This is a genomic window from Actinomyces naeslundii (assembly GCF_001956585.1).
Taxonomy (GTDB): domain Bacteria; phylum Actinomycetota; class Actinomycetes; order Actinomycetales; family Actinomycetaceae; genus Actinomyces; species Actinomyces naeslundii.
This window is the reverse complement of the sequence record NZ_MSRR01000019.1, coordinates 57672-115168: the sequence shown is the minus strand read 5'-3', so window position 1 is coordinate 115168 and position 57497 is coordinate 57672. Positions and strand designations below refer to the sequence as shown.

General features: G+C 70.1%; 48 protein-coding genes and 1 tRNA gene (2 of these 49 cut by a window edge). 17 read left to right on the top strand and 32 right to left on the bottom strand.

Features of this window, described 5'->3' with window-relative positions:
* Together BKH33_RS09675 and BKH33_RS09670 are read right to left on the bottom strand one after the other, a co-directional pair.
* On the bottom strand, window positions 1–147 hold the start of the coding sequence (locus BKH33_RS09675) for a GntP family permease (RefSeq protein WP_003781168.1). The gene continues 1266 nt to the left of window position 1, outside the view; the window shows 147 of its 1413 coding nt (coding positions 1–147); it begins with the start codon at window positions 145–147; its stop codon lies beyond the left edge, outside the window.
* Window positions 148–284: 137 nt separating this feature from the next.
* On the bottom strand, window positions 285–809 hold the full coding sequence (locus BKH33_RS09670; RefSeq protein ID WP_003781155.1) for a gluconokinase: 525 nt from the start codon (window positions 807–809) through the stop codon (window positions 285–287).
* A gap of 126 nt (window positions 810–935) precedes the next feature.
* Here BKH33_RS09670 and BKH33_RS09665 point away from each other — a divergent pair, with 126 nt between their 5' ends.
* Complete coding sequence (locus BKH33_RS09665; RefSeq protein WP_003781156.1) at window positions 936–1649, top strand: FadR/GntR family transcriptional regulator; 714 nt, start codon at window positions 936–938, stop codon at window positions 1647–1649.
* 209 nt (window positions 1650–1858) lie between these two features.
* Here BKH33_RS09665 and BKH33_RS09660 read toward each other — a convergent pair whose 3' ends face one another.
* Window positions 1859–2668 (bottom strand): isoprenyl transferase, encoded by an 810-nt coding sequence (locus BKH33_RS09660; RefSeq protein ID WP_003781149.1) that lies wholly within the window; start codon window positions 2666–2668, stop codon window positions 1859–1861.
* Between the two features lie 368 nt (window positions 2669–3036).
* Between BKH33_RS09660 and trhA the strand changes: the two genes are divergently transcribed.
* The 4 genes from trhA to BKH33_RS09640 all read left to right on the top strand — a co-directional run bounded on the left by trhA (window position 3037) and on the right by BKH33_RS09640 (window position 6319).
* Entirely contained in the window at window positions 3037–3753 is a 717-nt protein-coding gene (gene trhA / locus BKH33_RS09655; protein ID WP_003781158.1) for a PAQR family membrane homeostasis protein TrhA, read from the top strand.
* Between the two features lie 324 nt (window positions 3754–4077).
* Entirely contained in the window at window positions 4078–4563 is a 486-nt protein-coding gene (locus tag BKH33_RS09650) for a GreA/GreB family elongation factor (protein WP_003781147.1), read from the top strand.
* A 155-nt stretch (window positions 4564–4718) separates the two neighbouring features.
* Window positions 4719–5435, top strand: coding sequence for a peptide-methionine (S)-S-oxide reductase MsrA (gene msrA / locus BKH33_RS09645; protein WP_003781160.1), 717 nt, complete (start codon window positions 4719–4721; stop codon window positions 5433–5435).
* Window positions 5436–5587: 152 nt separating this feature from the next.
* Window positions 5588–6319, top strand: a complete 732-nt coding sequence (locus BKH33_RS09640; protein WP_003781151.1) for a hypothetical protein — start codon at window positions 5588–5590, stop codon at window positions 6317–6319.
* 110 nt (window positions 6320–6429) lie between these two features.
* Here BKH33_RS09640 and BKH33_RS09635 read toward each other — a convergent pair whose 3' ends face one another.
* The 3 genes from BKH33_RS09635 to ilvA all read right to left on the bottom strand — a co-directional run bounded on the left by BKH33_RS09635 (window position 6430) and on the right by ilvA (window position 10858).
* The gene (locus tag BKH33_RS09635; protein WP_076142715.1) at window positions 6430–8373 is read right to left on the bottom strand and encodes an ABC-ATPase domain-containing protein; all 1944 of its coding nucleotides are present in this window, start codon (window positions 8371–8373) and stop codon (window positions 6430–6432) included.
* A 145-nt stretch (window positions 8374–8518) separates the two neighbouring features.
* Window positions 8519–9073, bottom strand: a complete 555-nt coding sequence (locus tag BKH33_RS09630) for an NADPH-dependent FMN reductase (RefSeq protein ID WP_003781321.1) — start codon at window positions 9071–9073, stop codon at window positions 8519–8521.
* Between the two features lie 219 nt (window positions 9074–9292).
* Window positions 9293–10858 (bottom strand): threonine ammonia-lyase, biosynthetic, encoded by a 1566-nt coding sequence (gene ilvA / locus BKH33_RS09625; RefSeq protein WP_076067545.1) that lies wholly within the window; start codon window positions 10856–10858, stop codon window positions 9293–9295.
* A 204-nt stretch (window positions 10859–11062) separates the two neighbouring features.
* Between ilvA and BKH33_RS09620 the strand changes: the two genes are divergently transcribed.
* Window positions 11063–11251, top strand: coding sequence for a hypothetical protein (locus BKH33_RS09620; protein WP_003781319.1), 189 nt, complete (start codon window positions 11063–11065; stop codon window positions 11249–11251).
* A gap of 440 nt (window positions 11252–11691) precedes the next feature.
* Window positions 11692–12225: a DUF4242 domain-containing protein gene (locus BKH33_RS09615; protein ID WP_003781325.1), complete on the top strand. Its 534-nt coding sequence runs from the start codon at window positions 11692–11694 to the stop codon at window positions 12223–12225.
* Window positions 12226–12343: 118 nt separating this feature from the next.
* Here the strand turns inward: BKH33_RS09615 and BKH33_RS09610 are convergent, their stop codons facing one another.
* From BKH33_RS09610 to BKH33_RS09570, 9 genes are all read right to left on the bottom strand, one after another.
* Complete coding sequence (locus BKH33_RS09610) at window positions 12344–14089, bottom strand: ABC transporter permease subunit (RefSeq protein ID WP_232621483.1); 1746 nt, start codon at window positions 14087–14089, stop codon at window positions 12344–12346.
* Window positions 14086–15642, bottom strand: coding sequence for an ABC transporter substrate-binding protein (locus BKH33_RS09605; RefSeq protein WP_003781182.1), 1557 nt, complete (start codon window positions 15640–15642; stop codon window positions 14086–14088). The genes BKH33_RS09610 and BKH33_RS09605 overlap by 4 nt, the downstream gene beginning before the upstream one ends.
* 48 nt (window positions 15643–15690) lie before the next feature.
* Window positions 15691–16566: an ATP-binding cassette domain-containing protein gene (locus BKH33_RS09600; RefSeq protein ID WP_076142713.1), complete on the bottom strand. Its 876-nt coding sequence runs from the start codon at window positions 16564–16566 to the stop codon at window positions 15691–15693.
* On the bottom strand, window positions 16563–17414 hold the full coding sequence (locus BKH33_RS09595) for an ATP-binding cassette domain-containing protein (protein ID WP_076142712.1): 852 nt from the start codon (window positions 17412–17414) through the stop codon (window positions 16563–16565). The genes BKH33_RS09600 and BKH33_RS09595 overlap by 4 nt, the downstream gene beginning before the upstream one ends.
* A gap of 81 nt (window positions 17415–17495) precedes the next feature.
* A complete protein-coding gene (gene ilvD, locus BKH33_RS09590) occupies window positions 17496–19382 on the bottom strand; it encodes a dihydroxy-acid dehydratase (RefSeq protein ID WP_003780354.1) in 1887 nt (628 codons plus the stop codon).
* Window positions 19383–19640: 258 nt separating this feature from the next.
* Window positions 19641–20153: a DUF2992 family protein gene (locus BKH33_RS09585; protein WP_076067519.1), complete on the bottom strand. Its 513-nt coding sequence runs from the start codon at window positions 20151–20153 to the stop codon at window positions 19641–19643.
* Between the two features lie 247 nt (window positions 20154–20400).
* Window positions 20401–21441, bottom strand: a complete 1041-nt coding sequence (locus BKH33_RS09580) for a S66 family peptidase (protein ID WP_076070431.1) — start codon at window positions 21439–21441, stop codon at window positions 20401–20403.
* A gap of 203 nt (window positions 21442–21644) precedes the next feature.
* Window positions 21645–22052, bottom strand: a complete 408-nt coding sequence (locus tag BKH33_RS09575; protein WP_003785626.1) for an FKBP-type peptidyl-prolyl cis-trans isomerase — start codon at window positions 22050–22052, stop codon at window positions 21645–21647.
* 244 nt (window positions 22053–22296) lie between these two features.
* Complete coding sequence (locus BKH33_RS09570) at window positions 22297–23280, bottom strand: Bax inhibitor-1/YccA family protein (protein WP_043539959.1); 984 nt, start codon at window positions 23278–23280, stop codon at window positions 22297–22299.
* A 430-nt stretch (window positions 23281–23710) separates the two neighbouring features.
* Here BKH33_RS09570 and BKH33_RS09565 point away from each other — a divergent pair, with 430 nt between their 5' ends.
* The 4 genes from BKH33_RS09565 to BKH33_RS09550 all read left to right on the top strand — a co-directional run bounded on the left by BKH33_RS09565 (window position 23711) and on the right by BKH33_RS09550 (window position 28251).
* Window positions 23711–24655 carry an ABC transporter ATP-binding protein gene (locus tag BKH33_RS09565; protein WP_076070435.1) on the top strand — a complete coding sequence of 315 codons (945 nt, stop codon included), beginning with the start codon at window positions 23711–23713 and terminating at the stop codon, window positions 24653–24655.
* 71 nt (window positions 24656–24726) lie between these two features.
* Entirely contained in the window at window positions 24727–25614 is an 888-nt protein-coding gene (locus tag BKH33_RS09560) for an ABC transporter permease subunit (RefSeq protein ID WP_076070437.1), read from the top strand.
* A 409-nt stretch (window positions 25615–26023) separates the two neighbouring features.
* Entirely contained in the window at window positions 26024–27535 is a 1512-nt protein-coding gene (locus BKH33_RS09555) for a sensor histidine kinase (RefSeq protein WP_003784192.1), read from the top strand.
* Window positions 27517–28251, top strand: a complete 735-nt coding sequence (locus tag BKH33_RS09550; RefSeq protein WP_043539579.1) for a response regulator — start codon at window positions 27517–27519, stop codon at window positions 28249–28251. Before BKH33_RS09555 ends, BKH33_RS09550 begins: the two co-directional genes overlap by 19 nt.
* Before the next feature lie 44 nt (window positions 28252–28295).
* Here BKH33_RS09550 and pth read toward each other — a convergent pair whose 3' ends face one another.
* The 3 genes from pth to BKH33_RS09535 all read right to left on the bottom strand — a co-directional run bounded on the left by pth (window position 28296) and on the right by BKH33_RS09535 (window position 30778).
* The gene (gene pth / locus BKH33_RS09545) at window positions 28296–28898 is read right to left on the bottom strand and encodes an aminoacyl-tRNA hydrolase (RefSeq protein ID WP_003784190.1); all 603 of its coding nucleotides are present in this window, start codon (window positions 28896–28898) and stop codon (window positions 28296–28298) included.
* A 99-nt stretch (window positions 28899–28997) separates the two neighbouring features.
* Complete coding sequence (locus tag BKH33_RS09540; RefSeq protein WP_043539584.1) at window positions 28998–29612, bottom strand: 50S ribosomal protein L25/general stress protein Ctc; 615 nt, start codon at window positions 29610–29612, stop codon at window positions 28998–29000.
* A gap of 515 nt (window positions 29613–30127) precedes the next feature.
* On the bottom strand, window positions 30128–30778 hold the full coding sequence (locus BKH33_RS09535) for a TetR/AcrR family transcriptional regulator (RefSeq protein WP_076070443.1): 651 nt from the start codon (window positions 30776–30778) through the stop codon (window positions 30128–30130).
* Window positions 30779–30872: 94 nt separating this feature from the next.
* Here BKH33_RS09535 and BKH33_RS09530 point away from each other — a divergent pair, with 94 nt between their 5' ends.
* The gene (locus BKH33_RS09530) at window positions 30873–32090 is read left to right on the top strand and encodes an alpha/beta fold hydrolase (protein WP_003784187.1); all 1218 of its coding nucleotides are present in this window, start codon (window positions 30873–30875) and stop codon (window positions 32088–32090) included.
* 31 nt (window positions 32091–32121) lie between these two features.
* Here the strand turns inward: BKH33_RS09530 and BKH33_RS09525 are convergent, their stop codons facing one another.
* The 9 genes from BKH33_RS09525 to BKH33_RS09485 all read right to left on the bottom strand — a co-directional run bounded on the left by BKH33_RS09525 (window position 32122) and on the right by BKH33_RS09485 (window position 44793).
* Window positions 32122–33003 carry a type I 3-dehydroquinate dehydratase gene (locus tag BKH33_RS09525; RefSeq protein WP_003784174.1) on the bottom strand — a complete coding sequence of 294 codons (882 nt, stop codon included), beginning with the start codon at window positions 33001–33003 and terminating at the stop codon, window positions 32122–32124.
* Window positions 33000–34031 (bottom strand): Ppx/GppA phosphatase family protein, encoded by a 1032-nt coding sequence (locus BKH33_RS09520; RefSeq protein WP_003784193.1) that lies wholly within the window; start codon window positions 34029–34031, stop codon window positions 33000–33002. The genes BKH33_RS09525 and BKH33_RS09520 overlap by 4 nt, the downstream gene beginning before the upstream one ends.
* Window positions 34032–34163: 132 nt before the next feature.
* Complete coding sequence (locus BKH33_RS09515) at window positions 34164–34625, bottom strand: DUF501 domain-containing protein (protein WP_050998535.1); 462 nt, start codon at window positions 34623–34625, stop codon at window positions 34164–34166.
* Between the two features lie 128 nt (window positions 34626–34753).
* The gene (locus BKH33_RS09510) at window positions 34754–35452 is read right to left on the bottom strand and encodes a septum formation initiator family protein (RefSeq protein ID WP_043539581.1); all 699 of its coding nucleotides are present in this window, start codon (window positions 35450–35452) and stop codon (window positions 34754–34756) included.
* Window positions 35453–35670: 218 nt separating this feature from the next.
* Window positions 35671–36957, bottom strand: a complete 1287-nt coding sequence (gene eno, locus BKH33_RS09505; RefSeq protein ID WP_003784166.1) for a phosphopyruvate hydratase — start codon at window positions 36955–36957, stop codon at window positions 35671–35673.
* Between the two features lie 190 nt (window positions 36958–37147).
* Window positions 37148–38008, bottom strand: a complete 861-nt coding sequence (locus BKH33_RS09500; protein ID WP_003784198.1) for a hypothetical protein — start codon at window positions 38006–38008, stop codon at window positions 37148–37150.
* A 395-nt stretch (window positions 38009–38403) separates the two neighbouring features.
* Window positions 38404–39447: a Fe2+-enterobactin ABC transporter substrate-binding protein gene (fepB, locus tag BKH33_RS09495; protein WP_003784178.1), complete on the bottom strand. Its 1044-nt coding sequence runs from the start codon at window positions 39445–39447 to the stop codon at window positions 38404–38406.
* Between the two features lie 146 nt (window positions 39448–39593).
* A complete protein-coding gene (gene mfd / locus BKH33_RS09490; RefSeq protein ID WP_076076263.1) occupies window positions 39594–43397 on the bottom strand; it encodes a transcription-repair coupling factor in 3804 nt (1267 codons plus the stop codon).
* A 10-nt stretch (window positions 43398–43407) separates the two neighbouring features.
* A complete protein-coding gene (locus BKH33_RS09485; protein WP_076142711.1) occupies window positions 43408–44793 on the bottom strand; it encodes a hypothetical protein in 1386 nt (461 codons plus the stop codon).
* Between the two features lie 464 nt (window positions 44794–45257).
* On the opposite strand from BKH33_RS09485, the gene BKH33_RS09480 reads away from it, so the two are divergent.
* Entirely contained in the window at window positions 45258–47489 is a 2232-nt protein-coding gene (locus tag BKH33_RS09480) for a YveK family protein (protein WP_232621484.1), read from the top strand.
* A gap of 126 nt (window positions 47490–47615) precedes the next feature.
* Here the strand turns inward: BKH33_RS09480 and BKH33_RS09475 are convergent, their stop codons facing one another.
* The 4 genes from BKH33_RS09475 to BKH33_RS09460 form a co-directional block, all read right to left on the bottom strand.
* Window positions 47616–49451 carry a WD40 repeat domain-containing protein gene (locus tag BKH33_RS09475; RefSeq protein ID WP_076142709.1) on the bottom strand — a complete coding sequence of 612 codons (1836 nt, stop codon included), beginning with the start codon at window positions 49449–49451 and terminating at the stop codon, window positions 47616–47618.
* Window positions 49452–49843: 392 nt separating this feature from the next.
* The gene (locus tag BKH33_RS09470; protein WP_076070461.1) at window positions 49844–50836 is read right to left on the bottom strand and encodes a ribose-phosphate diphosphokinase; all 993 of its coding nucleotides are present in this window, start codon (window positions 50834–50836) and stop codon (window positions 49844–49846) included.
* A 119-nt stretch (window positions 50837–50955) separates the two neighbouring features.
* Window positions 50956–51948: a bifunctional UDP-N-acetylglucosamine diphosphorylase/glucosamine-1-phosphate N-acetyltransferase GlmU gene (locus tag BKH33_RS09465; RefSeq protein WP_003780232.1), complete on the bottom strand. Its 993-nt coding sequence runs from the start codon at window positions 51946–51948 to the stop codon at window positions 50956–50958.
* Window positions 51949–52141: 193 nt separating this feature from the next.
* Window positions 52142–52213 (bottom strand) — tRNA-Gln (locus BKH33_RS09460).
* Between the two features lie 207 nt (window positions 52214–52420).
* On the opposite strand from BKH33_RS09460, the gene BKH33_RS09455 reads away from it, so the two are divergent.
* The 4 genes from BKH33_RS09455 to BKH33_RS09440 all read left to right on the top strand — a co-directional run bounded on the left by BKH33_RS09455 (window position 52421) and on the right by BKH33_RS09440 (window position 56748).
* Entirely contained in the window at window positions 52421–53641 is a 1221-nt protein-coding gene (locus BKH33_RS09455) for an acyltransferase family protein (RefSeq protein ID WP_003780237.1), read from the top strand.
* Between the two features lie 4 nt (window positions 53642–53645).
* Complete coding sequence (locus BKH33_RS09450; RefSeq protein ID WP_003780225.1) at window positions 53646–54383, top strand: TetR/AcrR family transcriptional regulator; 738 nt, start codon at window positions 53646–53648, stop codon at window positions 54381–54383.
* A 259-nt stretch (window positions 54384–54642) separates the two neighbouring features.
* Window positions 54643–55305 carry a Wzz/FepE/Etk N-terminal domain-containing protein gene (locus tag BKH33_RS09445; RefSeq protein ID WP_003780230.1) on the top strand — a complete coding sequence of 221 codons (663 nt, stop codon included), beginning with the start codon at window positions 54643–54645 and terminating at the stop codon, window positions 55303–55305.
* A 114-nt stretch (window positions 55306–55419) separates the two neighbouring features.
* Window positions 55420–56748 (top strand): hypothetical protein, encoded by a 1329-nt coding sequence (locus BKH33_RS09440; protein WP_043538606.1) that lies wholly within the window; start codon window positions 55420–55422, stop codon window positions 56746–56748.
* A gap of 263 nt (window positions 56749–57011) precedes the next feature.
* On the opposite strand, the gene BKH33_RS09435 is transcribed toward BKH33_RS09440, so the two are convergent.
* Window positions 57012–57497, bottom strand: partial view of a glycosyltransferase family 2 protein gene (locus tag BKH33_RS09435; RefSeq protein ID WP_076081374.1) — the final stretch only. The gene runs 507 nt beyond the window's last position; 486 of the gene's 993 nt are visible here — the last part of the coding sequence; its start codon lies off the right edge, out of view — the gene reads right to left on this strand; the stop codon is at window positions 57012–57014.

The following is a 57497-nucleotide window of genomic DNA, read 5'->3' as shown; positions in this document are numbered from 1 at the left end:
GGGGTGCATCTTGCGCCAGACGATGAGCACGATGATCGTGGCGATGCCGAGCAGGGCGGCCGCGATGAGCTGCATGTGATTGTCCGTGTGGCTCACGGTGTCGGCTGCCGGCAGCACGACCGGTTGGGCCGGAAGAGTGAACGTCATTGTTGTCTCCGTTGTCGTCGGAAGGTGGAGTGGGGACGGGGTGTGCGCATGCCGGGTTCGGCGGGCCGGGATGGCTGTGCGCCGCGAGCCTCGGTCGGTTGGCGTGGACGCCGGCGATCGTCAGTGAGGAGCGATGCTCAAACGGCGGCCGAGGCCTGCTCGAGTGCGGTGAGGATCGCCTCGAAGGTCTCCTCCGGCGTCGCCCGCGAGACCACGGTGACGCCGTCCTCGTCGTCGGACAGAGGCTCGAGGGCGGCGAACTGGGAGGGCAGCAGGCTCGGGGGCATGAAGTGTCCCTCACGGTGAGCCATGCGCTCCTGGAGCTCATCGGCCTGGGCGAGCAGATGGATGAAGAAGACCCGCCCCTGCGCGCTGGAGAGCAGGTCGCGGTAGGAACGCTTGAGCGCGGAACAGGTGACGATCGTCTTGACGCCGTCGACGGCGCGCTCGCTCATCCAGTCGCGCATGGACTCCAGCCAGGGCCAGCGGTCCTCGTCGGTCAGGGCGATGCCGCGGCTCATCTTGTCGATGTTGACCTCGGGGTGGAAGTCATCGGCCTCGGCGACGGGCCAGCCCAGTGCGTGGTGAAGGTTGAGCGCGGCCGTGGTCTTGCCGCAGCCGGAGACTCCCATGAGGACGAGGTGCTCAACGGATCGACTCATATCTGCTCCTTGATGACGCCGTTGTCGTGAACTGATACGACAAATCTACCTCAAACGTAGTACTTTTAAAAGGGTCGGATAGCATCTCCCACAGACATCTCGCACCACTCCTCCGGAAGCCCGCCTATGCCCTCCACTGACCGCCGTCGCGACGTCCTCGACTCCCTCGGGCGTGCCATCGTGACCGGGGAGATGACGCCGGGCCAGAGCCTGACACTGGAGGCGATCCAGTCCCGTTACGGTGTCTCCCGGACACTGGCGCGCGACTGCGTCCACACCTTGGAGTCCGTCGGCATCGTCGCCTCGCGACGTCGGGTGGGCATTGTGGTTCTACCGCGCGAGCACTGGTCGGCCCTGGCGCCCGAGCTCGTGCGCTGGCAGCTCGAGGCCGATCCGCACGGTCCCAAGCTCGGCGCCCTGACCGAGCTGCGCGCCGCCATCGAGCCGGTCGCCGCCGCGGCGGCGGCCCGCCGAGCCACCGAGGACCAGCGCTCCGGGCTACTGACGCTGGCGACCGCGATTCGAGCCAAGGGCACCACCGGGAACGTCGCCTCCTACCTCGACGACGACATCGCCTTCCACAGCCTCATCCTGGAGGCCAGCCACAACGACACTTTCAAGGCGCTAACCGACGTTGTCGCGGAGGTGCTCTCCGGGCGGGCCAGGCTCACCGGCCAGGTACAGGTGCCTCAGCCTGAGGCGCTCGAGCTCCATGAGCGAGTCGCCGGCGCGATCGCAGCCGGAGACGCCGCAGCGGCGGAATCCTCCATGCGAGACCTCGTCGCCGAGGTGCGCAGCGCCCTGCTCGAACGCGGCCTGCGCGGCTTCCTCGAGGTCTGATCCCCGCCAGCGCACACCCGCATCGGCCCATGTGTCACTCCGGGCGACTATTCACCGCGCAGGCACTCTCCGCGGCCAGCATCGAAACGCTGTGACCAGCGGTTTTACGGCGCAGCCCAGGGACGACGGCCGCAGGATCGACGGAAAAGTCGCCATTCGTGACACCTGAGGCCCCAACCCCACCCCCAACGGCCACAACATGAGGCGGGCTACCTTCCCAGACGGCGCTCCCGGCTGGCGAAGTCGCGCAGCGCCCGCAGGAAGTCCACGCGCCGGAAGGCCGGCCAGTTGACCTCGCAGAAGTAGTACTCGGAGTGCACCGACTGCCACAGGAGGAACCCGGAGAGCCGTTGCTCGCCCGAGGTACGGATGACCAGGTCGGGGTCGGGCTGGCCCTTGGTGTAGAGGTGGTCGGTGATGTCCTCCTCGCTGAGCGAGGCGGCGACCTCCTCCAGGCTCGCCCCGGCGGCGGCCCGCTCGCGCAGGAGCTCGCGCACGGCGTCGGCGATCTCCTGACGGCCCCCGTAGCCGACGGCGATGTTGACCTGCATGGGCCGGTCCTCCGGACCGACGGCCTCGCCCTTCTTCCCCTCAGCCTTGGCTTCCGGCGGTTGGGACCGGGCGACGGCGGCACGCAGGCGCTCGGCCAGCGGCTCGGGCAGGAGGTCGACAGCGCCCACGAGCCGTAGCCTCCAGCGACCGGTCTCGGCGAGCTCGTCGACGGCGTGGGCGATGATGTCGAGCAGGGGCGAGAGCTCGGCCGGATCGCGTGAGAGGTTGTCGGTGCTCAGCAGCCACAGGGTGACGACCTGGACCCCCATCTGCTCCGCCCAGCCGAGGAACTCCTCGATCTTGTCCGCGCCGCGCTTGTGCCCCTGGGCGGCACCGAAGCCCATGGACCTGGCCCAGCGCCGGTTGCCGTCGAGAATGACGCCCACGTGGTGGGGCACCGTGGCCGGATCGATGCGCGCAGCCAGCCGACGCTCGTAGATGTCATAGAGGAAGTTGTCGCCTGCCATGCCGTGTTCCTCAGGGTTCCTCGGTGGTGGTGATAAGGGCGGGGACCCGACGGCGCGGGGCCACCTCCAACGGTATCGCGCGTCATCCGTCCGGCGCTGAGCGAGACGATTAACAGCCCGGTCAAACCCGACCATCAGGTTCACTCAGGGTTGCCGGGGGACAACGGGAGCACGTCAGTCCTTTCGGCCGCATCCACCCATACGGCGCTCGCCGAGCGACCGACCGGAGAGAACGACCGTGCCACTCGAATCACATCGTCCTCCAGATGGATACCACCACAACCTACGCTCACGTAACCTACGGACTCGTAAGGTTAGAGACACCGCCCCTTTCGCGGCCCGCGCCACCCAGAAGGACGCCCACGCCCATGTCATCGACATCGCCATCGACGCCGCCGGCTGCGCCCCCGAAGCGCTCCGCGTCCACGAGCGCCAAGGGCGTCATCGCCGCCGTCAAGCCGAGGTTACGCGGATGGATCCACGCCGGCACCGCGCCGCTGGCCCTGGCGGCCTGCATCGTGCTGACGGTACTGGCACCGGGGGCGGGCCTGAAGTGGGCCTGCGCCATCTACCTAACCTGCTCGCTGCTGCTGTTCGCCAACTCCGGCATCTACCACATCGGCACCGGGCACTGGTCCACGAAGGTGGCGGCCACGCTGCGGCGGATCGACCACGCGAACATCTACCTGCTCATCGCCGGCACCTACACGCCCCTGTCGGCGGCGCTGCTGCCCACACGCACGGCCGCCCTGGTCCTGGGCATCGTGTGGGCGGGCGCCGCGATCGGCACGGCCACGAACCTGCTGTGGATGCACGCTCCGCGCTGGTTCACCACCGCCCTCTACATCATCCTGGGCTGGGTGGCAGTCTGGTTCCTGCCGCAGTTCTGGAGAACCGGCGGCCCGGCGATCGTGTGGCTGCTGGTGGCCGGCGGCGTGACCTACACGCTGGGCGCAGTGGTCTACGCCCGCAAGACGCCCGACCCCTCGCCGCGCTGGTTCGGCTTCCACGAGATCTTCCACGTGTGCACCGTGGCCGCGTGGGCCTGCCAGTGCGTGGCCTGCTTCCTGGCGGTCCTGCGGTAGACGGTTCGGGAGGCCGGCCGGAAGGCGACTGGGCACTGCTCGACGACCGCCACGCCGTCGAGCGGGCCATGTGTCCTACCGACTTCCTGACAACAGCGTCTGACACTGACCGGGCAGGTCAGCGTGGATTCACACCCCTCGGGCCACCGTCACAAACCCTCAACATTTCAAGACCTTTCGTCAAGTGCCCAGTGTCTCTTCAGACTACGGCGTAGACTCGCGCTTCAAACCCGGTTGGCCCTACGAGGAGCCGCCGGGTGTCGTCGTCGCAAGGAGGCCCTACCGGCCGCCGCGCGACCAGTACCAGTCATCCAAGGAGGACCCATGTCCGAGCAGTCACAGGGCACCTGGCTCACGCAGGAGGCCTACGACCGCCTGTCCGCCGAGCTCGAGCACCGCAAGACGACCGAGCGCAAGGAGATCGCCCAGCGCGTGGAGGCGGCCCGGCAGGAGGGTGACCTGAGGGAGAATGCCGGTTATCACGCGGCCCGCGAGGAGGCGGGGCTCAACGAGGCGCGCATCATCCAGCTCGAGGAGACCCTGGAGAACGCCCAGATCGGTGAGGCAGCCGATGACGGCTCGGTCTCGGCCGGCACGATCGTCACCGCGAAGGTAGCGGGCAAGGAGCAGGTCTTCGCCCTCGGCGGCCAGGAGATCACCGCGGACGTGCCCGACGGCGTCAAGGTCTTCTCCCCCGACGCCCCGCTGGGCCAGGCCCTCATGGGGCACCGCGCGGGCGACACCGTCTCCTACGAGGCCCCCACCGGCCGGGAGATCAAGGCCGAGATCGTCAAGGTCGAGCGGGTCTGATTCTCTTTCCGCCGAGCCGGGCATTTCTCTCGGCTCCCCTCAGAATCTCGGTGGGGCGCCGAGAGAAATGCCCGGCTCGATGTCTCGCCCCTCCTCTTCCTCGCGGTCAGTGAAGCGCGGGCGGGAATAGAGGCGGGGCGCAGTACCGTGTCCTCATGTTCAACGCCCTTCGTCACTCGCTCAGCGGATCGGCGCCGGCCGGCCGCGAGACGCCGGTCCTGCCCACCCCCGGAGACCACCCGGTGCTGGGGACGCCCCTGGACGGACCGTGGCCCGAAGGCAGTCGGGTCATCTACCTGGCGGGCGGCTGCTTCTGGGGCGTGGAGCGGATCCTGTGGCGCCAGGACGGCGTCGTCTCGACGTCGGTCGGCTATATGGGCGGCGAGACGCCCAACCCCACGTACCAGGAGGTGTGCACCGGAACCACCGGTCACGCCGAGACGGTGCGCGTCGTCTACGACCCGGCTGTCTGCGGCGAGAGCGGGGAGACCCTGCTCAAGACCTTCTGGGAGAACCACGACTCCACGCACCTGAACCGCCACGGCAACGACATCGGCACCCAGTACCGCTCGGCGGTGTGGACGACGACGCCCGCCCAGCGCGAGACGGCCGTGCGGGTCCGCGAGGCCTTCCAGGGTGAGCTGACCCGCCTGGGCCTGGGCACCTGCGTGACCACCATCGAGGACGCAGCGGACGCGCCGGCTCAGTTCGGCGGGCCCTACTACCTGGCTGAGGACTACCACCAGGCCTACCTGCACAAGAACCCGAACGGCTACTGCAACCACGGCCCCAACGGGGTGACCTGCCCGGTCGGCCTCACGGACCTGCCCGCCCAGACCGACGTCCTGGCCCCCGAAGACGCGCCGGCCTGAGGAGAGCACCCCAGCCTTTGAAGCGTAAATCACCAGGGTTCTCACACGTTGCCTTGAGACGCTGTCCCCTGGCCGCCAGCCAGCACTCCCAGCCTTGAGCGCCCGCGACCGCTTGACCTGTTTCCCTGCGCACCACAGGAGGCTCAACCCTGATGAGCAGCCAGCAGACCAGCACCCCGTCCCCGGACCAGACGCCGGAGGGGACGCAGTCGGAGACCCACTGGGCCGAGGACACGGACTTCCAGTGGCGCGCCGCGACCGAGCTGCTCATCGCCCTGGGGGTCCCACGCTCCACCGCCCGCCTCACCAGCGACCTGCGCACCTCCATCGCCCACCTGGAGGAGGTCGACGCCCACCTGCCCCGAGACGGCAAGCCCCTGCCGGAGGCGGACCGTCTCACCCGCAACAACGCCGTCGACGACGTCGCCCGCGCCATCCTGCCGCTGGCGCACGCCACGCTGGAACGGATCCGGGCCGAGGAGCTGCGCACCGAGGTTGTCGGCGTCGACTACGACGCCCTGTGCGACGCTGTCGAGCAGCTCGAGGCCACCTACCGCGCCGGCTGGTGGCGCGCGGCCGAGAGGGAAGGAGCCGACTTCTTCCTGCGCGAGGTTGAGGCCCTCGAGCGCCTCAACGTTCCGCCAGTCCGGGCCAACTGGCGCGACGCCGGCAGGATCGTCAGCGTCCTGCGCAAGATGCCCGACTCGACGCTGCGGCGCATGGCCCGCACAAGCAACCCCATGGCGCTGCGAGTCATGGTGCTGTTCGGCCTCCAGGCCGGCTACCGCGACGGGCTGTTCGACAAGACCATCTCGATCCCCCGCCTCATCCACACCCGCACCAGCGAGTACCGCAGCGCGTACCGGACCAGCTCAGCCGCCTAGCGCGAGCCGCGCAGCCACCACCGGCTCACTCACCAACAAAAACTTCAGAAACGACGCGGCTCCGGGTCATTTCTGAAGTTTTTGTCGAAGTGTGGGTGCGGGGCCAGCGGTCAGTCCTCGCCGGGCCGGCCGGCCAGCTCGAGCTTGCGGTAGCGGCTGACGGCCGCCCCGACGTCGACCATGCGCGGGCGCACGAGGAAGGCGGGCCGCTCGTGCTCGTCGGTCAGGGCGTCCAGGCCCTCGTCGTCGAGCAGGGCCTCGAGATCGTCCAGGCACTCGCGCAGCGGGGAGACCCCGTCGAAGCGCTGCTCCAGCAGGGCGCGCAGGGCGTAGGCGATGGCCTCGGCCTGCCCGGGGTCGGTGACGCCGCCGACGTCGGAGATGTCGATGTCCTCCCGGTCCAGGACGAGGGTGGAGGTGCCCTGGGCACGGGTGCGCACCGGTCCCCGACGGGTGCGCGGCGGGGCCGGCTCGGGGACGCGCCGCCGAGGCTCGGCGAAGTCCTCCAGCTCGGTGACGGGCCGGGGCTGGTCGGCCACGACCCGGCGGGCCTGCTCGGTGACGTCGCGCAGGTGGTAGGCGTCCATGAGCAGGACCCGGTCGGCCACGTCCAGGTAGTCCCCAGAGCCGCCCATGACCATGACCGTGGAGACGCCCCGCCGGCGGAAGAGCGCGGTGATCCGGTCCACCAGGGGCGTGATGGGTTCGCGCTCGGCGGCCACCAGCTCGCGCATGCGCGAGTCGCGGATGAGCAGGTTCGTGGCGGAGGTGTCCTCATCCAGCAGCAGTGCGGTGGAGCCGGCCTCGACGGCCTCGATGATGGAGGCGGCCTGGGATGTGGATCCCGAGGCGTTGCGGGTGGTGAAGGAGGCGGTGTCGCGCCCGGCCGGCAGGTGGGAGATGAAGGGCGTCAGGTCGACGCCGGTCACGGCGCGCCCGTCGGCGGCCCGCACCTTGACGGCGTCGGGGACCGTGGCGACGAGCTCGCGCCCGTCCCCGGGCACGTGCGGGTAGACGCCGCGCTCGATGGCGCTCAGCAGCGTGGACTTGCCGTGGTAGCCGCCTCCGACGATGACGTTGACCCCCGCCTCGACGACGGTGCCGCGCACCGTTCCGGCGTGGGGGAGCTCGACCGTGGCGGCCATGGAGTCGGGGGCCTCCAGGGGGACACCACCATCCAGGGGCTCGTCGCTCACCCCGGAGCGGCGCGGCAGGACGGATCCGTCGGCGAGGAAGGACACCCAGCCGTTGCGGGCCACCGTCGCGGTCAGGGCCCGGTGGTCCTCGAGGATGGCGATGTGGCGCACGAGCCGGTCGCCCCGCTCGCCGGTGAGGTCCATGGCCTCCTCCAGCTCGCGCACGAGGTCGCGCCCCACGATCCGGGAGGCCTCGTGGCCCTGGATGGAGCGGCCCTGGGCGGGCAGGGCCAGGCGGGCGCGGATCTCCAGGACCCAACCGGGCCCCTCCTTCTTCTCATCGGGGCGCACGATGATGCTGGAGCGCTGAAGGATCTCCTGCCCGGGAGAGGCGATCGACAGCGCCGTACCACGGAATCCGGCGTGCAGCTCGCGGGTGAGGAAGTCGCCCACGGCCAGGCGCCGGTCGACGTCGGCCAGCAGGTCGGCCTCGTCGAGCAGCTCCAGACCGTGCAGGTCAGTGGGCACGTCCACGTGGATGCGCGTGGGCGGGGCGTAGGGGTCGGCCTGGACGCGGTCGATGTGCAGGAACCAGCCGGCGGGCGCGCGGTAACGCCCGACGATCGCCTTGTAGGCGGCGTAGGAGCGTCCGTCGAGGGCGTGGAGGTGGCCGACGAGGTCGGCCAGGAGGCCGTCGCGGGGCTCGTCGTCGTAGACGCGGCGCGAGCGGCCGCGCTCGCCATCCCGGTAGCCACGGTCACCACCTCGGTAACCGCGGTCGCCACCACGGCCCCCTCCCCCGCGGCCTCCACCCGAGCCGCCTCGGTAACCGCGGTCGCCGCCACCAGAACCACCCCGGTAGCCGCGTCCGCCCCTGTCGTCCCGGTGGGAACCGCCTCGCTCGCTGCGCTCAGTCATGATGGAAACCCTACCCACCCGCTGATCCGAGACCCGGCAGCCGCAGCACGAACGACGTCGCCGCCGGGGCACCCGCAGGTACCGCCGACGGCGACGTGGTGGACTGGCGTCCTCCGGTTCAGCTGGTCAGCCGAGTTCCGCGCCTTCAGCGCAGGGAGGCCAGGGCGTCGGAGTGGGCGACGACGTCGCGCACCATGGCCGGGACCTCGGGGTCGTGGAAGGAGGCCGGCGAGAAGGCGCCGTCGGCGAAGTCGGTGTTGAGCGACAGGAACACGTTGGAGGCCACGACGGTGGCGCCCATGCCCTGGAGGATCTGCTGGAGGTGGCTGACGGCGCGGATGCCGACGCTGTAGGAGTAGCCGACCACGCCCACGCCCTTGTTGGCCACGGCGCCGGGCTGGAGGAAGTCGATGGCGTTCTTCAGTGCGCCAGGGATGGAGAAGTTGTACTCGGGGGTGACGAAGATCAGCGCGTCGAAGGACTTCAGGGCTGCGTCGAAGGCGGCGCCGGCCGGGTCGCTGGGGACGGCCATGCGCGGGGGGACCTCCTCGGAGAACAGGGGCAGGTTGAAGGAGGCGATGTCGACGATCTCGGCCTCGACGCCTTCGATCTCGTTGGCCTGGTCGACCACCCACTGGGCGATGGAGCCGCCCACACGGTTGGGGCGGACGGAACCGACGACGACGGCAAGACGGGTCATGTTATTTCTCCTGGTCAAAGGGAGGCCGGGCCGGGATCGCGTCAGGTGGAGGCCGCTCTACGCAATCACGGCACGCCCGGCCGCGACAAATGAATCATCAACAATTCTATGGGAACTCCAACAGAGGCAGCGACCCCTTATTGCATGATACCTGCCACAACGGGCCCAGCCGCTCCACCCCCTGCCTTCAGGGTGCCGGGAGGCCCCATTTTTCACGGATCAACGGGCCAGGAAGAAGCGGAAGGCGGGGTCGGTGGTCTCCTCGTTGTAGGAGTAGCCGAGCCGGTCCATGTGCTCGGTCAGCTCGACGTCGTCGGGCCCGGCCGCGAAGGCGCACAGGATGCGGCCGTAGTCGGCACCGTCGGTGCGGTAGTGGAACAGGGTGATGTTCCAGCGGGTACCCAGGACCTCCAGGAAGTGGGCCAGCGCCCCGGGAGACTCGGGGAAGAGGAAGGAGAAGAGGCGCTCGGGCACGCCCGGGGTGGCGCGCCCGCCGATCATGGAGCGCACGTGGACCTTGGCGAGCTCGTCGTCGGTGAGGTCGATGACGTCGTAGCCGGCCTCCTCCAGGTCCGCCACGATCTCGGCACGCTCCTGGCGGCGGGCGATGCGCACGCCCACGAAGATGCGGGCGGGGTCGGTGGCGGCACGGGCCGCGGAGAGCCGGTAGTTGAACTCGGTGACCGAGCGGGCGCCCAGGACCGAGGCGAAACGCAGGAAGGAACCCTGCTCCTCGGGAATGGTGACCCCGAGGATGGCCTCGCGCTGCTCACCGATCTCGCTGCGCTCGGAGATGTAGCGCAACTGGTGGAAGTTGAGGTTGGCACCGGACAGGACGAAGGCGAGGCGCTCGCCGGACAGGTGGTGCTCAGCGGCGTAGCGCTTGAGACCGGCCAGGGCCAGGGCCCCGGAGGGCTCGGAGATGGCGCGCACGTCATCGAAGATGTCGCGTACGGCGGCAGAGGTCTCGTCGGAGGAGACGGTGACGACGTCGTCGAGCAGGGCCCGGCACATGCGGAAGGTCTCCTCGCCGATGCGGCGCACGGCCACCCCTTCGGCGAACAGGCCCACGTGGTGCAGGGTGATGGGCTCGCCACCCAGGAGGGCGGCCTTGAGACAGGCCGACTCCTCGTGCTCGACGCCGATGACCTTGACGGCGGGCATGAGCTGCTTGATGAGGACGGCGACGCCGGCGGCCAGGCCCCCGCCGCCCACGGGCACGAAGACGCGGTCGAGGTGGGCGTCCTGCTGGATGAGCTCCAGGCCGATGGTGCCCTGGCCGGCGATGACGCGGGGGTCGTCGAAGGGGGCGATGTAGGAGTAGCCCTCGGCCTCGGCCAGGCGGGTGGCCTCGGCCTTGGCGGCGTCGAAGTTGTCGCCGTGGAGGCGGACCTCGCCGCCCAGGGCGCGAACGGCGTCGACCTTGATCTGCGGGGTGACGGTGGGCATGACGATGATGGCGCTGATCCCCAGCAGGGCGGCGGAGCGGGCCACGCCCTGGGCGTGGTTGCCGGCCGAGGCGGTGACGACGCCCCGCTCGCGCTCGGCCGCGCTCAGGGAGCGCATCGCGTTGTAGGCGCCGCGGATCTTGAAGGAGTGGACGGCCTGGAGGTCCTCGCGCTTGACCTCGACAGTGTTGCCCAGGCGGGCTGACAGGGCGGGCATCTCCTGGAGCGGCGTGTGCTCGGCCGCCTCGTAGACGGGGGCCTTGAGGATCTCCCGCAGGTAGCGGGCGCTGTCCCAGGCCGGGGTTCCGTTGCTGCTGACGCTGTCGAGCTCATTCACGAGTGACAGCGTAACGGGCAAGGCGCCGCCTGGCTCAAGCCGGCGCTGGCGCACGCACGTGTTGCGCACGAGGCATATGAGCACCAGGACGCTGAATTCCTCTATAAGAGGGAGCCAAAAACGAAGAAGCTGAGGTCCCGCGCTCCAGGCGCGCTGCCGCTCATGAGGCCAGCCAGCGTATTGAAGAGAAGAACGGGGAAGATCATGCGCGCCGCATCAGTCAGCTTCACGGCCACATCCTCGTGGGAGCAGGTCAGGCAGGAGTCGCTGGCCTCGATGGCCGAGGCCGAGCGAGCCGAGTACGACACGGCTGCCATCGAGGCCGAGGCACGCCTTCAGCTTGCTGAACTGGTTGACAACACGCCCCGAAGCGCGCCCCGGACCGAGAACTGATCGGCCGCTGATCGCGACGAAGGGCTCAGAATGTCCAAATCGGTGACAAAGGAGCTCCGATGTCGGTAAATCGCGCGCAGAAACGTTGAAATCATGCGGTTCTTATCTGACGCCTTGGACCTGTTTCGGGTCTTTGTCACCGATTTGGACATTCTCAGGCCGACCTCCTCAAAACCGACGTAACAAAACCGCCAGGCCACCTTGCTCTACCCGCCGGCGCACCCGGAGCGTCAAGGCCCGGCGACGCACAACTGTGCGCAGAGCCGGAGGAGGCTCACACCAGCACTGGCGACCAACACCTCCCATAACTGTCTATATCTAGAAATATTCATGCCTATGGGAGTCCGCAGAGCGAGCACATCATCAGCTCACGGGATCCGGCGGGAATAATTCGGATGGACCGCAAGGTTGGTATGCACACCCTACGGAAAGGAGCCGTCATGTCGCTCCAGCTCTTCGAGCTCGTCCCCGCAACACCGTCACGCGAGGCCGCCGAGGCCCTCATCGCCCGGATCTCTCAGGCCGTTGAGGCCGCCGGCGCCTCCGTCCTGGAGTCGCAGGTCACCGCCAGCCACGAGCGCATCTTCACTGTCGTCGAGCTCGGCTCCGACGACGTCACCGCCCTGACCGAGGCCGTCCGGTCCGCTGCGGCCGACGCCGAGGTCACCGGCCCCGACGAGGTCCGCCTCGTGGGCGCCCAGATCGAGGACGTGCGCGCCCTGGCCCGCAAGGCCGACTACCTCGTGGAGTGGGACATCCCCGAGGAGATCTCGATGGAGACCTACCTGGCCCGCAAGAAGGCCAACTCCCCCAAGTACGCCCAGGTCCCGGAGGTGAGCTTCCTGCGCACCTACGTGCGTGAGGACACGGTCAAGTGCCTGTGCTTCTACGACGCCCCCGACGAGGAGGCCGTGGTGCGCGCCCGCGAGGCCGTCTCCACCCCGATCGACCGCCTCCACGCCCTGGAGGGCTGAGGTCCCGATCGACAGACACGGCGGGTGCCAACCCATGTTTCGGTTGGCGCCCGCCTCTGTTTCTTGTGCACGGTGGCGCCGGCCCCTCGCGCCTCACCACACCCGCTGCTGCAAGGTCTCAGCGCCTGGCGCTGCGGGAGGCGGCCACTGCCGTGACCGACAGGACCACGAGGGCGGCGGCCGGTGTGACCACGGCCCAGGGGGCCCGCTCGATATAAGGCAGGGCATCGGACAGGACCAGTCCCCACTCAGGAGTGGGGCTCTGCGCCCCCAGACCGAGGAAACCGAGCCCGGCCAGGGCCAGGGCCTTGCCAGGGAGCCTCAAGGCCGCATGTCGCGCCAGGGGCCCGATGACGGCGGGCAGGACCCGGGTCAGGGCGATCCGCACACGTCCCTCCCCCAGGACCGGTGCCAGAAGGACGTCGGGTCGCTGACGGCTCTCGGCGACGAGCCCAGCGGCATGGGAGGCCAACGGCGCCCAGCCGACGCCGGCCACGGCGATGGCAGCGCCCGTGGCGCTGGGCCCGGAGACGCCGGCGACGATGAGCCCGGCCAGGATCGGCGGGGCGGCGTTGGCGACCTCGATGAAGCCCGTGGCGGCCCGCGGCGCCAGCCCCACCAGCAGGGCGATGACGAAGCACACCACCGTGACGATGACGGCGCCGCTCACCGTGGACACGGCCCCGTGAGCGACCCGTGCCAGCACGTCGCGCCCGAGCGAGTCGGCGCCCAGCGGGAGGGCGGCGCTGGGCTGCGCGAGCTTGTCCGCGACGACGGCGTAGGGGTCGCGCCGAATCCCGACGGCCACCATGAGGGCCAGCAGGGCGGCACCGCTGACGGCGATGACGCGGGCAGCCCGCCCCGGGTGCTCCACCGGAGGCGGTGCTGTGAGTCCGCCCGCCCCAGCGGCCCGCCCCATGAGGAGGCGTCGGACCGCTCCGGCGATGACGCCGGTGGTCAGCGCCAGGGCGAGCAGCAGCAGGATCTGGGCCTGGAGGGCCGGCACGTCCTGGGCGGAGGCGGCGTCCAGGAGCTCGCGCCCCAGCCCGGGGATGGCGAAGATCTTCTCCACGGCGACCGCGCCGCCGGTCAGGGCGACGACGACGAGCGCCACCTGCCCGGTCAGTGGTGCCAGGGCCCGCCGCAGGACGGCTCCGGCCAGGGGTCGGCCGCGGATGCCGGCGGTGGACCAGGTGGCCACCCACCGTTCGGAGAAGGTGGCGGTGACGGCGTCGGAGACGAGTCCACCGAGGTAGCCGCCGGTGGGCAGGCCCAGGCTGAGGGCCGGCATGATGACCTTCTCGGGGCTGCCCCACCCGAAGGGCGGCAGGATCCTGAGGTAGACGGCCAGGACGAGCATGAGGATCGGGGCGAGGAGGTACTCGGGCAGGGAGATGAGGACCGCGGATGCGGCGCCGCCGCGGGGCCGGGGTCGCCCTCGCAGCCCGTCGCGCAGGGCGGGCAGGACCAGTGCGGCGGCCACGACGACCCCGACGCCGAGCGCGGCGGCCATGAGGCTCAGGGAGACTCCGAAGGCGTCCACGGCATCCGGGCCGACGTCGGCTCCCGAGACCCAGGAGCGGCCCAGGTCGCCGCGGGCCACTCCGGCCAACCAGTGGCCGATGACGTGGAGGGGGCCGCCGTCGATCCCGATGCTCTTGCGGATGGATGCCAGGACCTCCGGTGTGGGCTCCCGGTCGGAGGAGGTGGCGCGCAGGATCGTCAGGGCCGGGTCCTTGCCCGAGAGCCATGGCAGCATGCCCACCAGACCCACGAGGCAGGCCAGGGCGAGCAGGCGCGAGATGCCGGTGACGAGGTCGCCCGTTCGCAGGCGCCCGGCGAGCCGAGTGAGCACGCCGCTCACTTCTTCACGGTCGTGGCCGAGGTGATGAGGGCGCGCTCGCCCGGGTCGCGCTGGGCGCCGGTGACTCCGGCGGCCTCGCCCTGGATGAGGCGCTCGTGGGCCAGCGGGATGGCGGCGCCGGAGGCGAGGATGGCCTGCTCGGCGGCCATGATGGCCTTGTGGCGCTCGTCGCCGGGCTGCGTGGCGGCGGCCTGGGAGATGGCGGCGTCGACCTTCTCGTCGTGCAGGCCGCTCATGGAGTAGGAGCCGGAGGAGGAGAAGTCGGCGGTCATGTAGGCGACGGCGTCGCCGGAGTCCAGGACGGTGGAGCGCGACACGAGGACGGCGTGGAACTTGCCGGCGAGGGCCTCGGACTCGATCTGGTTGTACTCGCGCACGTCCTGGGTGACCTTGAAGCCGGCGGCCTCGAGCTGCTGGGCCAGGAGGGGGACCATCTCTCCGAGCTCGGGGCGGTCGGTGTAGGAGGCCAGGGTGATGGCGGTGCCGGCGGGGACGGTCCCGGCGGCGGTGGCGCCGGGGACCTTGCCGGTGGCGGCCGCACCCGAGGCTCCGGGGTAGGTCTCCTTCTTCCAGGCGCGCAGCTCGGCGGCCCAGGGCACGGCCGGCCCCAGGAGCCCGACGGGGGAGTCGGCGTGGCCCTCGAAGACGGTCTTGATGAGGGCGGCGGGGTCGACGGCATTGCGGGCGGCGGCGCGCAGGGCGGGGTCGGCGAAGGGGCCGGAGCGGGTGTTGAGGTAGAGGGTGGAGGTGCGCGGGGTGGCTACCTCGTGGAGAAGGTTCTTGTCGATGTTGCCGACCTGGGCGACGGGGAGGGCTTCGACGATGTCAGCGGTGTCGGTGCGCAGGGCGTTGGCGCGGGCGGCGCCGTCGGGAACGTAGGTGACGTCGATGCCGGGGGCGGTGGCCTTCGTGCCCCAGTACTTGTCGTTGCGTTCCAGGGTGGCACCGGAGGAGCCGTTGGCCTGCTTGAGGATGAAGGCGCCGGTGCCGTGGCCGACGGGGTCGATGGCGCCGTCGGCGGAACTGGGGTAGGCGGCCGGGGACAGGATGACGAGCTGGGGACTGGACAGGCGCTGCGGCATGAGGGGGTCGGGGGCCTCGGTGGTCAGGAGGAGGTCCTTGCCGTCGGCCTTCGCGGTGAGCTTGACTCCGTCCAGGACGCGCGGCGGCTTGGCGGCGGTGGCGGCGAAGGTGAGGGCGGCGGCCGCGTTCTCGGCGCTCAGGGCGGTGCCGTCGTGGAAGGTGACACCCTCGCGCAGGGTGAGGCGCCAGGTGGTCTCGCCCTCCCGCTTCCAGGCGGTGGCGAGCAGCTCCTGGGCGTCGCCGTCGGCGTTGAGCGTGGTGAGGCTCTCGGCGCAGGACCAGCGAACGAGCTTGGAGCCGTCGTTGGTGAGCGGGTTGAGCTTGCTCTCGGGGGCGTGGAACATGGCCAGTCGGATGCGGCCGTCACCGGTGGAGCTGCGCGAGCAGGAGGCGATGGCGGCGGCGCCTGCTCCGACGCCGAGGGCGGCGAGGACCTGGCGGCGGGTGACGGCGGGGGCGGGCAATGACATGGATGCTCCTTCGGGCCTGTGTCGGGGTGTCATCGGTCGGGGCGGTCGTCAGCCGGTTGTTGCGGTCGGCAGGGTGGGAACGGCGTCGCGCAGGGTGCGGGTGGCCGGGTGGCTGGGTCGGGTGAGGATGTGGTGCATGGGGGCGTCCTCGACAATGGCGCCGTCGTCCATGACCAGTGCGCGCCTACAGACACGGGCGACGGCGGCCAGGTCGTGCGACACCACCAGTAGGGCCGGGGCGGGCCGGGCGCAGTAGTCAGCCGGGGCGGGCCGGGCTCCGGCCTCGGCGGCGGGCTCCTCCTCGTCGCTCGCGGCGGCGTCGGGCTCGGCCTCGATGGCCGCAAGCAGGTCGAGGGTCTGGCGGCGCAGGGCCGGGTCGAGCCCGGAGACCGGCTCATCGAGCAGCAGGTAGCGCGGCGACAGGGCCAGGGCCCGGGCGATGGAGACCCGCTGGGCCTGGCCCCCGGAGATCTCGTGCGGCCGCGATCCCCAGATGTCGGCCGGTACGTCCAGGCTCTCCAGCACCTGCCGAGCCCGTGCATCGGCGTCATCGCGATGACGCACCACGCCCAGGGTGCGCAGCGGGGTGGTCACCTGTGCCAGTACCGGGCGGCGCGGGTCGAGCGTGGCGGCGGCGTCCTGGGGCACGTACTGCACCGCCCGGCGAAAGGCTCGTAGGCTCCGGGCACCACCCCTGCGCACGGCCTCACCGTCCAGCAGCACCTCGCCCCGGTCCTGCGGGCCCGGGGAGTCGAGCAGCAGCAGAGCCCGCAGCAGCGTCGTCTTCCCGCACCCCGAGCGCCCGATCAGCGCCACGTTCTCCCCCGGCGCCAGGCTGAGGTCCACGCCACGCAACGCCACGTGATGCTCACCGTCGAGCCCCGGGTGGGAGCGCGTCAGACCACGTGCCTCAAGCCCGCTCATGCGGCGGCTCCGGCAGCGGCCAGGGCCCCGTCGATGGTCTCCTCGGCGGCGGCCTCGCACATGGCGGCCGTGACCGGATGCTCGGGGTGAGCCAGGACCTGGGCTGCGGGGCCGCGCTCTATGACGGCGCCGCCGTGAAGGACGACGACGTTCTCGCAGATCGCGGCGGCGGGCAGGTCGTGAGTGATGAGAAGCAGGGCCGGGGCCTCGGGCAGGCTGGTCAGGGAGGTCAGGAGCCTGAGGATCTCGGCTCGGGCGACGACGTCGAGGGCGGTGGTGGGCTCGTCGGCGATCATGAGGGCGGGCTCGGCGGCCAGGGCCAGGGCCAGGCTGATGCGTTGGCGCTGGCCTCCGGAGAGACGACTGGGCACGCGGTCGGCGAGAGACTCGTCGAGTCCGACGGCGTAGAGATAGTCGGTGGCGCACTGATCGGCCTCGCCCAGGGTGCGTCCGGCGGCCTGGGAGGCCAGGAAGATCTGGCGACCGACCGCGATGAGCGGGTGCAGGGCGGTCGAGTGGTCCTGGGGCACCAGCGCGATGCGGCAGCCGCGGGGACGCCGCGCAGCTGGCAGCCCCAGAAGGTTGGTGCGCTCGGTCCTGCCTCCTTGATCGCAGTCCGCGCGCGAGCCGTTACCAGAACCACCGCCGTCGGGATCAACGGTTAAGGAGCCGGAGACCTCCAGTCCGGCGGGGAGGGTGCCCGCGAGCGCGGCACAGGTCAGGGACTTGCCCGCACCGGAGGCGCCGACCAGGGCGGTCCGGCTCCCGGGTGCAAGACGCAGGTCGACGCCGTCGACCAGCGCAGTGCTGCCGGAGCGCACCACCAACGATCTGAGAACGATTGTCACACGCAAACTTTAGATACGAGTGACAACGATTTTCAAATACGCAATTGGTCAGTCCGGGTCGTCACCCCCGGCCCGCCCGGGCTACTTCATCCCGAGGCGCTTGAGGTCGCGTACAGCGCCCAGGTCGGCGCTGGTGGCGAGCATCGCGTAGGCGCGCAGTGCTGCGGAGACCTTGCGGGGCCGGTCCACGTGCGGGGTCCAGGCGTCCTCTCCGCGGGCCTCCTCCTCGGCCCGGCGGCGCTCGATCTCCTCATCGCTCAGGCGCACGGAGATGGAGCGGCGCGGGATGTCGATGTCGATGACGTCGCCGCTGCGCACCAGGCCGATGAGTCCGCCGGCCGCCGCCTCCGGGGAGACGTGACCGATGCTCAGGCCGGAGGTGCCCCCGGAGAAGCGCCCGTCGGTGAGTAGGGCGCACTCCTTACCCAGGTGCATGGACTTGATGTACGTCGTCGGGTAGAGCATCTCCTGCATACCGGGGCCACCGCGCGGTCCCTCGTGGCTGATGATGACGACGTCACCGGAGGTCACCTGCTTGCCGAGGATCCCGGCGACGGCGTCCTCCTGGGACTCGAAGACGACGGCGGGCCCGGAGAAGGTCAGGATCGACTCGTCCACGCCGGCGGTCTTGACGATGCAGCCCTTCTCGGCGATGTTGCCGAAGAGGACGGCCAGGCCGCCGTCGGCGGAGTAGGCGTGCGCGATGTCGCGGATGCAGCCGGCGGCGCGGTCGGTGTCGAGGGACTCCCAGCGGGAGGCCTGGGAGAACATCTCGGTGGTGCGCACGCCGGCGGGGGCGGCGAGGTAGCCGGTGCGGATCTCCTCGCTGACCTGGGAGCCGGGGACGCCGTCGGGGCCGGGGCGGGCGATGTCGTAGGCGGCGAGCTCGTCACCCAGGGTGGAGCGCAGGACGTTGGTGGTGGAGGTCTCCAGCAGGCCTCCGCGGTCGAGCTCGCCGAGGATGCCGATAATGCCGCCGGCGCGGTGGACGTCCTCGATGTGGTAGAGGTTCGTCGACGGCGCGACCTTGGCCAGGTGGGGGACCTTGCGCGAGAGGCGGTCGATGTCGGCCATGGTGAAGTCGACCTCGGCCTCCTGGGCGGCGGCCAGCAGGTGCAGGACGGTATTGGTGGAGCCGCCCATGGCGATGTCCAGGCTCATGGCGTTCTCGAAGGCGGCCTTGGTGGCGATGGAGCGCGGCAGGACGGAGTCGTCGTCGTGCTCGTAGTAGGCCCGGGTGATCTCGACGATCTGGTGGCCCACCCGTTTGAAGAGCTCGCCGCGGTCGGCGTGGGTGGCCAGCAGGGTGCCATTCATGGGCAGGGCCAGGCCGAGGGCCTCGGTGAGGCAGTTCATGGAGTTGGCGGTGAACATGCCCGAGCAGGAGCCGCAGGTGGGGCAGGCCAGGCGCTCGATGGCGCTGATGGTCTCGTCGGCGACCGTGGGGTCAGCGGCGTCCATCATGGCGTCGATGAGGTCGAGCTTGCGGGTGGTGCCGTCGGCGGCGATCATCTTGCCCGACTCCATGGGGCCGCCGGAGATGAAGATGGCCGGGATGTTGAGCCGCATGGCGGCCATGAGCATGCCCGGGGTGATCTTGTCGCAGTTGGAGATGCACACGAGGGCGTCGGCGCAGTGGGCGCTGACCATGTACTCCACGGAGTCGGCGATGAGATCGCGGCTGGGCAGGGAGTAGAGCATGCCGTCATGGCCCATGGCGATGCCGTCGTCGACGGCGATCGTGTTGAACTCCTTGGCCAGGCCGCCGGCGGCCTCGATCTCGGTGGCCACGAGGCGCCCGACGTCGCGCAGGCCCACGTGCCCGGGGACGAACTGGGTGAAGGAGTTCGCGATGGCGATGATAGGTTTACCGAAGTCCGAGTCCTTGACGCCTGTGGCCCGCCACAGAGCCCGGGCGCCCGCCATGTTGCGGCCGTGGGTGGAGGTGGCGCTGCGGTACTGCGGCATGAGCGGTTCCTTCTCAGGCAAGCGGACTGGAACGGCGTCGCAAGGAGCCGGCCGCAGGGGAATGGCCAGCGCTTCACGACGCCGTGTTGCCATAGCGTAGCCCTCGTTGGCCCCTGGTGCCGCACCGCTTCCTCTCCCTGAGACGTGACACCCGCGATAACGCTGATCCGGCGCGGTCTGGAGGAGGCTACCGGGCACCGACGCCGACGCCCGCCAGGCAGCCCTCGCAGCCACGATTTCCGGAACACCTCTCTTGCGTCAACGGCCGCGATGACGGCGCTTGGCCCGCTCCCGACGGCGAACCCAGGCCTCGTCCGCCTCCTGACGGCGGCGCCGGCTCCGGTTGCGGGCCCCGCGAGCGGATGACTCCTCGCGAGCAGCGGCCAGGGCGGCCTGCGCAGCGGTGGACGGGCGCGCCCGGGCGGCCTCCTTGGCGGCCTGCCGGGCGGCGCGCTTGGGATTGGGGCGGGGAGTCGACGACGAGTCCACTGATCTGGGCGCCGGTACCGGAGGAGAAGCAGCGGCCCGGTCGATGAGGATCCCGCCATGAGTCAGGAGGAAGTCGTAGAGCTCGACGTCGCTGGGCTCGGCGCCGAAGACGTGTCGTGCCGCCCGCACCGTGATGGCACGACTGTTCGCGTCGCCGCCATGGCGGAGTTCATGGTGCTCGAGGACGCCGACCCAGAAGCGGCCGTCGAAGAACACGGTGAGCTGGGCTGAGATGCTGGCGGGGACACCGGTCCGCCTGTCGGGGGTGGGCGTGCTTGACATGGGACTCCTTTTCGGGTGCGAGTGATCGCACCCGGCGCAGCAGGAGTCCCCGTGACGTCCGATGAACGGCATCCCCGAGGTGACGAACGCCTGGTTGTCGCTTGCCCACGACAAGTTCGGGGCGGATGCAGGGCCTGTGGCCCGACGGCGTCATCCGGACTTCCTCCGGACCGTGCAGTTCGTGCTACCGGGTGTGGCGCGAGCGCGCCGTCTCTAGAGTATCCCAGGTGCCGCAGCCCCGAGCTGTTCAGGCGTAGCTGGCAGTGATCCGGTGCGAGGCGCCGTCAAGAGTCATGGTTCCGCCGTGCGGCACGATCCACTGGGGGCGGGTGTGTCCGAAGGGGACCCCTACGCAGATGACCGCCTCAGGGTTGTAGCGCCCGACGGTCTCGACGACGGCATCACGCTGCTCCGCTCGGAAGCGGGCCCTGGCCGGGGCGTCCCGGCGGTCCTCCAGCGAGGAGGCGGGTGGGCGAGCCACGAGGACCGCGTCGACGGCGGCCAGCAGTCCGCGCTCGCCCATGGCGCGCAGGATCCACGCCACCTCAGAAGCTGACGGGAGCATCTCCGAGGTCTCGATGAGCATGACGGCGCCGTCCAGGACGTGGGGGTCGGCCGGGAACCGGCCGGCGGTCAGCACCCACTGGAGCACCTCGAGGCAGCCACCCCAGGTGGGACCGGTCACCGAGCGGGACGGCCCCGCCCAGGTCCAGGGCTCGGTGGCCTCGCGCTCACCGAACTCGGTGAGGGCTCGGGGGTCGAGCCAGTCGTGCCCCATGTCCTCGGACTCCCCCGGTTCGGTGATCTCCAGCTCTGCCCCGGTCAGCAGCGCCGCCCGCAGCGAGTCGAGGTGGATCGGGTCGACGTGCGGGCCCGGGCCGACGTGGACCTGGGTGGAACCGCCGTAGAAGCTGGCGATGCCCAGCGACCACAGCCACTGGTGGAGGTTCGTGTTGTCGCTGAACCCGAGGAATGGCTTGGGGTCGGACAGCGCCGCGGCGCCGTCGAGGTGCGGTATGACCGCGATCTGGTCCTCGCCGCCCACGGTCGCCAAGATCGCGCGGATGCTTGGATCGGCGAATGCGGCATTGAGATCGCGGGCACGTTCCTCGGGCGAGGCGCCGAGCTGCCTCGTGGTCGGGTACTCCACGGGGACCAGGCCGGTGAGAGCGGCGAGCCTGGTCATGGCCTGCTCGTGAACCGCCGGGGCGAAACCGGGGGCCGCCAAGGAAGGGGACAGGATCGCGACGCGATCACCGGGACGAGCCTTGGGCGGAAGCAACTTCATCGCACCATGACAGCAGCCGCGTGAAAGAGCCGGCAAGCATCCGGCGGGCGAGCGCACCACTCACAGGTCATCGCAGCTATCGCCGAGCCGAGCCGCCGCGAGCAAGCGCGCGTTCGTACCGTAGGGCTCCGGGACGCACCCCTGAGGTACGTCTGCGGCGCCTACCGTACGAACGCGCGGACCAGTGGACGGGAGAGCCCGGCTCAGATGACGCCGAGGATCTCCGTGACGAAGACGAGGGTGTCGCCGCCCCGGATACCGGCCTGCGGGACGCCGCGGTCGCCGTAGCCGAGCTCGGAGGGGATGGACAGCAGGAGGCGCGAGCCCACGCGCTGCCCCACGAGGGCGTCGTCCCAGCCACGGATGACCATGCCGACACCGACCTGGAAGTTCAGCGGCTGACCGCGGTCGTAGGAGTTGTCGAAGACGTCGCCGCCCCAGATCTGCCCGAGGTAGTTGGCCACGATCGTGTCACCGGCCTCGACCACCTGGCCGTCGCCGGCGTCGAGCACCTGGACCTGCAGGCCCTCGGGGGCCTCGGGCCCGGGGAAGGTGAGCGTGGGCTTGGTGCCCTTGGCGCCCTCGACGGAGGGCATGTTGATGTTGATCATGCGGCGAGCCTACGTGAGGCCCCTGGTCCGAGGTCGCTACGGGCCTCGGCCCATCGCGAACTCCCCACGCGGGTCTAACGGGGCCGAGGCGCCCCGGAGCGCGCCGAGGAAACCACGGCGGGCACGCAGCGGACAATCGCCCGGATACGCGGCGGGGCCGGGACGCTGCAACACGTCCCGGCCCCGTCCGAGGCGGTGGCGCAAGCCCGGACCGGACGAATCGGCCTCGAGCCCGCGAATCGAGTCAGTCTCGTAAATAGCTCAGCAGGCGGAGGAACTCCACGTAGAGCCACACGATGGTGAGGACCAGGCCGAAGGCCCCCGCCCAGGCATAGCGCTGAGGCAGCCCGTTGCGAACCCCGTTCTCAATGGACTCGAAGTCGATCGCCAGGAAGAGGGAGGCCAGGACGACCGCAAGAATCCCGAGCGGAATGCCCAGCGGGATCCCCATGATGGTCATGGAGCGCAGTCCCCAGGCCCCGGTGGTCGCACCGGTCGCCATGAGACCGAGGTTGATGAGGCAGAAGATCCCGTAACCGAACGTGGCCACGACCACCACCCGGCGGAACCGCCCCTGGACCCGGAAGCCACCGTAGGAGTAGGCGGCGAGCATGGCACCGAAGGTGGCCAGCGTCGCCAGCACGGCCTGGACGACGATGCCCTCGTAGCGGGCCTCCATGAAGCCGGAGAAACCGCCGAGCAGGAGGCCCTCGAAGGCCGCGTAGGCCAGGATGAGGGCCGGGGAGGGCACCCGCTTGAAGGAGTTGACGAGTCCCAGGACAAGGCTGCCGACGAAGCCGACGAACATCGCCATGAGGCCCAACCCGATGGTCGACTCATCCGTACTGGTTACCAGGTTCCAGGACAGGGCGCCCAGGGCCAGGATGAGGGCGAACATTCCGGCGGTGCGGATGATGACGTCGTCGTAGGTCATACGGCGCATGTCCGCGTTGGTGGCCGACGGCGCCTGGTACTGGGCCTCCAGGCCGGCCATCTGCTCGGGGCTCACCTGGCCGTATCCGGCAGTCTGACCGTACTGGTTGGCGGCCTGACCGTACTGGCCGTACTGCTGCCCGTAGCCGGCGGCCTGCTGGCCGTACTGACCGTATTGGCCGGCCTGGTAGCCGGGCATCGTGGGGTATCCGTTGGGCGTCTGGGTCGGGGCCGACCCTTCCACCCGGCCGCCCTCCTGGAAGGCGGCGCTACGGTTGAAGAAGGGGTTGGACATGATCCTCTCAATCCTCTCTGAGGGGGTCTGGGGCGAACGGCCCGGGGGCGCCCGCTCGCAGCCCGGCCGGCCGTGGAGGGCCGTTACCGGAGACTGGACCCAATTATGCGCACTCCCGGTGCGCCGAAGGGAACCCTTTTCCCTGACGACGTAGCGCTCAGGGGAGAGGTACCCATCCATTCGCCACACGCCGGCGCCTTCCTCCAGCGGTTTTCTCCGGTCCGCCCGGACACCCCGATCAATCGGTTCTCATCCTCCAGGACGATCCGCCTCCCCCTGGCGGCTTGGCCCCGGATAGTCCCAGGTTCGTCACCCCGGCCGATTCGCCGATGACGGCGCCTTTCTAGGCTGGAGCCATCCGGTTGGCCCCTGGAAAACCAGGCAAGCCAGCCTCCACCTCATCCGAGGCCTACGTCGAAGAAGGAACATCATGATCGAGGCAGTCAATCTCACCAAGCGCTACGGTCACAAGACCGCGGTCGACAACATCTCCTTCACCGTCAAGCCCGGCACCGTGACCGGCTTCCTGGGCCCCAACGGGGCCGGCAAATCCACCACGATGCGCATGATCATGGGCCTGGACAAGCCCACCAGTGGCACGGTCACCGTCAACGGGCACCCCTACCGGGAGCTGTCCGCTCCCCTGTGCGAGGTGGGCGCCCTGCTGGACGCCAAGGGCCTGCACGGATCGCGCAGCGCCCGCAGCCACCTGCGTCAGCTGGCCGCCTCCAACGGCATCCCCACCAAGCGGGTCGACGAGGTCCTGGAGATCACCGGTCTGACCTCGGTGGCCAAGAAGCGCGTCAAGGGCTTCTCCCTGGGCATGGGACAGCGCCTGGGCATCGCCGCCGCTCTCCTGGGCGACCCCGGCGTGCTTCTGTTCGACGAGCCCGTCAACGGCCTGGATCCCGAGGGCGTCAAGTGGGTGCGAGAGACCTGCCGCCGCCTGGCCGGCGAGGGCCGCACCGTCTTCATCTCCTCCCACCTCATGAGCGAGATGGCCCAGACCGCCGACCAGCTCCTGGTCATCGGTCGCGGTCGCATCCTGTCGACCGGCCGGGTCGACGACGTCATCGCCTCGGCCACCACCGACCGCGTGCGCGTGGCCTCGCCGCAGGCCACCCGGCTCGCCGAGCTCATGGCCGCCCGCAACCTGGCCGCTCGTCCCGTGGCCCCCAGCGTCCTGGAGACCACCGACGCCACCGCCGCCGCCATCGGCGAGCTCGCCGCCCAGGGCGGCATCGTCCTGCACGAGCTCACCACCATCCACGCCAGCCTCGAAGAGGCCTACCTGAACCTGACCAGCGACTCCGTCGAGTACCGCACCGATCCCGCCCACCAGGACGTGCCCCAGTCCCAGAACCGGGCGGCCTAGCAGGCCCGCATTCGCACGTCACCACCTCCGCACATCAGCTGCACCAGTCCTCTTGCACAGAAAGTCCTGCCATGACTGCCAACGCCCCCACCACCCCCGTCTTCCAAGCACCCGCGAAGACCACCGCCAACGCTGCGAGTAACGTCTTCCCCCGCCGCACCGGCGTGCACATCCAGGGCCGCCAGACCATCCTGCGCTCCGTACGCGCGGAGTGGATCAAGCTCTGGACCCTGCGCTCAACCTGGATCACGTCCTTCATCGCCATCGCACTGACCGTCCTGTTCGGCGCCGGCCTCGCCGCCGCTTTCGGACAGTCCGAGCAGTACCAGGACACGGCCAAGGAATCCATCACCGCAGGTCTGAACTTCGGGCAGATCGTCGTCGCGGTCCTGGGAGCCCTCATCATCACCGGCGAGTACTCCTCCGGACAAATCCGCTCCTCCCTGGCCGCCGTCCCCAAACGCGGACGACTCCTACTGTCCAAGGCCGTGGTCCTGGCCGTCGTCTCCTTCATCCTGGGATCCGTGTCCGTCTTCCTGTCCTGGGCGATCTCCAAGCCCTTCCTCGGCGAGCACGCTGGATCCCTCACCGACGCCCACTACGCCGGCTACATCTGGGGCTCGGGACTGGCCTACGCCGTCATCGCCCTCATGACCCTGGGCATCGGCTTCCTGCTGCGCTCAACCGCCGGCGCCATCACCGTCATCGTCTCCCTCCTGTTCGTCGTCGCCGTCCCCCTCCAGCTCGCAGCCAGCAAGTGGGAGTGGATCAACAAGGTCATCGGCTGCCTGCCCAGCACCGTCTCCTCGGCCGTCTCAGACCCGTTCCAGAACGCGACCCAGTGGGGAGGGGATGGCGTCCAGTTCCTCAGCCACGGCCAGGCCATCGCGGTCTTCGTCGCCTGGGCGCTCGTCCCGCTCATCGCCGCCTGGGTCGTCTTCTCCCGGCGCGACGCCTGAGTCGGCGAACCGTCCTGTCATCCGGAGGTCTTGACCCATGTCAGTCCCCACGCCTCCTCCCTCAGCCCCTTCACCCATCTCGCCTCGGGAGAACTCCGGTTCTCCCGAGGCGAGGGAGTCGCTCCGCTCGGTCCTGAGCAACCCGGCCCTCCTGCGGGCCATGGTCCGTTCCCTGCCGACGGCGACCACGCCCCAGCGCCAGCCCCTCTCCCCCGACGACGCACACAGGCCCCGCTCCCAGCGGCCCGGGTCAACGCAGCCACTCAAGTCGTCGTCGATCACAACCCCGTGGAATGACACACTGAGACCTATGCCCAGCCAGCTGCCCAACCTTCAGCCAGGCCATCCCGCCACTGACTTGTCCGCTGACATCGACCCAGGTCTCCACCCAGCGCCCAGGCCCCGAAGCATGTGGCGCACCATCGAGCAGTGGTACCACCGTTCTCCCGCAATCGCCGATACGCTCATCGCTGTCGGGATCGTTCTGCTGAACCTGTTGATGATCCTCTTGGCCACCGTAGGGCCGGACGCCGACCACGACGTCACTCTGCATCTGCCGATAACACTGTCCACACTGGCGATTGGTGGAGTCGCACTCGCGCTGCGACGACGTTATCCCATATGGGTGTGGGCCATTCTGCTGGTAATCCCTGAGATCTACCTCTTCATGCAGGTGCACGTCTATCACCTCACTGACCAGCAGCGTGGCTCCATGTCATTCGGTATCGCCTTGATCCCCCTCCTGGCCATGCCGATCTGCCTGGGTACCCTCGCCTCTCACCGTCGAGCCTCCACCACCTGGGCGGCATGGGCGATCAACGTGGTCGTCTCCACCACTGACACCTACTTCATCACCTCCTACCCCCTCTTCGTGCTCGTCAAGAACATCCTCATTGCGAGCCTCATCACCGCTATCGGTGTCCTGGTGGGTTTCAACGCCCGCAATACTCGTCTGCGTCTCGAGGCCCTCAAGGCCCGCTCAGCCAGGATGGCTCTGGCCAGTGAGCAGACCGCGCTGCTGGCGGCGGCCGAGGAGCGCAGCCGCATCGCCCGGGAGATGCACGACGTCGTCGCCCACTCCCTGGCCGTCATGATCACCATGGCCGACGGCGCCGCCGCCACCGTGGAGCGGAACCCGGCCGTCGCCAAGCAGGCCATGGAGACCCTGGCCGAGGCCGGACGCAGCGCACTGGCCGATACCCGCCGCCTGGTGGGGGTCCTGCGGGAGGACCCGTCGGTCGCCGACGGCCCCACCACCGACCTGATCGGCTCAACAGACCCGGAACCCGCAACATCCTCACAGTCCCCGGAACCGCCAGCGCCCTCAACGGCCTCGGCGTCCTCGGCGCACAGCCACGAGGTCCGCGACGTGCCGGTACCCGAGTTTGCTCCCTTGGGAACGGTCACACCGGTCGAGCCCAGTGCCCCCATCGCCAGCCTGCGTCAGCAGGCCACCGACGGCGGAGACGACCGGTCCCAGGGAGACCTGCCCCTGGCTCCGGCCCCTGAACAGGCTGATATCACCGAGCTGGTCAGGCGTTTCGAGGCGGCGGGCGTGCCCGTCAGCTACCGGTGGGTGGGCACCGCTCTCCCCGAGGACAAGTCCCTCCAGCTCACGGTGTTCCGCATCGCCCAGGAGGCGCTGACCAACGTGCTGCGCTACGCCCCGACGACGCCGGCCGTCAAGGTCGACGTCGAGCGGCACATCGGCACCGTGATCCTGACCGTGGACAACGAGGCCGCCCCCGGCACACGTCCGATGCACGGATCTGGCAAAGGTCTCATCGGCATGCGGGAGCGCGCATCGGTCTATGGTGGGACCGTACAGGCCGGCCCGACACCCACGGGCTGGCGAGTCCGAGCGGTCCTGCGCTGGGACGAGCATGACGAAGGGACTTCCTCATGGCAGATGCCCCTGTGAGTAACGGCGAGCCCCTCCAGCCCGGTGGGGCCGAACGGCCCGGTGAGGTCAGCGGCACCATCAGCGTCGTGCTCGCCGACGACCAGGCCCTCATGCGCATGGGCTTTCGCATGGTGCTGGAGGCCGAGGAGGACATCGCCGTCGTCGGTGAGGCCTCCGATGGAACCTCCGCCCTGGCCCAGGCCAAGGCCCTGCACCCCGATGTCATCCTCATGGACGTGCGCATGCCAGGTATGAACGGCATTGAGGCCACCGAGCGCATCGCCCGCGAGTGCCCGGGCACGCGCGTGCTCATTCTGACCACCTTCGACCTGGACGAGTACGCCTTCGCCGGGCTGCGCGCCGGGGCCTCCGGCTTCCTGCTCAAGGACACCCGGCCCGCCGAGCTCGCCGAGGCGATCCGCACGGTGGCCTCCGGGGAGGCGGTCGTCTCACCGCGCATCACCCAGCGGATGCTGGAGATGTTCGCCTCCTCGCTACCCAACTCGGGGACGCCGGCCCAGGCCTCGGATCCGCGCATCGACTCGCTGACTCCGCGTGAGAAGGAGATCCTGGTGCTCATGAGCCAGGGCATGTCGAATGCGGAGATCGCCGAGCACCTCGTTGTCTCGGCCACCACCGTCAAGACGCATGTGGGCAATGTGCTGGCCAAGCTGGACGTGCGCGATCGGGTCCAGGCCGTCGTCGTCGCCTACGAGACCGGCCTCATGGCCTGAGCCCGGCCCTCATCGAGGGCAGCCGACGACGGAGCGCCCCTCGGTCAGCGGGGCGCGTGGAGTCGCTGCTGGGCGGCGTCGAAGCCGAGCGTGACGACCTGCTCGACGGCGTCGGCGGCCTGCTCCAGGGTGACGCCGAGGTCTGCGCGATCACGGCCGGGGAAGTCGGACAGGACGAAGTCGGAGGGGTCCTGGCGGCCCGGTGGGCGGCCGATGCCCACACGCAACCGCGCATAGTCCTTGGTGGAGACGGACTTGCTGATGGATCGCAAGCCGTTGTGGCCCCCCTCGCCGCCTCCGCGCTTGAGGCGCAGCTCGTGGGCGGGCAGGTCGAGCTCGTCGTGGATGACGAGCAGACGTGCGGTGGGGTCGATGCCGTAGTAGGAGACGAGCCCGGACACGGGGCCACCGGAGAGGTTCATGAGCACCGAGGGCTCGGCCAGGATGACGCGGGGGCCGGGGGCGCCGCCGGACATCATGCCCAGCCGCCCCTCGGCCACGCGGGCACGAGCCTTCTTGTGGTTGGAGAACCGGGACCCGGTGCGCTCGGCCAGGACGTCGAGCACCATGTAGCCGACGTTGTGGCGGTTGCGGGCGTACCGGGTCCCGGGGTTCCCCAGCCCGACGACGAGCCAGGCCTCACTCATGCGGCCTGTCCCCGAACGGACCGGACACAGATGGCGCAGGATGCACTGAAGATGCCGGCCGGCACGTCGTCAGGGCTGAACATGTAAGTCACGCGTGATTCACTCGGCCGCGGCCTCGGCGTCGTCGCCCTCAGCGGGAACGACCTCAGGAACCTCGGAGGCGACGGCGTGCTCGTTGGCCACGTTGACCACGGCGGTCTCGGCGTCGGAGACGGCCTCGACGCCCTCGGGCAGGGTGATGTCGGCGATGGTGAGGACGGTGCCGGCAGCCACACCGGTGATGTCGACCTCAATGGCCTCGGGCACGGAGACGGCCGGGGCGGAGACCATGACAGTGACGGCCTCGATCATGTGCATGGTGCCGGGGGCGGCAGTGCCGATGACAGTGACCGGAACCTCGACGTCGACGCGCTCGTTGCGGTTCACCAGGAGGAAGTCGACGTGCTGCACGCCGGGACGGATGGGGTGGCGCTGCACGTCCTTGGCCAGGGCCAGGAGGGTCTCGCCGCCGTCGATGTCCAGCTCAACCAGGGCGTTGTCGTTGTTGCGCAGGGCCAGGCGGGTGGCGTGCTCCTCGAGCAGGAGGTGGCGGGGCTCGGTGCCGTGTCCGTAGACGACGACGGGGACCTGGCCGGCGCGGCGGGCCTGGCGGGCCGAGCCCTTGCCGAACTCGGTACGGTCCTGGGCCTTGAGGGTGATGGCGTTGTTGGCCATGAGGCTCTCCTTGCGGATGAGGCGGGGCCCGGTGCCCCGCGGCTGATGGTGGTCCGGCTGGGCGCGACGACGCGCAGTACCGCCAGGTACCACCACGTCGATCACGGATGCGCACCTTCTCAAGGCACGTCCCTCGCCGGGGCAACGTGGGCAAGACTACGGCATGGGCGCACCCCGCGAACAGCCAGGTGCCGGTGGGGCGCCTCACCTGAAGGGGCTGATGGGCCAGGCACACGCAACGAGCCCCAGCAAGACCGGACCGGTTCGCGCGGTCGCGCCTTAGGTCGCGCGGCGCCCTCTCTCCCCTCGAAGGCTCGACCTACCCTACGAACGCGTGAGCCGCAGGCCTGCAGCTAGACTGTCGAATCACATGTGGTACTCCGTCGCAATGAGGACCATAAGGCGGGAGCGGGATCAGCCGTACCGGTTGAGGCCTTGGCAAGAGCCTGGGCGCTGCCAGACTCAAGATCCATCACCGCATGCGTCCATATCGGGCGGTCCCGCGGGGGCCGGACCTACAGCCCAGCGGCCGCGAGCGCGCGGCGGACGATGAGTCGGGCGGCGGGATCGTCGACCTCCTCGCGCCGGAAGAGGGTGAGGAAGTAGGTCTGCGCGGCGATCATCTCGCTAATGGAGGCGATGACGGACTGGTCGACGTCGGCCGCCACCTCCCCACGCGCGGCGGCGCGGGTGAAGACCGGCTCGAAGCGCCGGAGGCGGGTGGCCCAGAACTGCGGCCAGTCGCCGATGCGCTCCAGGACCTCCGGGGGCGCGTCAATGAGGGCACGGGCCATGGCGATCCCGAGGTCCGTGCGCAGGAAGGCAGCTACCGACACCGCCGTGACGCACAGGTCGTCCTCGAGGGAGCCGGTGTCGGCCACCTCGATGGCGTCCAGGCTCAGGTCCTGGGCGGCGTCGAGGATGAGGGCATCGACGCCGCGCCAGCGGCGGTAGATCGAGGAGGCGTTGACCCCGGAGCGCTTGGCGACCTCGGCGATGGTGACCGCCCGGGCACCGCCCTCCTCCAGCAGCTCAACAACGGCGTCCAGCACCGCTCGGCGCACGCGCCTGGAACGGCCGCCGGGGCGCAATCGCACGGTGCCCACGGAGCTCACGGCACCGGCCGGGCCACCCTTCCCCGGCTCTTCACTGCTGCTCGGCTCCATGACATCAGCCTAGGACAGCGGCTTGCGTCGACGACGGATCGCACACTACAGTCCTAAACGCAATTTTCTTGCTTTTATGGATCAAGGGGCCCTCATGGACGTCACGTACGCACTCGACCTGGATGCACCTGCTATCGGCTTCCGTCGCCTGAGCAGCAACCGCTTCCTCAACCTGCAGGCCAACCGGTGGCTCGTCACTGAGCGGGCGGTCGCCGACTTCCTGCCGGTGGTGCCGCGCACCACCCGGATCGCCGACTGGGTGCGGACCTACCTGGACCTCGCCGATCGGGTCCGGGATCAGGAGCACGACCTGGAGGCGGCCTTCTTCGCCCGCGGGGCGGAGTTCTTCATGCAACCCGGTAACCCGCTCAAGGCACCGACTCGTCGGAGGTTCGTCTCCTCTCTGCGACGCTGCTTCGCGCTGGAGCCCGAGCTCATCCCCTTCGAGGGCGGGTTCCTGCCCGCCTATGAGCTGACGGACCCCGACGCCGCACAGCCTCCACGAAGTACGTGGGTCGTCCTCGGCGGCTTCGACTCCTATATCGAGGAGACCTTCCCTGTCCTGGCCGCTGTGGCGAAGCGCGGACGGAGAGTCATCGCCTTCGAGGGCCCTGGCCAGGGCGGCACTCTGGAGGCCGATCTGGAGGCAGGTACGTCGCCCGGACTCAGGACGGGCCAGAGGCTCACCATGCGCACCGACTGGGCAGCGCCGGTCTCGGCGGTCCTGGACCACTTCGACATCGAGGAGACCACACTCGTCGGCATGTCCCTGGGAGGCGGGCTCGTCATGCACGCCGCCGCCGGCGAGCCGCGAGTCAGGCGCGTCGTCGCCTTCGACGTGCTCGACGACTTCCTGGAGGTCCTCGTCTCCCAGGCGCTTCCGCCGGCTCTGGCGCGCGGTGCCGGGCGGTCTCTCGCACACCTCGAGCCGCTCATCACCCGGACTCCCACGAAGGTTCTCAATCGGGTACTGACCGAGCAGGCCCGTCGCAGCCCGGTGACCTGGTGGGGCATGTGGCAGGGCATGCACGTCACGGGGACGCACTCGCCCGCTGAGTTCCTACGCGCTGCGGCCACCTTCTCCACGGCCGGCGTCTCCCCCAGGGTCGCCGGGGACGTGCTGCTCATGCAGGGTGCCGAGGACGAGTTCGTGCCGCACCACCAGATGATTCGTCAGGCCGAGCGCCTCACCGCCGCCCGCTCGGTGACCACCCGCACCTTCACCAGGGCCGAGAGCGCGGCGAGTCACTGCCAGACCGGCAACACCGGTCTCATGGCCCGCACGATCCTGGCCTGGGAGGAAGGCCTGTGAGACACCTGCGCAAGATCGCCAGGAGGACGAGTCAGGCTCGCAGCAGCTCCAGGCAGCGGCGCACGTCCTGGATCGGCAGCTGACCGGGGGCAGAGGCCTGGGTCTCCCCCTGCTCGTCAGGGACGACGGCGAAGGTCAGCGCTGACCCGAAGACCGGGGCCACACGGCTGACCGCGCCGAGCGCCCCCATGGACATGGCGGCCACAGGCAGGCCCAGGCCCGTTCCCTTCCCCGGGGCCGCCGTGGCCCGCGCGCACACGCCCAGGAGGCGGGCGACGTCGTCCGCACCGGTGGGCCACACGGCGATCTTGGCCAGGTCCGCGCCCTCGGAGGCCATGCGAGACAGAACGTCCTCGAGGACGTCGTCGGCGGGGGTGGTCTTGAAGTCGTGGAAGGAGGCGACGACGTCGATCCCCAGCCCGTGGGCCTGCTCGGAGACCTGCGGCAGGCAGCCGCGCTGGACCTCGACGTCGATGGCGCTCGGGCGGCGCCCGGGCTCCCAGCCGGCCAGCTCGTCGAGGACGGAGCACAGGAGGGCGCCGTAGCCGGAGTCGTCCAGGCGGGCCCGGCCGCCCTCGGCAGCGGTACGGCACGTGAGCAGCAAGGGAGTGGCGTCAACGACGTCGGCCATACGGCGCAGGCACTCCAGGACCTGGGCGGCCGCAGTGGTCACGACCATCGAATCGGTGGTAGACGGCTCCTCACCGAGGGCCTCGGTGAAGGCGACGAGGGCGTCGACCTCCTCGAGCAGGTCGACGCGCAGCTCGAGAACGTCGGCGCCGGCATCGATGCCATGGCGGGCCTGGGCCCGGGCATGGGCGGCGGTCGGACCGGTCAGGGAGACGGCCACGGCGGGCACTCCCCCGTCGCCGGGAATGGTGCATCCGCCCCAGGTCAGCGACGACGCTCTCACACCTCGTCTCCTTCCGGACCTGCCTGTGCAGGCACAAGCGACAGGGCGATACCGTCGAGGATGTCATAGAGGCTGGTGGTGACTCGCTCCAGCGGGCGCCCGGCAGCGGCGGTCCGCTCCACCACTCGGGTGACGACCTCGCTCCACACGAGGGCTCCGGCGGCGATGACGTCGCGGCGCCCGGGGGCGAGGTAGCCCCAGGAGGCGCGTTGCTCGGCGGTGGAGTGGATGATTGCCTCGCAGGACGCCAGGACGGCGTCGGGGCTCAGCTCGGCGCCGTTCAGGGCCTGCGGATCGAAGTCCTGGAGGCCCAGGGCGTGGGCGGTGACGGTGGTGATGGTGCCGGCCAGCCCCACCAGCCGGCCGGGGGCGGACAGGTCGACGACCCGTTCGGCATCGTCCAGGAGACCGCGGACCTCGGCACGCGCGGCCGCCTCGGCCCCCACGGTGACGCCGCTCGACAGGAACCGCTCAGTGATGCGCACGCTGCCGGTGTCCAGGCTGATGGCGGCGCGGGGCTCGTCCATCCCCAGGACCAGCTCGGTGGAGCCGCCCCCGAGGTCGACGACGAGACGCGGCGCAGGCACTCGCCCGGCCCGTCCCTGTACTTCTGCGCCCTCTGCCCCGCGGGCTCCTAGGAGCGAGCCGCTGAAGGACAGACGAGCCTCCTCCTGACCGCTGACGACCTCGGGCTCGACCCCCAGCAGCCGGCGCACGCCGGCCACGAAGTCCTCCCGGTTGCTGGCGTCGCGAGTGGCGGAGGTGGCCACGAAACGCCGGACGGCCTCGCCGGGGGCCACGCCCAGCTCATCGCAGTCGGCGGCGTAGGCGGCCACGACCCTCAGGGTGCGCTCCAGGGCCTCGGGGTCGAGCATGCCGGTGCGGTCCACGCCCTGTCCCAGGCGCACGATCTCGTTGCGGCGGCGCAGCACCTCCAGGCGGGGGCGACCCGACTGATCTCGGTCTGCCTCGGCAATGAGGAGGCGGATGGTGTTAGTGCCGCAGTCGATTGCGGCGACGCGGGTCATGACGAGGGCCTCCTGGGCTGGGGCGGGCTGATGAGGGTGGGGACGAACAAGGACCGGACGGGCAGTGCGGACGCCGACGGCCGACTGGACAGCCGTCAGGCCCGAGGCAGGCCGGGCGGGCCGCCTGACCGGTCAGCAGAAGCAGCGCTCAGGATCCCACAGTCCGCGCTCGCGCAGAACCTCCAGGGTGCTGTCGCCGATCGGGTTGACGCCGGGGCCGGTGGCCAGGGCGTGCCCGAGCAGGGCATGGAGGCACTTGACGCGCACGGGCATCCCGCCGGCGGAGACGCCGTCGATCTCGGGGACCTGCCCGAGCTCGGCGCGCCGGGCCAGGTAGTCGGCATGGGCGGCGGCGTAGGCGGCGGCCAGCTCCTCGTCGGCGGCGAGGTCGGCGTTGAAGGTCTCCATGAGGTGCTCGGCCTCGAGGGTGGAGCAGCCCTTCACAGCGGCCGGGTGGGTGAGGTAGTAGCTGGTCGGGAAGGGGGTGCCGTCGTCAAGGCGCGGTGCGGTGCGCACCACGGTCGGACGCCCGCACACGCAGCGGGCGGCGATGGCGACGACGCCGCGCGGCACCCGCCCCAGCTGGTCCGCCAGGGCCTCGAGGTCGGCGGGCGTGACAGACTCCGTCGTCCGCTCAGCGCCTTGCTCACCAACATGCTCGCCGACATGCTCACTGGCTTGCTCAGCAGCCGGCTCGGTCTCCTGAGGCTCGAGGATCGGGCTCACGGGGTCTCCTTCGTCTGCGGGGTGGGAACCGGGCTCGGCGAGGTCTTGGGCGGCTCCGACGGTGCCTGGCTGGGCGCGCCGGTGGGCAGGCCCTTCTGGGTGGGGTTGAGGGCCTTACCGCCCGGGTCTGTCTTGGAACCGTCCGTCGAGGCGCCGTCGGTCCCGCTCCTGCTCTGGCCGGCGGCCTGCGAGGACTCGCGTAGCGCCTGGTACCAGGGGACGTCCTGGGAGTCCTGGGTGGCCTCGCCGCCGGCGCTGGGCTGCTTGACGGTGTCGGCACCGACGACGACGTAGCTGGTGTCGCCGGGCATGACGTAGCCGAGGCGCTCGCGCACCTGGGCGCGCACGTAGGTGTCGTCCTTCCACTGGGCCAGCTCATCCTCCAAGGCGGTGGAGGTGTCGGAGGCCTCCTTGATCTTGGCGACGACGGCGTCGTACTGAGCCTGCTGGGACAGGTAGGCGCGCAGCGAGGTGAAGACGACGACGAAGGCCAGCAGGCCCACGACCGCCAGGGTGACGATCCGGGGCGGCAGGACCCGCTCGGGCACTGTCGTCGGCAGGCCCTCGGGCTCGGAGCCGGCCGATCCCGATCCGGACGAGGAGGCCGTCCGCTCGGCCGGAACCTGACGGGGGCGGGCACCGCGGGAGACGCGGCGCGTCCCGGACTGGCTGGAGGCGGGGCGGCGCGGAGTCATACCGGCATCCTGCCTCACCGGGAGCCGCACGAGGCCGCACCTCACCGGGCGCGTTGCTCACGCTCCGGATTCGCCCCGGTCCTTCGCCGACACCCCTGCACCGTCACAAACGCTCCGGGGCGGACAGGAGGACCCGTCCGCCCCGGAGCGGGGAGCGTGCACCGTCGTCGAGCCGCTGTGTCAGCCAGCCGCCCGACGGCGGGAAGTCGCCTTCAGGCTCAGGCCTGGAAGCGGGGGAAGGCGCCGGCGCCGGCGTAGACCGCGGCGTCGCCGAGGGCCTCCTCGATGCGCAGGAGCTGGTTGTACTTGTTGACGCGCTCGCCACGGGCGGGGGCGCCGGTCTTGATCTGACCGGAGTTGGTGGCCACGGCCAGGTCGGCGATGGTGACGTCCTCGGTCTCGCCGGAGCGGTGGGAGGTCATCGTCTTGTAGCCGGCACGGTGGGCCATCTCGACGGCCTCGAGGGTCTCGGTCAGGGAGCCGATCTGGTTGACCTTGACCAGCAGGGCGTTGGCGGCGCCGAGCTTGATGCCCTTGGCGAGGCGCTCAGGGTTGGTAACGAAGAAGTCGTCGCCGACGATCTGGACCTTGTCGCCGATCTGCTCGGTGAGGTGCTTCCAGTCGTCCCACTCGTCCTCGGAGAGCGGGTCCTCGATGGAGACGATCGGGAAGTCCTTCACGAGCTGCTTGTAGTACTCGACCATCGAGGCGGTGTCCTGGGCCTCGCCCTCGAACTGGTAGGTCTTGGTCTTCTCGTCGAAGAACTCGGAGGAGGCGACGTCCATGGCCAGGGCCACGTCCTTGCCGGGCTTGTAGCCGGCCTTCTCGATGGCCTCGACGATGAGCTCGAGGGCCTCGCGGTTGGAGTCGAGGTTGGGGGCGAAGCCGCCCTCGTCGCCCAGGCCGGTGGACAGACCGCGCTCCTTCACGACCGCCTTGAGAGCGTGGTAGACCTCGGCGCCCATGCGCAGGGCCTCACGGAATGTGGGGGCGCCGATGGGGGCGATCATGAACTCCTGGATGTCCACGTTGGAGTCGGCGTGGGAGCCACCGTTGAGGATGTTCATCATGGGCACGGGCAGGACGTGGGCGTTGGGGCCGCCGACGTACTGGAACAGGTCCAGGCCAGCAGACTCGGCGGAGGCCTGGGCGGCGGCCAGGGAGACACCGAGGATGGCGTTGGCGCCGAGCTTGCCCTTGTTGGGAGTGCCGTCGAGCTCGATCATGAGCTGGTCGAGGCCGCGCTGGTCGGCGGCGTCGAAGCCGATGATCTCGGGGGCGATGACGTCATTGACATTGGCAACGGCCTTCTCGACACCCTTGGCGCCGTAGCGGCCCTTGTCGCCGTCGCGCAGCTCAACGGCCTCGAAGGCACCGGTGGAGGCGCCCGAGGGGACGGCGGCGCGAGCGGAGGCACCGTCCTCCAGGAGGATCTCGACCTCGAGGGTCGGGTTGCCACGGGAGTCGAGGATCTCGCGGGCGTGAACGTTCTCGATGAGGGCCACTTGGTGCTCCTTGCTGAGGGGAATCGTGATGCGGTCGTCGGAGTCGGCACGCGACTCGCGCACGACTGCTGAATGCAAGGCCAGCCTAGCGGGCCCGCCATCTCACCACGAGGGCCATGGTCCTGAGGAATGCACAGTGTTCACGCCCGGCGAGAAACACTGGACGGCGACCATCGGTTCCGGCAGCCGTCTACTGACCGTTCCCCTCGGCCTGGCCGGTGTCCTGGCCTCCCTCACCGGCACCGCCGTCGGTCTGGCCGTTCTCGGTCTGGCCGGAGTCGGACGGCTGCTCGGCCCCGCCCTGCTGGGGCTGTTGAGGGGCCTGCTGCTGACCGTTCTGCTGCTGACCGCCCTGTTGCGGGGCCTGCTGCTGGGGCTGTTGCTGGCCGCCACCCTGCTGGGGGGCCTGCTGCTGGCCGCCCTGCTGCTGGGGCTGTTGCTGGCCGCCCTGTTGAGGAGCCTGCTGCTGACCACCACCGGCAGGATTGTTGGCGGACTGGAGCCGGGGGTCCTCCTGGGTCCACCAGGCCGGGGCGCTGTCCGGGTAGCGCGGCGAGCGGTTGCCGCTCATCGTGGCGCGGAGCTTGCTCAGGTCAGCGACAATGGCCTGAGCCTGGGCCTGCTGCTGACGGAACTGGTTGAACAGGAGGTTCGCCCGCAGGTAAGTCAGCGTGCTCGCCCGGCGCGGTTCGAAGCCCAGCTGCTCCTTGGCCAGCTGCACGATCTCCGCATCGGTGATGGTGATGCCGTGGGCCTTGCCGACCTCCTCGATGATGGGGGCCTCGATGAGGGCGCCCGCGATATCGACCCGCGTCGGGGTCTGACGCTGCTGCCCCGTCTGCTGGCCGGGCTTGGGCTCCATGTCCTTGGCCACGACGTCGATGTCCTTCTCGGTCACGACGATGGAGTGGCTGGCACCGTCCAGGCCGGTGAACGTCATGTCGGCCGCCTGGCCGGGGCGGTCGGAGCAGCCCGCCAGCGCCCCGACGGTGAGAAGAAGTGCAACGCCGGCAGCGAGGACGCGCGTACGTGCGGGGAGGCTTCGGGTCACGGTCTGCTCCTGGAGGGGACGACATCGGAGGGCGACATGGTGTCACAACGTTTCTGGCCCCTGACCTTACCGTTCCGCTCCCGACGACGCACGCAGCCCGCACAACCGCCACTCGTACCCATGCCCATAACGCCATCTCTTGATAGGAGTGAGACGCCGAACCCCGGATATCTTGTGCCGGTTGCATGACGCCTGCTCGCATCCGGCCACTTGGGTCGATACGTGTTGAACTCTCCTCAACACACCCCTCACGGATTCCAGCGCAGGTGAGAACGTCCACCCCAGATGAATCCCCGCCACCTGACCTTGAACAGTTCCAGCAACCGTCACACAGCCACAGCACCTACATCAAGGCAGCCCAGAGAGTGAAGCGGACACAAGGCTCCGTCCGGCGCTCAGCCCTTCTTGTAACTCTCCTTGAGGGAGTCGAGCATGATGACGGCGGAGTAGTAGTCGAGGCGGAAGGTGGAGGCCGGGGTGTAGGCCACCCGCCCGTGGGTCACCTGGGTCGCTGTGGAGAAAGTCGGGTCGTCGACGACCTTCTGGCGGCTGGCACTGTCTGCGGCGACGATCACCCAGTTGTCACCAGGCAGCCCCGTCTGGACATTCTCGTTGGACAACTTGACGATGTCCTGCCGCTGCCCCTTGGAGGTATCGCCCTTCACCTCCTCGGGGATGTCGGCCATGGTGAACCCGAGAGAGGTCAGGATCTGAACCTGGGGAGACTCCGCGGTCAGGGCCGCGGCGCCGCCGCCACCACCGCCGTAGACGATGAAGGCCGATGTCGTCCCCTCGGGAACAGTGATGGCCTCCTTGGTCGCAGAGACGTGCGCGTCGTAGTCGGCGATCACCGTGTCCGCCTGCTGCTCGTTCCCTGTGGCCTGACCGATGGTGCGGGTGACGTCCTGCCAGGAGCGCCCGGTGTAGTCGACGACCAGGACCGGCGCGATGTCACGCAGCTGCTCGACCTGATCGGCCGCCGAGTCGCCACCGCTCTTGGCCACGACGATGAGGTCCGGCTCGTAGCCGGCCACCTTGGTGACGTCGACCGACTTGATCTCGTAGAGCTTCTCCACCTTCTGCTTCTTAGCCGCATCAGACCACTGGACGAAGAAGCCGGAATCGTCACTCAGGCCGTCGGTGTTAGGAGCCGTCACGGCCGAGGCCACCACTGGAGCTCCCACCGCCAGCAGCGAGCCGGTCAGGGCTATGGAGGTGGACACGATGCGCTGGGGCTTCGAGGAAAGGGCGAGGTCGCCGTCGTCGGTCTTGACGGTGCGGGGCCATCCCTGGGATCCCGACGACGCCGAGCCGCTGGAGCCGGCCGAGCCTCTGCCGCCGGAGCGTCCGCACGCGGCCAGGCCCAGAGACACAACCCCGGTCAGGGTCGCAGCCAGGAGCCGCCGCCGTCCGATGACGAGACGCGGGAACGTATTCATCGCGGTCCTTCCCATGGATGGCCTCACGACCAGAGGAGATCTGCGACCTCCTTCACAATCGCACTTTAAGTATGGCTAACCTAAATCCGACCTCATGGTGGGTCAACGCCCTGTCCAGTAGATGGGAACCGAATAGGATCCGGCCGTCAGCGGCGTTTGCGGTAGGTGGTGGCCTCGGTCTCGTAGGCGGCATCGCCCTCGACGACGGCGTGCAGAAGCACCTCGGCCCACCGCACGACCTCCTCGCCGGACAGCGCCGCCCCGCCCATGCGGTTGGTGCCCGGCGCGGGCACCACGATGGTGCGCGTGGCCGGCTTGAGGACCGTGCCCGGGTAGAGGCGGGTGACCTTCATGCGCGCCGACTCGGGCAGGTCCACCGGGGCGAAACGCACCGACTTGCCCTGGGCGACGATCTCGCGCACCCCCAGCTGGGCGGCCAGGGCCCGCAGCCGCGCCAGCGCCGCCAGACGGGCGGTCGCCTCGGGCACCGGCCCGTAGCGGTCGGCCAGCTCCTCCAGGACGTCGTCGACCTGCTCGCCCGAGCGCGCCGCCGCGAACTTCGTATACGCCTCCAGGCGCAGGCGCTCGTGGGGGATGTAGTCCTCGGGGACGGTGGCGTCCACGGGCAGCTCGATGCGCAGCTCGACGTCCTCGTCGTCGCCCTCCTCGAAGCCGACGGCGTCGGCACCGGCCTTCCCGGAGCGGGCCAGGGCCTTCTTGTAGGCGGAGACGGCCTCGGAGACCATGCGCACGTACAGATCGAAGCCGACCCCGGCGATGTGCCCGGACTGCTCGCCGCCGAGCAGGTTGCCCGAGCCGCGGATCTCCAGGTCCTTCATGGCCACCTGCATCCCGGCCCCCAGATCGGTGTTGGTGGCGATGGTGCGCAGGCGCTCCAGGGCCGTCTCGGTCAGCGGCTTGTCCGAGGGGTAGAGGAAGTAGGCGTAGGCCCGCTCCCGGCCGCGCCCCACGCGCCCGCGCAGCTGGTGGAGCTGGGACAGGCCCATGCGGTCGGCGCGGTCGACGATGAGGGTATTGGCGTTGGACACGTCCAGCCCGGTCTCCACGATCGTGGTGCACACGAGGACGTCTGTCTCCTTGCGCCAGAAGGAGTCGATGACGGCCTCCAGCTGGTGCTCGTTCATCTGCCCGTGGGCGGTGGCCACGCGCGCCTCGGGGACCAGCTCGGCCAGGCGCGCGGCGGTGGCATCGATGTCCTCGACCCGGTTGTGGACGAAGAACACCTGCCCCTCGCGCAGCAGCTCGCGGCGGATCGCGGCGGAGACCTGCTTGGTCTCGTAGGCGCCCACGTAGGTCAGGATCGGGTGACGGTCCTCGGGCGGGGTCGCCAGGGTGGACATCTCGCGCAGACCGGTGACCGCCATCTCCAGGGTCCGCGGGATCGGGGTGGCGGACATCGACAGGACGTCCACGTTGGTGCGCAGCGCCTTGAGGGTCTCCTTGTGCTCCACCCCGAAGCGCTGCTCCTCGTCGATGATGACCAGGCCGAGGTCCTTGAACCTCACCTGGCCGGTGATGAGGCGGTGGGTGCCGACGACGACGTCGACGCTCCCCTTCTCCAGGCCCTCAAGGATCTTGGCGGACTCGGCGGCATCCTGGAAGCGGGACAGGGCCCCCACGGTCACCGGGAAGCCGGCGTAGCGCTCGGTGAAGGTCTCGGCGTGCTGGCTCACCAGCAGCGTAGTGGGCACCAGGACCGCCACCTGCTTGCCGTCCTGGACGGCCTTGAAGGCGGCGCGCACGGCGATCTCGGTCTTGCCGTAGCCGACGTCGCCGCACACGAGCCGGTCCATCGGCTGGGCCTTCTCCATGTCGGCCTTGACCTCGTCGATGGTGGAGAGCTGGTCGGGGGTCTCGGTGTAGGGGAATGCCTCCTCCAGCTCGGTCTGCCAGGGGGTGTCGGGGCTGAAGGCGTGGCCGGTGGTGGCGGCGCGGGCTGCGTAGAGTCGCACGAGTTCTCCGGCGATCTCGCGCACGGCCTTGCGGGCCTTGGACTTGGTCTTGGCCCAGTCGGCGCCGCCCATCTTGCTCAGGGCGGGGCTGTCGCCACCGACGTACTTGGTGACCTGGTCCAGGGCGTCGGTAGGCACCAGGAGGCGGTCGCCGGGCTGGCCGCGCTTGGAGGGGGCGTACTCGATGACGAGGTACTCGCGGGTGGCCGACGATCGGGCCCCGCCCACGGTGCGCCGGCTCAGCTCGATGAAGCGCCCCACCCCGTGCTGGGCGTGGACCACGAGGTCCCCGGCGTGCAGGGACAGTGGGTCCACGGAGCGGCGGGCGCGGCGGGCAGGCAGGCTGCGGCGCTCGCGGGGGCCTGCCGAGGCCCGCCCGGTGAGGTCGGACTCGGCGATGAGGGCCAGGCGCAGTCCCTCGGCGAGGAAGCCGTGGCCGGCACTGGCCTGGGTGACGCGCACGACGCCGTCGCCGGGGCCCGTGATCGGGGCACCGTCGGGTCCGGTGTCGCCGGCCGAACCGTCCGTCTCATCGGCAGGGACGACCGGGGCGGGGGCCCAGTCGCCGTCGCGGCCGAGCTCGGTGACCTCCGAGAGCCGGTCGACGATGCGGGCGGGGACGTCGCCGTCGCCCAGGAGCTGGGCCATGCGCCGGCCGGGTCCGGGCCCGTCGGTCGCGACGACGACGGTCCAGCCCTGGCGGGCCAGCCGCCCCAGGTCGGCCACCGCCCGCTCGAGCTCGCCGCGGTAGGTGCGCGGGTCGCTGAGGTCCAGGCGGGTGGTCTCGGGGCCGGCGGCCAGGGCGGTGAAGGACCACCAGCCGCGGTTGGAGGACAGGGCCAGGGCCCGGGCCTCGGCCAGGTGGGCGAAGGCGGCGGCGGACAGGTCGACGGGGACCGTGCCGCCGGAGGCCGCCGAGGTCCAGGCCGCGGCGAGGAACTCGGTGGTGGTGGCCGTGAGGTCCTCGGCGCGCTTGCGCACCCGCTCGGGCTCCAGCAGCACCGTGAGCCGGTCGCCGACGAGGTCGAGCAGCGGGACCATCGCGTCGACCAGCACCGGGGCGAGGGACTCCATGCCCTCGACGGCGATGCCCTGGCTGATCTTCTCCAGCATGTCGGCGGCGCCGGGGACGGCGTCGGCCAGGGCGGCGGCGCGCTCGCGGACCGTGTCGGTGAGGACCAGCTCGCGGCAGGCGGTGGCGGTCACGGCGCCCAGCGCCTCGATGGTGCGCTGGTCGGCGACGGCGAAGGAGGAGACCTCGTCGATCTCGTCACCGAAGAAGTCCACGCGCACCGGCCGCGGCTCGGAGGGCGGGAAGACGTCGAGGATGCCGCCGCGCACGGCGTACTCGCCGCGGGACTCGACCATGTCGACGCGCGTGTAGGCGGCGGCCTCCAGACGGCGGGCGGTCTCCTCCAGGCCCACGGTCAGACCGGGGGCCAGCTGGACGGGCTCGAGTTCGCCGAGCCCAGCGATGACGGGCGCCAGCAGGGCGCGCACGGGGACGACGAGGACGCGGATCGCCCCGCCCTCCTCGGGGTGGGCCAGACGGCGCAGGACGGACAGGCGCTGGGCCACGGTGTCGGCGCGCGGTGAGAGGCGCTCGTGGGGCAGGGTCTCCCAGGCGGGCATGACGGCGACGTCGTCTGCCGGCAGGTAGCTGCGCAGGGCCAGGGCGGTCTCCTCGGCCTCGCGACCGGTGGCGGTGACGACCAGCAGGGGCGTGCCGGAGGCGTCTGCGAAGCTACCGTCAGTGTCCTTCCGCCCGACGGCGGCCGAGCCGGCCGCCTCGGCGTCGTCGCCGGCGACCCGTTGGACGCCCTCCTCGCCCAGGGTCATGGCGGCCAGGACGGCGGGGCGGGCACCCGGTGCCACCACGAGGCTGCGGTCGGAGCGCGAGCGGGAGGAGGCGGCGCGAACGGTGCGGGCGATGTCGGCGTCGGCGAGCAGCGGAGGCAGGAGCGCGGTCAGGAGCACGGCCGCGAGTCTAGTGACTCCGCGCCTCGGCGCCATCGGTGGCGTGGACGGCCGAGCGGACCGGCCGACCGGCGAAAGCCCTGCGGGACCAGTCCCCGCTGCGGATCCGGTTCCAGGGGTTGTCGTGCCCGGCGACGACACCCACGCCCCCGCCCGCGGTGTTGTTGCGACTCTCCAGCAGGACGGAGACCTGCGCCGAGGCCGCCATCCCGGCGATGAGCCACATGACGGTGCCGATCTGGGTGATGAAGGCGACCGTCCCGTAGGCCGGGATGAGGCTGAGCAGCGCGATCTGGGCGGGGTTCGAGCGCTGGACGAAGGCGCGTGCCAGGTAGACCAGCAGTCCCGCCATGACAAGCACCACGGGAATCCAGCCGAAGCGCAGCGCCGTCAGCAGCAGGTGGTTGTCGATGGAGGTGTAGCCGCCCCAAGCGACCGAGTCCCCCGACTTCTGATAGGCCGAGGACAGCCCGAGCGGCTTGAGCTGGCGCACCAGGACAAGGATGTCGCCGCGGTAGACGGCCGAGTCCTCCTGCTCGCGGCCGGCCGAGTCGAAGACGCCCAGGACGTAGGGAAGCAGGACGCTGCCCACACCGACCAGCACCATGAGGAAGCTCATCCGCCACAGAGCGGGGATATTGGTGTGCACCTGCATGAGGCTGAGGATGACGGCGATGACGGCGCAGGCGATGGCCGTGCGGGAGAAGGTCGGGATGGTCGCCCCCAGGACAAGGGCCCCGGCCGCGATCCGGTAGCCGGGCCTCCACCGCGTGGCCAGGATGAGCGGGATCCCCGCCGCCAGGCACACCCCCAGGGCGATGGGGTGGCCGAAGGCCCCCTCGACGCGGGTGAGGCTGCCCCTGGCCAGGGGCGGGGCCCACTCCTCGTAGAGGTTGTTGTGCACGGTGATGTAGCTGAAGGGATTGACGGTGGTGACGGCCTCGAACAGCGCCAGCACGGACACCATGACCCACACGACCGCTAGGACCTCAGCCATGCGTCGCAGCCCGAGCCGCTCCACAAGCAGCCGCCCGGCGAGGTAGGCCGGCAGCGCCCCGAAGACGACGTCGGACAGGACGTAGTTGAGCGGTGTGGCCGCGGCGACTGACAGGCCCACCAGACCCCAGGCGGTGGCGACCATGAGGTCCCCACTGGTCAGGCGCCACGAGAAACCGGGTAGAAGGGCGACGATCACCAGGAAGCAGGCCAGGGTGGCAGGAGGCACGTTGGGCTCGACGGGGATCATCACCCACACCGGCACGAACCCGATGGCCCCCATCACCAGCCCCGCCCCGATGATGGGCCGGCGGTGGATGCGGTCGGCCACGAAGATGAGGACAGCCAGGGCGGCGGCCACTACAGGGAGGACGATGAACAGGGTCCTGGCGAGGGACATCGTTCCTCCCTTGTTCTGGTGGCGTCTCGGTGACGCCGTTGTGGGTGATCGTTGGGTGGGTGGCTCGTCAGTGCGCGTCCAGGAGCGAGGAAGCGCAGTGAGAACCGCCCGAGAAGATGCTGAGAGCATCTTCGACACCCTGACCGAGGTCAGGTAGGACCGGAAGAAGTCCGACGACGTCGACCGCCTCGGGCCGACCTCACCGTCTTTTTCACCGTTGTCGTGGGAGTCCTCAGGACCCTCACCTGCCGCCCGGCTCCGGTGAAAGACTCACCACATCGACGGATCCCTCACGACCGAAGAACCTCCAGCATGGCCAGGCGCGCAGCGAAGGCTACTACAGTCACCGAGACCTGAGCGTGATCTTACAGTTAGGGTTGGACCGTAGCCTTTCCATATCCGCCGGGTCCTCGGATCCCTGCGGCCACCGGAATCGACCCGATCCAGACCAGATGAGGAGCAGCGTGCAGCCTTCGCAGATCCTTCACGCCATCCGCAGGAATCTCGTGGCCTGCCTCGTCATCCTGCTCGTATGCACCCTGGCCGGGCTGGGGGTGGCCCTGTCCACGAAGCCGGTCGCGGCGGCGACCACGACTTTGGGCATCCAGCCCAAGTCCAAGGAGACCCCCTCCTTCTCCACCCAGGCCAAGGACCTCATGCCCACCCTGGTGGAGCTCTCCACGAGCCCGAAGGTCCTCGATCCGGCAGCGGCCTCCCTCAACATGAAGACCGCTGACCTGTCGGATGCTCTGACGGTCACCAACCCGCCCGAGACCCTGGTCCTGTCCATCACGGCCAAGGCCGACAGCAAGCAGAAGGCCGTCGATATGGCCAAGGCGACGGCGGCCTCCCTCAACAGGGAGCTCTCCTCCGGCGAACTGCTGGGCAAGCAGGCCCTGGGCATGACGACGAGCACCACCTCGCCGGCCACCCCCGACAACACCACCATGGAGCGCCCCGGTGCCCGAGCCTCGGCGGCCTCCGGGCTGCTGCTGGGGCTACTGGCCTCCATCTCCTACGCCATGTTCCGTCACCGCCGCGACAGCGGTCACAGCGGTGAGCGCAGCGGTGTAACCGGCACCGGCCGGGCGGCGGCCGCCCTGCGAACCCTTCGACAGAAGACCTCCGACCTGCTCCGACCCAAGCCTCCTGCTCAGCCCCAGTACCAGCAGCTCCAACCCCAGCCACAGGTTCCGGGCTCACCCAACAACACCGCCTTCCCGCAGTCCCCCGAGTACGCCCAGGCCTCCGGCGCCATCGCTTCTCAGCCGGCCGTTCCAGCAGCCGATCCGACGTCGCTCTCCCAGGCCCCAGCCCCGTCCTCGCCGATTCAGGCGACCAGTCCCGCGTGGAGCGCGGCATCCGGCCTCGAGGTGGGCTCGGCACCCGCACCCCAGGGAACGTCGTCGGCCTCGGCTCCGGCCGCCACGTCCCAGCCGACGGCGGCATCCGCGGCGGGCACGCCCCTCTCCGCGCAGCAGGCGCCGCAGCAGACCACCGCCCTGCCCGCCGTCTCCTCGCCCGCATACTCTCCCCCTCTGGCACAGCCCGTCGTTCAGGACCCGTCCCACGCCCCGCTGCCGACACCGGCCTCGGTGTCGCCGGTCTCCTCGGTGCCCTCCACATCGTCGACGGAGTCTGCGGCCCCCATGAGCTCGGCAGCCTCAGCCACGTCGATCCCCTCGGCGGCTCCGCTGTCCTCGGCGTCCGCGGCCCCGGCCCCCGCGCACAGCTCCTTCACCGCCGGCATCTCCTCAGCCCTGCACCGTCAGCAGAGCGGCGGGCACGCAGCCTCCGCATCGACCGGGACCACCTCGGCGGAGTCCTCGCCCGAGACCGCACCGTCCTACACGCACGCCCCTCTGCCGCCACCGCCTCCGACTCCCGAGGACCTGACGGTTCCGGCCTCCCCCTCGCTCGCGGTGCAGTCCTACACTCCCGCCCCGACCTCCGGGAGCCACCGGTCCCCGGGCGCACCGGATGCCCCGACCCGGCGCAGCACAGCGCTTCCCACCGGGCAGACGGTCCCGGCGTCCTCAGCCTCCCCGGCCTCTTCCACGCCCCCGGTCGGGGCCTCGTACCAGTACCCGTCCTCCACGACGACCTCCGCGTCCCTCTCGTCCTCTCCGGCTCCAGCACCCGGCCGGAGGCGTGCTTCGGCTCCGACGTCGACCTCCGCACCAAGTGTCCCCACCCGCCGTCGCATCACCTCGCCGTCGGCGGACCGTCCGGCGTCGTCGACCGGCTGGCAGGACGCCTCGTCCCTCCCGACGACGAGCCGCCGCCGGGTCCAGTCCTCGGCCTCGTCCTCCGAGCCCGCTCCGGCCACGGAAGCCACGCGCTCCGCCGCCCGCGTCCAGGACTCGGCGCCCGAGGCGGAGTCCTCTCCCGTGGCCCGCCCGACGTCGGTGCGTCAGCAGGCTCCTTCGCGCCGGCAGACCCTCGCCCGTCGTCGGCGGATGTCCAAGCCGCGCCTGACCCTCGTAGCGCCGCTGGCCGAGGACTCCTCGACCGATCAGACCCGCCACCTCACGCCGGTGGCGGCCTCGGTCGGCGGCCGCCACCGCAGCCCCGACCCACCGGACGCCCCACCGCCGCCTCCGCCGCCGTCGATCCAGCCCAACCAGCAGATGGCCTCGGCGTCATCAGCGGCCTCGGCGCGGCGCAGTGCGCAGCCGCCACGCCGATCCTGGTAGGCCGACCCACCGAGTCGATACACCTGTCGATACACATTCAGGGCGGGCCCGATGCTCATGCATCGGGCCCGCCCTGTTGTACCGGCTCCTGAGTCCCAGGCGTCAGCACCGCCTCGCTCCGAGAGCTCAGTTACCGTCCTCCTCCTCGGGCTCGTCGGCCTGTTCGTCGTTGTTGGCCTGGTTATTGCCGTTCTGGTTCGCGTTCTTGGCGGCATTCTCCGCATTCTTGGGGACCGTGACGCTCGGGAGCTGGGCAGTGATCGTATTGCCACTGGGATCGGAGACCACGAGTCGGTAGGTGTGCTCACCGGCCGGGCAGCTGCTGTCCTCCATGCTGTGGGACCCCAGCGCCCAGCGGGTGTCACCGATCTTCTCGGTGACCACCGGCGTGGTCTCGTTGTCCCGGTAGAGGCTGTAGGTCAGCGTCGGGTCGTCCCGGTCCCAGGTGGCGGTGAAGGAGACCTTGACAGTGCCCGACGTCGTCACCTCGGCCTTGGCGGCCAGGGTCTCCGCCTTGCCCTCGGGCGGCAGCGTACGCTGGCCCGCGCGCCGGGGGTAGCGCACGATCCCCTGCTGGGTCTTGCCGTTGGCCTCAATGAACTCGCCCACCATGACGATGTACTGATCGGTGACGTCAACCTTGTAGGCGGCCTGCGACGCGCCCGTGACCTTCCCCGCCTCCAGGTCCGGGTACCAGCCCACGATCGTGGGGCTCTTGAGCCCCGAGGTCGACCAGTCCTGATAGCCATCGACCACTCCCTGGTGGCGGATGGTGATATCAGCGCTGTTGGTGAAGGCCATGGCCCGCGCGTACAGGGGGTGGGTGCCGTCCTTGCGTACCTCGGTCATGTTGGGGAAGCCGTAGATGGTCTCGCAGGAGTGGGCGTGGCCCACCGTATAGACCATCTCCTTAGTGGGAGCGATCCCATAGGTGTCTCCATGGCAGGGCTCGAGCCAGATGAGGTTGCCCTCCCAGTCGGCCTTGAAGGATCCTTCGAGATTGGCCTCATCGAGGCGCCCGACGGAGGAGTAGGCGGTGCCGTAGAAACCGGCGTCGTCGACGGCGATGTCGAAGATGGCGGCATGCTGTCCGGCCGTGCGCACGGTGTCGTTGACGGGCATGGGCAGCATCTCGCCGGTCGAGGCGCTCAGGAGCGCCATCCCGTAGCCGGGCTGGCTCGAGCCGTTGACCGAGGAGAAGGACCCGCCGATGACGACCTTGGAGTGGTCCGGGGAGACCTCGATCGCATAGACCTGCGCGTTAGGGCCCTCCGCGGAGGCGGTCCAGTTCAGGAGCTCGCCGGTGGACGCCTTGAGCGCGGCCAACCTGACGCGCTTCTGATCGTTCACCTTGGTGAAGAAGCCCCCGACGTACACAGTGTCGCCGGCGACCGCGATGTCCTTGACGACCGTATTGAACTTGGGCCGGAAGGAGGAGATGAGGGTGCCGTGCCCCTGGGAGATGTCGAAGGCGGCCATGCGGCTATGCGCCTCGCCGTTGACCTGGTCGAACTCTCCGGCGACGTAGAGGGTCTTGCCGTCCTGAGAGACCGCCAGGCTTCTTCCCGCGCCGTTGAGACTGGGGGCGAAGTCCTCGATGAGCTCTCCGGTATTGAGGTCGTAAGCCAGGATGTTGGACCGCGGGACCTCCTGCTGCCCCTTGGGCGCTCCGGCCGGGCGGGCATTGTGGAATTCGCCGACGACGTAGACCACATCGCCGACAACGAGCTGGCCCCAGGCGACACCGTCGATCTGGACCGTGGGCAGAGGCGCGGCCGTGTACGGGGGCTCCTGGGGTGACTGACCGGTGGGCTCAGAGGCCTGTCCGGCGACGTTGGCCTCGGCCTTCTCCTCGGCCACGGCCACCGGAACGGTGGGGGTCAGGACAACCATCGAGGCGAGGAGGATGGGAAGGAGGGAGAGGATGATGGCAGGACGAGGGATGTTGGAACGACGGCGCACAGGGACCTCCGGAAGATAGGGCTGCGAGGTGCACGCAGGATGTCGGCAAAGCGGCGGATTCCGCGGGGATGCATGTGGCACGCACCGCCATTGGAACGCCTGTGACGGACATTAAATTAACCGGTAAAGCGCGTTAGTTCGGCGAACACGCTCCGTGCAAACAGGACACGATTTGGTGACGACTCCACGCTACGCAACCGTATGGTTGAATCGCAACCAAACCGTTATCTAGTCGGTCATATCACTGTATCCGCTGGTTGAAGCTTGCCGACATGGGCCGTACTGCCCACCGGGCTCATGGCAAAACCTCTCGCCGGGCCCAGCGGTGGGGCCCGGCGAGAGCAGGTGTATGTCGCGCGTTGGGGTCTGGCAGGCTCTCAGGCCTGCCGGCCTCAGGCGCCGGCGACGCCGACGGTGTCGAAGAGCGAGGCCACCGAGCCGTCGTCGAAGACGGCCTTGATGGCCCGGGCCAGCAGCGGCGCGATCGGCAGGACCGTCAGCTGATCGAAGCGCTTGCCGGCGGGGATCGGCAGGGTGTCGGTGACGATGACCTCCCGGGCACCGCAGGTGGAGAGCCGATCCACGGCAGGCCCGGAGAGCACCCCGTGGGTCGCGGCGACGATGACGTCCTTCGCGCCGGAGTCCAGGAGCACCTGGACGGCCTTGGCGATGGTGCCACCGGTGTCGATCATGTCGTCGACCAGGACGCAGGAGCGCCCCTCGACGTCACCGACGACGCGGTTGGCCACGGACTCGTTGGGGCGGGTGACGTCGCGGGTCTTGTGAACGAAGGCCAGCGGCGTGCCGCCGAGCTGGTTGGCCCAGCGCTCGGCCACCCGGATACGGCCGGCGTCGGGCGAGACGACGGCGGCGTTGGCCGGGTCGACGCGGGTGCGCACGTAGTCCACGAGCACCGGCTGGGCCCACAGGTGGTCCCAGGGGCCGTCGAAGAAGCCCTGCTCCTGGGAGGTGTGCAGGTCCACGCTCATGAGGCGGTCGGCGCCGGCGGTCTTGTACAGGTCCGCCACGAGGCGGGCGCTGATGGGCTCGCGCCCCAGGTGCTTCTTGTCCTGGCGGGCGTAGGGGAAGAAGGGGGCCACCACGGTGATGCGCTTGGCGGAGGCGCGTTTGAGGGCGTCGACCATGATGAGCTGCTCCATGAGCCAGTCGTTGACACGGTCGCCGTGGGACTGGACGACGAACACGTCGCAGCCGCGCACCGACTCGTTGAAGCGGACGTAGGTCTCCCCATTGGCGAAGTCGTAGGCCGTGGAGGACAGCACCTCGGTGCCGAGCTCACTGGCCACGTCCTGGGCGAGCTCGGGATGGGCTCGTCCGGAGACGACGACCAGCCGCTTCTCACCCTTGGTAATGATGCCCGTCATGAAGTGGTTCCCTTCTCACGGCCGGTGCGGCCCTCGGTGTGACTGTTGGAGACGGAGGTTGAGGTCTGTGATCGGCCCGGCCGACCCGGTCGGGACCGGCGATCCGGTGCGCTCATGCGTCAGGCCTGGGCGGCGTCGGCGTCGAGCTGGCTGAAGGGGGCGACGACGCAACCGGCCGGGATGACGGCGTCGGTGAGGATCGCGTAGGCACCCACTCGGGCGCCCTGGCCGATTCGCGTGGTTCCGCGTATGAGGACCCCCTGCTCAAGGATGACGTCCTGGGCGAGCTCGGCGGTGACATCCACCCAGGTGGAGGCCGGGTCGACGACGCCGACGCCCTGAGCCATCCAGCCGCGCAGGATCCGCCGGTTGAGCTCGGCGCCGAGCTCGGCGAGCTGGGCGCGGTCGTTGCAGCCCTCGACGAGCCAGTGGTCGGTGACGACCAGTGCACTGGTGGACCGGCCGGAGCGGTGGGCATGGGCGACAACGTCGGTGAGATAGACCTCGCCCTGGTCGTTGTCCGTTCCCAGGGTCGTCAGGGCGGTGCGCAGGTGGACGGCGTCGAAGACGTAGACACCGGCGTTGATCTCCCGGATGGCGCGCTGGGCCTCGGTGGCGTCGCGCTGCTCGACGACGGCCGAGACGGTGCCATCGGCCTCGCGCACGACGCGCCCGTAGCCGCTGGGGTCCTCGAGCTCGGTGGTCAGCAGGGTGACGGCATCACCGCGCTCGTTGTGCTGGGCCAGCAGTGCCTGGAGGGTCGCGGTGTCCAGGAGGGGGACGTCCCCGCTGGTGACGACGACGGGCCCGGCCAGGTCCTCGGGCAAGGAGGCCAGACCGCAGGCCACGGCCCGCCCGGTGCCGGGGACCTCGTCCTGGTCGGCCGGGACGGCGTCGGGGGCGACCTCGGCGAGGTGGGCGACGACGGCGTCACGCTCGTGGCGCACGACGACGACGAGGTGATGGGGCTCGAGCCCCCTGGCGGCGGTGACGGCATGATCCACAAGGCTGCGACCGCCAATCCGGTGCAGGACCTTGGGAGTGACCGATCGCATACGAGTTCCCTTGCCTGCGGCCATGACGATGACGGCGGCGGGTGCGGTGGGGGTCACGTGTCCTCTTCTCACAGGTTCGCGCCCGGACTCCCGACGGATCCGGCCGATGACCGGACGGAGCCGGGGACGGACTCCAACGGATTCTGATCAGGTACGGATGGACGGACGATTGGCGCGCGGCCCGCAGACGACCGGAGGGCCGCCGATGGGCGTGAGAGCGAGGGAACCCCAACGCCCTCATGCTACGCCGCTCCGCCCCCAGGATTCGAACCCGGGCCTCAAGGCTCCAAAGGCCTGCGTGCTGCCGCTACACCAGGGCGGAAAGGTGCGTCCCGACCTCGTCGGACGGCGAGGGGCGCGACGCCGGGACAGTCTCTCACGTCCCGGTCGCCCTCAGCACCTTCGAGGCGCTTCAGCGCGCCATCGAGACGCTCCAGGCCGAACGTCACACGCTCCGAGGACGCGTACGGACCGATGCCACACTCACAGGACTTCTCAGTGAGCCGGGGCGACAGGGCAGGATGGCCCCATGTCCAGTTCCCCCTCCACTCCCCCTCCCTCTTCCGGCAAGCCGGCGGCGGTGAGGCTCGTCGAGCTCGACGGGCTGCGCGGGCTGGCCGCTGTCGTCGTGCTCATCCACCACGCTCTGGAGACCGTGCCGGCGCTGGCCGAGGTCGGCGCCCGCCCCGGAGTCGTCCCCACCGGCGCCTTCAACCGGATCCTCACCCAGAGCCCTCTCCACCTGCTGTGGGCCGGCCACGAGGCCGTCCTCATCTTCTTCGTCCTGTCCGGCGTCGCCCTGACCTACCCGGTGGCCCGTCGCCACGCTCAGGGGCGGCGCTTCGACTGGGTCGACTACGCCCCGAGGCGCTTCGTGCGCCTGTGGCTGCCGGCGGCGGCCTCCACCACCTTCGCGGTCATCGCGATGCTGCTGGTACCTCGCTCGGAGGACCCGGCGCTGGGCCGTTGGATGACGGTCACGCATCCCACGGGCCTCAGCGCGCGCCAGATGCTCATGGAGTACCTGCTCATTCCCAAGCACGCCTACCGCAACACGGTGCTGTGGTCGCTGCACGCCGAGGCGATCTTCTCCTTCGTGCTGCCCCTGATGATCCTCGGGGTGGCCCTGTGCGCACGCCGGCGGCTCTCCTGGCTGCCGGTGGCGGCCGCCCTGGCCGTTCCGGTCATCACCGCCAGCCCCGGCTCGGGCAGCTACCTGCCGGTCTTCACCGTCGGTGCGGTCATGGGCTGGGCCTGGGGGCACAACCCCGCTCCGGTCCCGGAGCGCCCCCGCCCCTGGGCGACGGCGCAGGCCCTGGTCTGCCTGCTGCTCATCACGCTGGCCTGGTGGCCGGGGATGGGGAGCCACACGGCCCAGCGCCTCGCCAACGCGGTCACCCTGGCAGCGGCCGCCTACCTGGTCCACCTCGTGGTGCGCGCCGGGGCGCTGCGCGGTCTGCTGCGCTCGCGCACGGTGCAGTACCTGGGGCTCATGTCCTTCTCCCTCTACCTGGTGCACGAGCCGGTCGTGGTCTCGCTGCGGCTGCTGACGCAGCCCCTCTCCCCGTGGTGGCTGCTCATTCTGGCACCGCTGGTCTCGGCGCCGCTGACCTGGCTGTTCCAGCGCTACATCGAGGCCCCCAGCCACCGGCTGGCCCGCCGCACCGGGGCCCTGACCTCGGCGCGCTTCGCCCAGTGGTCCGAGCGCCGCCGCTCCGGCCGTGCCGCCGGCCAGGTCGGTGAGGCTTAGAACCATGGCGGCCAAGCGCACCCGCATGAGCGCCAGCGAACGGCGCGAGCAGCTCATCGCCGTGGCCCGTGGCCTGTTCGCCGAGCGCGGCTTCGACGCCACGAGCGTGGAGGAGGTGGCGGCCCGCGCCCAGGTGTCCAAGCCGGTGGTCTACGAGCACTTCGGCGGGAAGGAGGGTCTGTACGCCGTCGTCGTCGACCGGGAGATCACCACGATCTCGGCCGCGATCTCCTCGGCGATCACCGACCCGGCCGGCGGTACCACGGTGGCGCCCGACGCCGAGGACCTGGGCACGCCCGACGCCCCCGGCTCGGCCTCACGGATCGCCGAGCGGGCGGCCCTGGCCCTGCTGACCTACATCGAGGACTCCCCCGACGGGTTCCGCATCCTCTCGGCAGGCTCGGACCGCGCGGCCGGCACCTACTCCACGCTGCTGGCCGACGTCGCCATCGAGGTCTCCGGGATCCTCGCCTCACAGTTCGCCGCCCACGACCTCGACCCGCGCACAGCTCCGCTGTACGCCCAGATGCTCGTGGGCATCGTGGCCATGCCGGCCCAGTGGTGGCTGGAGAACCGCTCGATGAGCAAGGAGGAGGTGGCCGCCCACATGGTCAACCTCGCCTGGAACGGCCTGCGCGGCATGAAGGCGAGGCCCACGCTCCACTCCGGCCCCACGGATCAGACCGGCAGCTCTCGCTCCGCCGGCGTCACCTCCCCGGAGAGCCGTACCAACCATGCCTGAGTGCGCCGCCCGTCACCACCCAGTGCTGCCCGGTGACGTCTCTCACCGTCGTCGAACCCGCTCCGACTGACGGGTTCCCGTCACGTTCATCACTCCCCAATCGGACGGTCGTCCCGGGCATACTCGCAATCCACACGCGCATCTCGGCCTAGCGGGCGCTGAGAAGTGCCCAGGAACGAGGTGATTCACCCCCTGCGTCCGGCTCGCGCCCTCACCGGCACGCTATTCTGTTGCTCCCGCAATCACCAGAACGGAACCCATGGACCCGGAAACCCTCATTGTCGCGCTGCGCAAGAACGCAGTCCTGGTGGTCATGCACGTTGTGCTGGGCGCCCTCGTCGGTCTCGGCTTCGGCCTGCTGACGCCGGCGCAGTACACCTCCACCGCGAGCGCGAAGCTGGCTGTGGAGAACAGGTCCGAGGACCCCAACGCGTCCTCCCCGATCAGCAGCTTCGACAAGATCATCCCGACCCTGGTGGAGCTCGGAACCTCGGAGAGCACCCTGTCCGAGGTCTCCAAGAGCACGGGAATCGACCAGGCCGAGCTGCGCAAGTCGGTGACCGTGAGCGCCAAGACCGGGACCTTCATCGTCGAGATCTCAGCCACCAGTACCGATCCGGAACGGGCCCACGCAATCGCCCAGGCGGAGATCGGCGCCCTGGACTCGGTGGCCCGAGGGCAGTCCTACCTGGTTCCGGGCGGTGGCGACCTGACTCTGGCGGTGGACAACCCTCCCACGACTCCCACCTCGCCCTCGAGCCTGTCGGCCCTGTCCACCACGCCCATCGGAGCCGCCATCGGCCTGGCCGCCGGTGCTGTCATGGCCATCCTTCTATACTTCCTGAGCCAGAAGAACCCGCAGGACAAGGTCGAGGACCCGTTGCTCATCATTGGGCGCCGTCGATCTCGGGAAGACTCCTGACCGGCCGTGGCCCAGCCCTGGTCACCGGCCGCTTCCCACAGCGGCTCGCAGACGTCGTTGGCGACTGATCTCGAGTCGAGGCCTGAGCCGAGTCCCCGACGACGACGCCTGGAGATGGCGATCGCCGTCGTCCTCCTGATCTGCGTGGGCGTGCGCCGCGAGCTGGCGGCCGCCCTGAGCGTCGGCGACTGCGTCGCGCTCGCCGCACTCCCCATCACCTGGACGGCCGTGCGCAAGGCGCGCCGCCTGTCTCTGCTGCTCATCCTGTCGATCCTGGCCGCGGGCACGGCCTACATCATGTCCCTGCTGGCCGAGAACAGCTTCGTCGTCGAGGCCTGGGCCCGCCGCGCCACCACCCTGAGCCTGCTGGCGGTGCCGTGCGCGGTGGCCGTCTTCGTGTGGGGAGCGCGCCGGCTGGGAACGAGGCGCGCGGCGATGGCGGTCGGCTTCGGCATGTTCCTGGACGCGTTACCGCTCCTTCAGACCAGTCCCAACCCGTGGAAGTTCGGGGTCGGGGCGGCGGTGACGATCATGGTCCTCAGCTTTGTGGCCAACCGACGCAGGCTCGTGCAGATCGTGGCCCTGCTGGGGCTCAGCGGTGTCTTCCTCGTCTCCGACTCGCGCTCCACCCTGGCCTTCCTCGCCATCATCCTGGGCACGGTCATCTGGCAGGCCCTGGCCTCATGGGCGCGGTGGAACGTCCCCACTCCGAGGCGTCTGGCGGTCTCGCAGATCATCGTGCTGGCGGTCGTGGGTGTGACGGCGATGGCCGGGGTCGTTGCCGCCTCGGAGTCCGGGACCCTGGGCGAGGACGCCCAGAACCGCACCATCGCCCAGTCCTCGAGCTCTGCGGGCCTGCTGCTGTCCGCTCGGCCCGAGCTGGGGGCCTCCTGGGCCCTGTTCCGAAACCGCCCGTGGGGGTACGGCGCAGGCGTCAAGCCCCGCTTCGAAGACCTGTGGGTGGCCAAGAGAGGAATGGCGGCCCTGGGCTACGACCCGGAGAACGGCTACGTCGAGAACTTCATGTTCGGTGGTCGCATCGAGCTGCACTCCGGGGTCATGGACATGTGGGCGGCGGCCTCGATCCCCGGGGCTCTCCTGCTGCTGCTCATCGCCGGGATGGCACTGGCGGCGATGATGCGCGACCTGGGGCGGCTCAAGGCCACGCCCTGGCTGTTCTTCGCGGCCCTGACCGTGGTGCAGAACGTGTTCGTGGGGCCGTGGACGGTACTGCCGGCCTACCTCCCGATCGTGCTGGGCGCCGCCGTGCTGCAACCGGCCCTGCGCGACGCCGCCCAGCTGGGCGCTGATGACGAGCCGGGTGACGCCCCGGAGGACGAGAGCACCGACACCGATGCGGCGCCCTCATCAGAGCTCACCCCCGACGTCGAGCCCCTCCCCGCGGCAGATCCTCACCCGGAGGCCGCGGCACCCGCCCAGTAGCCGTGAGCACCGGCGTACTCCACGAGGTTCAGGGCGCACTGGCCAAGGGCTGTGCATACTGCACCAGCCCCCGCACCTCGGGAAGCACACCCGAGCCTCACCCAGTGGCCCCCGACCCTCGTGCAGTACACGCCAGGCAGCACCCCAACGGCTGCGTTCCCCGAACCACGCCGGATCCAGACCGCCCACTGGCACGATCTCTCGGCCTGAGACTCATCCGCGGACCGAGGCGGTCCAGCAGAGTTGGATCCCAGACCCGCTGCTCAGTGGTCGTACTCGCGGTGGACGCCGCCGCCGGTGCTCGCCGCCAGGATGCCGCGACCGCGCGCCAGTAGCCGTGCCCCCTTGGCCGCGTGCCTCGGATCGCCGATCAGTGTGCCGCCGGCCGTCCGAAGGCCCCCGATGACGATGCGCACCAGGCCACCGGCCGCGGCCCGGGCCCGGATGGCCGGCTGGGCCCCGCCTCCCGCCAGAGCCAGCTCGACGCGCACCGAGGTGGCGGCGTGGGATCGCTGCCGGCGCAGGATCCAGGGACGGGCGAGCCGGGAGGCCGGGACGTGGTCGCGCACGCGCGCCTCCGCGCACCAGCGGATGACCCCGCCCGCGGCGCACAGCTGACGGGTGAAGAGCGTGTCCTCTCCCCCGGTGGCCCCAAAGGCCTCGTCGAAGCGCAGCCCGACCCGTCGCACGAAGCCCAGGTCCAGCAGCAGGCAGTTGGAGGCCGCCACCGGGCGAACAGTTCCGGTGGG

What these genes read in the sequence shown, in the direction of transcription:
- BKH33_RS09670 (WP_003781155.1), bottom strand. Translation starts at nt 809, where the DNA reads ATGAGTCGATCCGTTGAGCACCTCGTCCTCATGGGAGTCTCCGGCTGC.
- BKH33_RS09665 (WP_003781156.1), top strand. Translation starts at nt 936, where the DNA reads ATGCCCTCCACTGACCGCCGTCGCGACGTCCTCGACTCCCTCGGGCGT.
- BKH33_RS09660 (WP_003781149.1), bottom strand. Translation starts at nt 2,668, where the DNA reads ATGGCAGGCGACAACTTCCTCTATGACATCTACGAGCGTCGGCTGGCT.
- trhA (WP_003781158.1), top strand. Translation starts at nt 3,037, where the DNA reads ATGTCATCGACATCGCCATCGACGCCGCCGGCTGCGCCCCCGAAGCGC.
- BKH33_RS09650 (WP_003781147.1), top strand. Translation starts at nt 4,078, where the DNA reads ATGTCCGAGCAGTCACAGGGCACCTGGCTCACGCAGGAGGCCTACGAC.
- msrA (WP_003781160.1), top strand. Translation starts at nt 4,719, where the DNA reads ATGTTCAACGCCCTTCGTCACTCGCTCAGCGGATCGGCGCCGGCCGGC.
- BKH33_RS09640 (WP_003781151.1), top strand. Translation starts at nt 5,588, where the DNA reads ATGAGCAGCCAGCAGACCAGCACCCCGTCCCCGGACCAGACGCCGGAG.
- BKH33_RS09635 (WP_076142715.1), bottom strand. Translation starts at nt 8,373, where the DNA reads ATGACTGAGCGCAGCGAGCGAGGCGGTTCCCACCGGGACGACAGGGGC.
- BKH33_RS09630 (WP_003781321.1), bottom strand. Translation starts at nt 9,073, where the DNA reads ATGACCCGTCTTGCCGTCGTCGTCGGTTCCGTCCGCCCCAACCGTGTG.
- BKH33_RS09620 (WP_003781319.1), top strand. Translation starts at nt 11,063, where the DNA reads ATGCGCGCCGCATCAGTCAGCTTCACGGCCACATCCTCGTGGGAGCAG.
- BKH33_RS09615 (WP_003781325.1), top strand. Translation starts at nt 11,692, where the DNA reads ATGTCGCTCCAGCTCTTCGAGCTCGTCCCCGCAACACCGTCACGCGAG.
- BKH33_RS09605 (WP_003781182.1), bottom strand. Translation starts at nt 15,642, where the DNA reads ATGTCATTGCCCGCCCCCGCCGTCACCCGCCGCCAGGTCCTCGCCGCC.
- BKH33_RS09600 (WP_076142713.1), bottom strand. Translation starts at nt 16,566, where the DNA reads ATGAGCGGGCTTGAGGCACGTGGTCTGACGCGCTCCCACCCGGGGCTC.
- ilvD (WP_003780354.1), bottom strand. Translation starts at nt 19,382, where the DNA reads ATGCCGCAGTACCGCAGCGCCACCTCCACCCACGGCCGCAACATGGCG.
- BKH33_RS09585 (WP_076067519.1), bottom strand. Translation starts at nt 20,153, where the DNA reads ATGTCAAGCACGCCCACCCCCGACAGGCGGACCGGTGTCCCCGCCAGC.
- BKH33_RS09580 (WP_076070431.1), bottom strand. Translation starts at nt 21,441, where the DNA reads ATGAAGTTGCTTCCGCCCAAGGCTCGTCCCGGTGATCGCGTCGCGATC.
- BKH33_RS09575 (WP_003785626.1), bottom strand. Translation starts at nt 22,052, where the DNA reads ATGATCAACATCAACATGCCCTCCGTCGAGGGCGCCAAGGGCACCAAG.
- BKH33_RS09570 (WP_043539959.1), bottom strand. Translation starts at nt 23,280, where the DNA reads ATGTCCAACCCCTTCTTCAACCGTAGCGCCGCCTTCCAGGAGGGCGGC.
- BKH33_RS09565 (WP_076070435.1), top strand. Translation starts at nt 23,711, where the DNA reads ATGATCGAGGCAGTCAATCTCACCAAGCGCTACGGTCACAAGACCGCG.
- BKH33_RS09560 (WP_076070437.1), top strand. Translation starts at nt 24,727, where the DNA reads ATGACTGCCAACGCCCCCACCACCCCCGTCTTCCAAGCACCCGCGAAG.
- BKH33_RS09555 (WP_003784192.1), top strand. Translation starts at nt 26,024, where the DNA reads ATGTGGCGCACCATCGAGCAGTGGTACCACCGTTCTCCCGCAATCGCC.
- BKH33_RS09550 (WP_043539579.1), top strand. Translation starts at nt 27,517, where the DNA reads ATGGCAGATGCCCCTGTGAGTAACGGCGAGCCCCTCCAGCCCGGTGGG.
- pth (WP_003784190.1), bottom strand. Translation starts at nt 28,898, where the DNA reads ATGAGTGAGGCCTGGCTCGTCGTCGGGCTGGGGAACCCCGGGACCCGG.
- BKH33_RS09540 (WP_043539584.1), bottom strand. Translation starts at nt 29,612, where the DNA reads ATGGCCAACAACGCCATCACCCTCAAGGCCCAGGACCGTACCGAGTTC.
- BKH33_RS09535 (WP_076070443.1), bottom strand. Translation starts at nt 30,778, where the DNA reads ATGGAGCCGAGCAGCAGTGAAGAGCCGGGGAAGGGTGGCCCGGCCGGT.
- BKH33_RS09530 (WP_003784187.1), top strand. Translation starts at nt 30,873, where the DNA reads ATGGACGTCACGTACGCACTCGACCTGGATGCACCTGCTATCGGCTTC.
- BKH33_RS09520 (WP_003784193.1), bottom strand. Translation starts at nt 34,031, where the DNA reads ATGACCCGCGTCGCCGCAATCGACTGCGGCACTAACACCATCCGCCTC.
- BKH33_RS09510 (WP_043539581.1), bottom strand. Translation starts at nt 35,452, where the DNA reads ATGACTCCGCGCCGCCCCGCCTCCAGCCAGTCCGGGACGCGCCGCGTC.
- fepB (WP_003784178.1), bottom strand. Translation starts at nt 39,447, where the DNA reads ATGAATACGTTCCCGCGTCTCGTCATCGGACGGCGGCGGCTCCTGGCT.
- BKH33_RS09485 (WP_076142711.1), bottom strand. Translation starts at nt 44,793, where the DNA reads ATGTCCCTCGCCAGGACCCTGTTCATCGTCCTCCCTGTAGTGGCCGCC.
- BKH33_RS09470 (WP_076070461.1), bottom strand. Translation starts at nt 50,836, where the DNA reads ATGACGGGCATCATTACCAAGGGTGAGAAGCGGCTGGTCGTCGTCTCC.
- BKH33_RS09455 (WP_003780237.1), top strand. Translation starts at nt 52,421, where the DNA reads ATGTCCAGTTCCCCCTCCACTCCCCCTCCCTCTTCCGGCAAGCCGGCG.
- BKH33_RS09450 (WP_003780225.1), top strand. Translation starts at nt 53,646, where the DNA reads ATGGCGGCCAAGCGCACCCGCATGAGCGCCAGCGAACGGCGCGAGCAG.
- BKH33_RS09445 (WP_003780230.1), top strand. Translation starts at nt 54,643, where the DNA reads ATGGACCCGGAAACCCTCATTGTCGCGCTGCGCAAGAACGCAGTCCTG.
- BKH33_RS09440 (WP_043538606.1), top strand. Translation starts at nt 55,420, where the DNA reads ATGGCGATCGCCGTCGTCCTCCTGATCTGCGTGGGCGTGCGCCGCGAG.